Source organism: Pseudomonas reinekei, assembly GCF_001945365.1.
GTDB lineage: Bacteria > Pseudomonadota > Gammaproteobacteria > Pseudomonadales > Pseudomonadaceae > Aquipseudomonas > Aquipseudomonas reinekei.
On sequence record NZ_MSTQ01000003.1, the window covers coordinates 285,833 to 343,503 of the forward strand.

General features: G+C 59.7%; 53 protein-coding genes (2 of these 53 running past the window's edge). 32 read left to right on the forward strand and 21 right to left on the reverse strand.

What is annotated here, in order from left to right:
- The 5 genes from BVK86_RS06025 to rlmF all read left to right on the forward strand — a co-directional run.
- A protein-coding gene (locus BVK86_RS06025) for a cytochrome C assembly family protein (protein WP_075945559.1) crosses the window boundary here: on the forward strand, positions 1-59 show its 3' portion. The gene continues 754 nt to the left of window position 1, outside the view; the window shows 59 of its 813 coding nt (coding positions 755-813); its start codon lies off the left edge, out of view; the stop codon is at positions 57-59.
- 12 nt (positions 60-71) lie between these two features.
- On the forward strand, positions 72-1,316 hold the full coding sequence (locus BVK86_RS06030) for a transporter associated domain-containing protein (protein WP_075945560.1): 1,245 nt from the start codon (positions 72-74) through the stop codon (positions 1,314-1,316).
- Between the two features lie 297 nt (positions 1,317-1,613).
- Positions 1,614-2,930, forward strand: coding sequence for an MFS transporter (locus BVK86_RS06035; protein WP_075945561.1), 1,317 nt, complete (start codon positions 1,614-1,616; stop codon positions 2,928-2,930).
- A gap of 167 nt (positions 2,931-3,097) precedes the next feature.
- Positions 3,098-5,944 (forward strand): valine--tRNA ligase, encoded by a 2,847-nt coding sequence (locus tag BVK86_RS06040; RefSeq protein ID WP_075945562.1) that lies wholly within the window; start codon positions 3,098-3,100, stop codon positions 5,942-5,944.
- A 128-nt stretch (positions 5,945-6,072) separates the two neighbouring features.
- On the forward strand, positions 6,073-7,104 hold the full coding sequence (rlmF, locus tag BVK86_RS06045; protein WP_075945563.1) for a 23S rRNA (adenine(1618)-N(6))-methyltransferase RlmF: 1,032 nt from the start codon (positions 6,073-6,075) through the stop codon (positions 7,102-7,104).
- Between the two features lie 156 nt (positions 7,105-7,260).
- Here the strand turns inward: rlmF and BVK86_RS06050 are convergent, their stop codons facing one another.
- Both BVK86_RS06050 and BVK86_RS06055 read right to left on the reverse strand, forming a co-directional pair.
- Positions 7,261-7,698, reverse strand: a complete 438-nt coding sequence (locus BVK86_RS06050; protein WP_075945564.1) for a DUF3757 domain-containing protein — start codon at positions 7,696-7,698, stop codon at positions 7,261-7,263.
- Between the two features lie 284 nt (positions 7,699-7,982).
- Positions 7,983-8,264 (reverse strand): HU family DNA-binding protein, encoded by a 282-nt coding sequence (locus tag BVK86_RS06055; protein WP_007905514.1) that lies wholly within the window; start codon positions 8,262-8,264, stop codon positions 7,983-7,985.
- A 395-nt stretch (positions 8,265-8,659) separates the two neighbouring features.
- Between BVK86_RS06055 and yejK the strand changes: the two genes are divergently transcribed.
- Positions 8,660-9,664 carry a nucleoid-associated protein YejK gene (gene yejK / locus BVK86_RS06060; protein ID WP_075945565.1) on the forward strand — a complete coding sequence of 335 codons (1,005 nt, stop codon included), beginning with the start codon at positions 8,660-8,662 and terminating at the stop codon, positions 9,662-9,664.
- On the forward strand, positions 9,664-10,014 hold the full coding sequence (locus BVK86_RS06065) for a glutaredoxin family protein (protein ID WP_075945566.1): 351 nt from the start codon (positions 9,664-9,666) through the stop codon (positions 10,012-10,014). Before yejK ends, BVK86_RS06065 begins: the two co-directional genes overlap by 1 nt.
- A 125-nt stretch (positions 10,015-10,139) precedes the next feature.
- Here BVK86_RS06065 and BVK86_RS06070 read toward each other — a convergent pair whose 3' ends face one another.
- The 5 genes from BVK86_RS06070 to BVK86_RS06090 form a co-directional block, all read right to left on the reverse strand.
- On the reverse strand, positions 10,140-11,075 hold the full coding sequence (locus tag BVK86_RS06070) for a glutathione S-transferase family protein (RefSeq protein WP_075945567.1): 936 nt from the start codon (positions 11,073-11,075) through the stop codon (positions 10,140-10,142).
- Between the two features lie 88 nt (positions 11,076-11,163).
- A complete protein-coding gene (locus BVK86_RS06075; protein ID WP_075945568.1) occupies positions 11,164-11,475 on the reverse strand; it encodes a GIY-YIG nuclease family protein in 312 nt (103 codons plus the stop codon).
- Positions 11,476-11,515: 40 nt separating this feature from the next.
- Positions 11,516-11,986: a nuclear transport factor 2 family protein gene (locus BVK86_RS06080; RefSeq protein WP_075945569.1), complete on the reverse strand. Its 471-nt coding sequence runs from the start codon at positions 11,984-11,986 to the stop codon at positions 11,516-11,518.
- 112 nt (positions 11,987-12,098) lie between these two features.
- A complete protein-coding gene (locus BVK86_RS06085; protein WP_075945570.1) occupies positions 12,099-13,406 on the reverse strand; it encodes a CynX/NimT family MFS transporter in 1,308 nt (435 codons plus the stop codon).
- Positions 13,396-14,055 carry a FadR/GntR family transcriptional regulator gene (locus tag BVK86_RS06090; protein WP_075945571.1) on the reverse strand — a complete coding sequence of 220 codons (660 nt, stop codon included), beginning with the start codon at positions 14,053-14,055 and terminating at the stop codon, positions 13,396-13,398. The genes BVK86_RS06085 and BVK86_RS06090 overlap by 11 nt, the downstream gene beginning before the upstream one ends.
- Before the next feature lie 166 nt (positions 14,056-14,221).
- Between BVK86_RS06090 and BVK86_RS06095 the strand changes: the two genes are divergently transcribed.
- Together BVK86_RS06095 and BVK86_RS06100 are read left to right on the forward strand one after the other, a co-directional pair.
- The gene (locus tag BVK86_RS06095; protein ID WP_075945572.1) at positions 14,222-14,533 is read left to right on the forward strand and encodes a type II toxin-antitoxin system MqsR family toxin; all 312 of its coding nucleotides are present in this window, start codon (positions 14,222-14,224) and stop codon (positions 14,531-14,533) included.
- Entirely contained in the window at positions 14,530-15,015 is a 486-nt protein-coding gene (locus tag BVK86_RS06100) for a type II toxin-antitoxin system MqsA family antitoxin (RefSeq protein ID WP_075945573.1), read from the forward strand. The genes BVK86_RS06095 and BVK86_RS06100 overlap by 4 nt, the downstream gene beginning before the upstream one ends.
- Before the next feature lie 66 nt (positions 15,016-15,081).
- Here BVK86_RS06100 and BVK86_RS06105 read toward each other — a convergent pair whose 3' ends face one another.
- From BVK86_RS06105 to BVK86_RS06120, 4 genes are all read right to left on the reverse strand, one after another.
- Complete coding sequence (locus tag BVK86_RS06105; protein ID WP_003178331.1) at positions 15,082-15,846, reverse strand: amino acid ABC transporter ATP-binding protein; 765 nt, start codon at positions 15,844-15,846, stop codon at positions 15,082-15,084.
- 28 nt (positions 15,847-15,874) lie between these two features.
- Positions 15,875-16,972, reverse strand: a complete 1,098-nt coding sequence (locus BVK86_RS06110) for an amino acid ABC transporter permease (protein ID WP_075945574.1) — start codon at positions 16,970-16,972, stop codon at positions 15,875-15,877.
- A 10-nt stretch (positions 16,973-16,982) separates the two neighbouring features.
- Entirely contained in the window at positions 16,983-18,164 is a 1,182-nt protein-coding gene (locus tag BVK86_RS06115) for an amino acid ABC transporter permease (RefSeq protein WP_075945575.1), read from the reverse strand.
- Positions 18,165-18,229: 65 nt separating this feature from the next.
- Positions 18,230-19,261: an amino acid ABC transporter substrate-binding protein gene (locus tag BVK86_RS06120; RefSeq protein WP_075945576.1), complete on the reverse strand. Its 1,032-nt coding sequence runs from the start codon at positions 19,259-19,261 to the stop codon at positions 18,230-18,232.
- A 466-nt stretch (positions 19,262-19,727) separates the two neighbouring features.
- On the opposite strand from BVK86_RS06120, the gene BVK86_RS06125 reads away from it, so the two are divergent.
- The 5 genes from BVK86_RS06125 (at position 19,728) to BVK86_RS06145 (ending at position 24,922) form a co-directional block, all read left to right on the forward strand.
- Positions 19,728-20,384 carry an alpha/beta hydrolase gene (locus BVK86_RS06125; RefSeq protein ID WP_075945577.1) on the forward strand — a complete coding sequence of 219 codons (657 nt, stop codon included), beginning with the start codon at positions 19,728-19,730 and terminating at the stop codon, positions 20,382-20,384.
- A gap of 110 nt (positions 20,385-20,494) precedes the next feature.
- Positions 20,495-21,970 carry an ATP-dependent RNA helicase RhlB gene (gene rhlB / locus BVK86_RS06130; protein WP_075945578.1) on the forward strand — a complete coding sequence of 492 codons (1,476 nt, stop codon included), beginning with the start codon at positions 20,495-20,497 and terminating at the stop codon, positions 21,968-21,970.
- 126 nt (positions 21,971-22,096) lie between these two features.
- Positions 22,097-23,041, forward strand: a complete 945-nt coding sequence (locus BVK86_RS06135) for an ornithine cyclodeaminase family protein (RefSeq protein WP_075945579.1) — start codon at positions 22,097-22,099, stop codon at positions 23,039-23,041.
- Positions 23,042-23,061: 20 nt separating this feature from the next.
- Positions 23,062-24,189, forward strand: a complete 1,128-nt coding sequence (locus BVK86_RS06140) for an NAD(P)/FAD-dependent oxidoreductase (RefSeq protein WP_075945580.1) — start codon at positions 23,062-23,064, stop codon at positions 24,187-24,189.
- 91 nt (positions 24,190-24,280) lie between these two features.
- The gene (locus tag BVK86_RS06145) at positions 24,281-24,922 is read left to right on the forward strand and encodes a helix-turn-helix transcriptional regulator (protein ID WP_075945581.1); all 642 of its coding nucleotides are present in this window, start codon (positions 24,281-24,283) and stop codon (positions 24,920-24,922) included.
- Between the two features lie 107 nt (positions 24,923-25,029).
- Here the strand turns inward: BVK86_RS06145 and BVK86_RS06150 are convergent, their stop codons facing one another.
- The 6 genes from BVK86_RS06150 to BVK86_RS06175 all read right to left on the reverse strand — a co-directional run bounded on the left by BVK86_RS06150 (position 25,030) and on the right by BVK86_RS06175 (position 30,284).
- Positions 25,030-25,806, reverse strand: coding sequence for an ABC transporter substrate-binding protein (locus tag BVK86_RS06150; RefSeq protein ID WP_075945582.1), 777 nt, complete (start codon positions 25,804-25,806; stop codon positions 25,030-25,032).
- Positions 25,807-26,093: 287 nt separating this feature from the next.
- A complete protein-coding gene (gene moaE / locus BVK86_RS06155) occupies positions 26,094-26,546 on the reverse strand; it encodes a molybdopterin synthase catalytic subunit MoaE (RefSeq protein WP_075945583.1) in 453 nt (150 codons plus the stop codon).
- A 3-nt stretch (positions 26,547-26,549) separates the two neighbouring features.
- Entirely contained in the window at positions 26,550-26,792 is a 243-nt protein-coding gene (gene moaD / locus BVK86_RS06160) for a molybdopterin converting factor subunit 1 (RefSeq protein ID WP_075945584.1), read from the reverse strand.
- Positions 26,789-27,262 (reverse strand): cyclic pyranopterin monophosphate synthase MoaC, encoded by a 474-nt coding sequence (moaC, locus tag BVK86_RS06165; protein WP_007972660.1) that lies wholly within the window; start codon positions 27,260-27,262, stop codon positions 26,789-26,791. The genes moaD and moaC overlap by 4 nt, the downstream gene beginning before the upstream one ends.
- 167 nt (positions 27,263-27,429) lie before the next feature.
- Positions 27,430-28,824: a PhoH family protein gene (locus BVK86_RS06170; protein ID WP_075945585.1), complete on the reverse strand. Its 1,395-nt coding sequence runs from the start codon at positions 28,822-28,824 to the stop codon at positions 27,430-27,432.
- Between the two features lie 335 nt (positions 28,825-29,159).
- Positions 29,160-30,284: a polysaccharide deacetylase family protein gene (locus tag BVK86_RS06175; protein WP_075945586.1), complete on the reverse strand. Its 1,125-nt coding sequence runs from the start codon at positions 30,282-30,284 to the stop codon at positions 29,160-29,162.
- Positions 30,285-30,552: 268 nt separating this feature from the next.
- Here BVK86_RS06175 and yaaA point away from each other — a divergent pair, with 268 nt between their 5' ends.
- From yaaA to BVK86_RS06255, 16 genes are all read left to right on the forward strand, one after another.
- On the forward strand, positions 30,553-31,332 hold the full coding sequence (gene yaaA, locus BVK86_RS06180) for a peroxide stress protein YaaA (protein ID WP_075945587.1): 780 nt from the start codon (positions 30,553-30,555) through the stop codon (positions 31,330-31,332).
- An 811-nt stretch (positions 31,333-32,143) separates the two neighbouring features.
- Positions 32,144-33,460, forward strand: coding sequence for a nucleotide sugar dehydrogenase (locus BVK86_RS06185; RefSeq protein WP_075945588.1), 1,317 nt, complete (start codon positions 32,144-32,146; stop codon positions 33,458-33,460).
- 203 nt (positions 33,461-33,663) lie between these two features.
- The gene (gene alg8, locus BVK86_RS06190; protein ID WP_408002944.1) at positions 33,664-35,145 is read left to right on the forward strand and encodes a mannuronan synthase; all 1,482 of its coding nucleotides are present in this window, start codon (positions 33,664-33,666) and stop codon (positions 35,143-35,145) included.
- Between the two features lie 36 nt (positions 35,146-35,181).
- Positions 35,182-36,351 carry an alginate biosynthesis protein Alg44 gene (locus BVK86_RS06195; RefSeq protein WP_075945590.1) on the forward strand — a complete coding sequence of 390 codons (1,170 nt, stop codon included), beginning with the start codon at positions 35,182-35,184 and terminating at the stop codon, positions 36,349-36,351.
- Positions 36,352-36,366: 15 nt separating this feature from the next.
- Positions 36,367-37,866, forward strand: coding sequence for an alginate biosynthesis TPR repeat lipoprotein AlgK (gene algK, locus BVK86_RS06200; protein WP_075945728.1), 1,500 nt, complete (start codon positions 36,367-36,369; stop codon positions 37,864-37,866).
- Positions 37,863-39,344 carry an alginate export family protein gene (locus BVK86_RS06205; RefSeq protein WP_075945591.1) on the forward strand — a complete coding sequence of 494 codons (1,482 nt, stop codon included), beginning with the start codon at positions 37,863-37,865 and terminating at the stop codon, positions 39,342-39,344. The genes algK and BVK86_RS06205 overlap by 4 nt, the downstream gene beginning before the upstream one ends.
- Positions 39,345-39,370: 26 nt before the next feature.
- Positions 39,371-40,948, forward strand: coding sequence for a mannuronan 5-epimerase AlgG (gene algG, locus BVK86_RS06210; RefSeq protein ID WP_075945592.1), 1,578 nt, complete (start codon positions 39,371-39,373; stop codon positions 40,946-40,948).
- A gap of 10 nt (positions 40,949-40,958) precedes the next feature.
- Positions 40,959-42,410, forward strand: a complete 1,452-nt coding sequence (locus BVK86_RS06215; protein ID WP_075945593.1) for an alginate O-acetyltransferase — start codon at positions 40,959-40,961, stop codon at positions 42,408-42,410.
- An 8-nt stretch (positions 42,411-42,418) separates the two neighbouring features.
- Positions 42,419-43,531: a mannuronate-specific alginate lyase gene (locus BVK86_RS06220; RefSeq protein WP_075945594.1), complete on the forward strand. Its 1,113-nt coding sequence runs from the start codon at positions 42,419-42,421 to the stop codon at positions 43,529-43,531.
- Positions 43,532-43,747: 216 nt separating this feature from the next.
- Positions 43,748-45,313, forward strand: a complete 1,566-nt coding sequence (locus BVK86_RS06225) for an MBOAT family O-acyltransferase (RefSeq protein WP_075945595.1) — start codon at positions 43,748-43,750, stop codon at positions 45,311-45,313.
- An 11-nt stretch (positions 45,314-45,324) separates the two neighbouring features.
- Complete coding sequence (locus tag BVK86_RS06230) at positions 45,325-46,500, forward strand: alginate O-acetyltransferase (RefSeq protein ID WP_075945596.1); 1,176 nt, start codon at positions 45,325-45,327, stop codon at positions 46,498-46,500.
- 17 nt (positions 46,501-46,517) lie between these two features.
- Entirely contained in the window at positions 46,518-47,174 is a 657-nt protein-coding gene (locus BVK86_RS06235) for an alginate O-acetyltransferase AlgF (protein WP_075945597.1), read from the forward strand.
- A 148-nt stretch (positions 47,175-47,322) separates the two neighbouring features.
- Positions 47,323-48,774 (forward strand): mannose-1-phosphate guanylyltransferase/mannose-6-phosphate isomerase, encoded by a 1,452-nt coding sequence (locus BVK86_RS06240; protein ID WP_075945598.1) that lies wholly within the window; start codon positions 47,323-47,325, stop codon positions 48,772-48,774.
- 285 nt (positions 48,775-49,059) lie between these two features.
- Complete coding sequence (locus tag BVK86_RS06245; protein WP_075945599.1) at positions 49,060-49,524, forward strand: multidrug transporter; 465 nt, start codon at positions 49,060-49,062, stop codon at positions 49,522-49,524.
- A gap of 32 nt (positions 49,525-49,556) precedes the next feature.
- Positions 49,557-50,381, forward strand: coding sequence for an SDR family oxidoreductase (locus BVK86_RS06250; RefSeq protein WP_075945600.1), 825 nt, complete (start codon positions 49,557-49,559; stop codon positions 50,379-50,381).
- A gap of 116 nt (positions 50,382-50,497) precedes the next feature.
- Complete coding sequence (locus tag BVK86_RS06255; protein WP_075945601.1) at positions 50,498-50,896, forward strand: DUF4440 domain-containing protein; 399 nt, start codon at positions 50,498-50,500, stop codon at positions 50,894-50,896.
- 65 nt (positions 50,897-50,961) lie between these two features.
- On the opposite strand, the gene BVK86_RS06260 is transcribed toward BVK86_RS06255, so the two are convergent.
- From BVK86_RS06260 to BVK86_RS06275, 4 genes are all read right to left on the reverse strand, one after another.
- The gene (locus BVK86_RS06260; RefSeq protein ID WP_075945602.1) at positions 50,962-51,825 is read right to left on the reverse strand and encodes an efflux RND transporter periplasmic adaptor subunit; all 864 of its coding nucleotides are present in this window, start codon (positions 51,823-51,825) and stop codon (positions 50,962-50,964) included.
- A 10-nt stretch (positions 51,826-51,835) separates the two neighbouring features.
- Positions 51,836-52,036: a DUF1656 domain-containing protein gene (locus tag BVK86_RS06265; protein ID WP_075945603.1), complete on the reverse strand. Its 201-nt coding sequence runs from the start codon at positions 52,034-52,036 to the stop codon at positions 51,836-51,838.
- On the reverse strand, positions 52,026-54,218 hold the full coding sequence (locus tag BVK86_RS06270; RefSeq protein ID WP_075945604.1) for an FUSC family protein: 2,193 nt from the start codon (positions 54,216-54,218) through the stop codon (positions 52,026-52,028). Before BVK86_RS06270 ends, BVK86_RS06265 begins: the two co-directional genes overlap by 11 nt.
- A gap of 133 nt (positions 54,219-54,351) precedes the next feature.
- The gene (locus BVK86_RS06275; protein ID WP_075945605.1) at positions 54,352-55,863 is read right to left on the reverse strand and encodes an efflux transporter outer membrane subunit; all 1,512 of its coding nucleotides are present in this window, start codon (positions 55,861-55,863) and stop codon (positions 54,352-54,354) included.
- 179 nt (positions 55,864-56,042) lie between these two features.
- Here BVK86_RS06275 and BVK86_RS06280 point away from each other — a divergent pair, with 179 nt between their 5' ends.
- Both BVK86_RS06280 and BVK86_RS06285 read left to right on the forward strand, forming a co-directional pair.
- Positions 56,043-57,011 carry a LysR family transcriptional regulator gene (locus BVK86_RS06280; protein ID WP_075945606.1) on the forward strand — a complete coding sequence of 323 codons (969 nt, stop codon included), beginning with the start codon at positions 56,043-56,045 and terminating at the stop codon, positions 57,009-57,011.
- A 646-nt stretch (positions 57,012-57,657) separates the two neighbouring features.
- Positions 57,658-57,671, forward strand: the 5' end (the start) of a protein-coding gene (locus BVK86_RS06285; protein WP_075945607.1) for an efflux RND transporter periplasmic adaptor subunit. It continues 1,147 nt past the right edge of the window; 14 of the gene's 1,161 nt are visible here — the first part of the coding sequence; its start codon is at positions 57,658-57,660; its stop codon lies beyond the right edge, outside the window.

The following is a 57,671-nucleotide window of genomic DNA, read 5'->3' on the forward strand; positions in this document are numbered from 1 at the left end:
TGCTGATGCTGGCGTATTTCGGCAGCAAGCTGGTCCGTGAATACATCCTGCACATCTGACGGGCGGCATTAATGGACGACTTGCCCTTAGGGCCGATGCTCGCTGTAGTGGCCCTGCTGGTTTTATGGTCGGGATTGTTTTCCGCCATTGAAGCCGCTCATCAACATTTACTGGCCAAGCGCATCGCTTCGCGCTCAAGCGACAAGCCGTTGGCCAGACTGAGCTTCCCGCTCGACAGCCTGATCTTCTGCAATACCCTGTGTCGCGCCCTGGTGGTGGTGATTTGCACCTTGCTGGCGATTTTCACCTGGGCGGAAAACGGTCCGTGGGCCGCCTGCCTGGGCGCGGGCGCTATGCTGTTGGTGCTCACCGACTATTTGCCGCGCACCCTCGCCGTTCGCCATCCGGATGCGATCCTGACCTTTGGCAACAGCTTGCTGCGCGTACCGCTGAAAATCGTTTATCCGGCAGCCTGGCTGCTCAATGCCATCAGCCAACTGCTGATCCGCCCGTTCGCTCGCAAAGTCAAGGTCGTACAACAGAGCGAAGACGAGACACAACTAGCCCAGCACGACGATCGCGAACCGACCGCCCAAAGGACACACCCGCTGCCCGGCATCCATGCGCTGGACAACATCACGGTCAACGACATTCTGGTACCACGCAGCGAAGTCGACGGGATCAACCTCGATGAACCGATCGAGGACATCATCGAACAACTGCGCAAAAACACCCGCACACGCCTGCCGCTGTTTCACAGTGACATCAATCAGGTTGAAGCCGTACTCAACACCCGGCAAATCGGCCATCTGCTGGACGATGGCAGCCTGACACTGGACGCGCTGATGGCGGCCAGTCGCGAACCTTACTTCGTACCGGAAAGCACGCCACTGCAACTGCAATTGCTGAACTTCCACAAACAGCAGCGCCGTCTGGGCATGGTCGTCGACGAGTACGGTGAAGTGCTCGGCATCGTGACCCTGGAAGACATTCTCGAAGAAATCGTCGGCGAGTTCGAAAGCCAGCAAAGCCTGAACAACCCGCACATCCACCCCCAGGCCGATGGCCGCCTGGTGATCGATGGAGCGGCGTCGATTCGCGACCTCAACAAGAGCCTCGGCTGGCACCTGCCCAGCGATGGTCCGAAAACCCTCAACGGCCTGGTGACCGAGGCGCTGGAAACCATTCCAGAAAGCGCGGTGTGCCTGAAGATTGGTCGTTATCGCCTGGAAATCCTCGAGACCGAAGAAAACCGGGTGACGCGAGTGCTCATCTGGCATACCAGCCCGACGCTTGCCATGGCGACTGTCAGATAGGTGAATGCTCAGCCTCGCTTCGCGAGAAAACGCCTACAGGAGCGAGGCTGCAATCTTTAAAAACCACCCCACTTGTTCAATCGTTAGCCACCTTCCTATAATCGAGACGCTTACCCAAGCCTCGCCGACCCGGTGCATACCCGCACCTCTCTGGTCCCGGCCTGACCACCCGCTGTATCCGTAACAGACCGACGACTGCTCCTACCTCGAACAGCGACCGTTCCGCCACCCACATCCCTGGGTTCTCGACCATAATAATTCGCTCCACTGGGGCACATGACTGTCAGGGATAACCGCATGACGACCAGCACGACTTACGACGACGCCACACCTGCGCAACCGACGAACTCCGCGACCCGCGTGGCCACCGCAAGCTTCATCGGCACGGCCATCGAGTTCTACGACTTCTATGTTTATGCCACCGCCGCCGCACTGGTGATCGGCCCGGTGTTCTTTCCGCAGACGTCCGGCACGGCGCAAATGCTTTCGGCTTTTCTAACGTTCGGCATCGCGTTCCTCGCGCGACCGCTGGGCTCGGCGCTGTTCGGCCACTTTGGCGACCGTATCGGGCGCAAATCCACCCTGGTGGCGTCGTTGCTATTGATGGGCGTGTGCACCACGCTGATCGGCGTGCTGCCCGGTTACGACAGCATCGGCGCCTGGGCTCCAATCCTGCTCTGCGTGCTGCGCTTCGGCCAAGGCCTGGGGCTGGGCGGCGAATGGGGCGGCGCGGCGCTGCTGGCCACGGAGAACGCGCCGAAGGGCAAGCGCGCCTGGTTCGGCATGTTCCCGCAACTCGGCCCGTCCATTGGCTTTCTCGCGGCGAACGGCCTGTTTCTCACGTTGGCCATGTCACTGGATGACGAACAGTTCCGTTCGTGGGGCTGGCGGATTCCGTTCCTGCTCAGTGCTGCGCTGGTGATGGTTGGCCTGTACGTGCGCCTCAAGCTTCACGAAACACCGGTTTTCGCCAACGCCGTCGCCCGTCAGGAACGAGTGAAGATTCCGCTGGTCGAGCTGTTCAGCCAATACTGGATGCCGGTGCTGCTGGGGGCTGGCGCCATGGTGGTGTGCTACGCGCTGTTCTACATCTCGACCGTTTTCTCGCTGAGTTATGGCGTCGCGACACTGGGCTACAGCCGCGAAACCTTCCTCGGCCTGCTGTGCTTTGCCGTGCTGTTCATGGCTGCCGCTACCCCGCTGTCTGCCTGGGCCAGTGACCGCTACGGACGCAAACCGGTGCTGATCATCGGTGGCGTGCTGGCGATTCTGTCCGGTTTCCTGATGGAGCCATTGCTGACCCAGGGCTCGACCTGGGGCGTGGCGCTGTTCCTGTGCATCGAGCTTTTTTTGATGGGCGTGACGTTTGCGCCGATGGGCGCACTGCTGCCGGAACTGTTTCCGACCCATGTGCGGTATACCGGCGCCTCCGCCGCCTACAACCTGGGGGGGATTGTCGGGGCCTCCGCGGCGCCCTTCTTCGCACAGAAACTGGTGGCATTGGGTGGCTTGAGTTATGTCGGCGGGTACGTGTCCGGCGCGGCGGTGCTGAGTTTGATTGCAGTGCTGTGCCTGAAGGAAACACGGCATAACGATTTGAATCGCATCGCCTGATAGATCGCTATCGCAAGCAGGCTTGCTCCCACAGGGATAGGTATCCCTGTGGGTCAATTTGCCACATTTTTCCCCCGCCCATTGTCACCTCGCTCTACGCGCATCGGCTTATCCCCGCTATACTTCCCGGCTTTTCCTGAATAAATGCCAATAGGGTCCCGCCGCGCATGGATAAGACCTACCAGCCGCACGCCATTGAAACTTCCTGGTACAACACCTGGGAGTCAGAGAACTACTTCGCCCCGCAAGGCGCGGGCGAGTCCTACACCATCATGATCCCGCCGCCGAACGTCACCGGCAGCCTGCACATGGGTCACGGTTTCAACAACGCGATCATGGACGCCCTGATCCGTTTCCGCCGCATGCAGGGCCGCAACACCCTGTGGCAGCCAGGCACCGACCACGCCGGTATCGCGACGCAAATGCTGGTAGAGCGTCAACTGGAAGCCCAGGGCCAGAATCGTCACGATCTGGGCCGAGAAAAATTCCTCGAGAAAGTCTGGGAATGGAAAGACCAGTCGGGCGGCAATATCAGCCGTCAGATCCGTCGCCTCGGCTCGTCCGTGGACTGGAGCCGTGAGCGCTTCACCATGGACGACGGCCTCTCGGAAGCCGTGAAAGAAGCGTTTGTACGCTTGCACGAAGACGGTCTGATCTACCGCGGCAAGCGCCTGGTCAACTGGGATACCAAGTTGCACACGGCGATTTCCGACCTCGAAGTGGAAAACCACGACGAGAAAGGTTTCCTGTGGAACCTCAAGTACCCCCTGGCTGACGGCGCCAAGACCGCTGAAGGCAATGATTTCCTGATCGTCGCGACCACTCGCCCGGAAACCATGCTCGGCGACGCCGCCGTCGCGGTTAACCCGAACGACGAACGCTACAAAGCCCTGATCGGCAAATTTGTCGAGCTGCCACTGGTTGGCCGCCGCATCCCGATCATCGCCGACGATTACTGCGACCCTGAATTCGGCACCGGCTGCGTGAAAATCACCCCGGCCCACGACTTCAACGACTACGAAGTCGGCAAGCGTCACAACCTGCCGCTGTTGAACATCTTCGACAAGAACGCAGCAGTCCTGCCGGCCTGCCAGGTATTCAACCTCGACGGCACGCTGAACGAAACCATCGACGGCAAGATCCCGGCCGAATACGCCGGCCTCGACCGTTTCGAAGCGCGCAAGCAGATCGTGGCCGCGTTCGAAGCCGCGGGTCTGTTGGTCAGCGTCGACGATCACGGCCTGAAAGTGCCGAAGGGCGATCGCTCCGGCACCATCATCGAGCCTTGGCTGACCGACCAGTGGTACGTGTCCACCAAGCCGCTGGCCGAGCCTGCGATTGCCGCCGTTGAAGATGGCCGCATCCAGTTCGTGCCCAAGCAATACGAAAACATGTACTTCTCGTGGATGCGCGACATCCAGGACTGGTGCATCAGTCGTCAGCTGTGGTGGGGCCACCGGATCCCGGCCTGGTACGACGAGTCAGGCAAGGTCTATGTCGGCCGCGACGAAGCCGAAGTGCGTGCCAAGCACAACCTCGGCCCGGACGTGGCGCTGCAACAGGACAACGACGTTCTCGACACCTGGTTCAGTTCGGGCCTGTGGACATTCTCCACTCTCGGCTGGCCGGAACAGACCGAGTTCCTGAAGAAATTCCATTCCACCGACGTGCTGGTCACTGGCTTCGATATCATTTTCTTCTGGGTTGCCCGGATGATCATGCTCACCATGCATTTGGTGAAGAACGAAGACGGCACGCCGCAGGTTCCGTTCAAGACGGTTTATGTGCACGGCCTGGTGCGTGATGGCCAGGGCCAGAAGATGTCCAAGTCCAAGGGCAACGTCCTGGACCCGCTGGACATCATCGACGGTATCGAGCTGGAAGAGCTGGTCAGTAAACGCACCTCCGGCATGATGCAGCCGAAACTGGCAAAGAAGATCGAGAAGCAGACCCGCGAAGAATTCGCCGACGGCATCGCCAGCTACGGTACCGACGCCCTGCGTTTCACCTTCTGCTCGCTGGCGTCCACCGGTCGCGACATCAAGTTCGACATGGGTCGCGTTGAAGGCTATCGCAACTTCTGCAACAAGATCTGGAACGCCGCGCGCTACGTGCTGGACAAGGGCGAAGACTGCGGCCAGAACGGCGAGGCCTTTGAACTGTCGCTGGCTGACCGCTGGATCATTTCGCAGCTGCAACGCACCGAAGCCGAAGTGACCCGTCAGCTGGATCAGTTCCGTTTCGACCTGGCGGCACAAGCCCTGTACGAGTTCATCTGGAACCAGTATTGCGACTGGTACCTGGAACTGTCCAAACCTGTGCTGTGGGATGAAAACGCACCGGTCGAACGTCAGCGCGGCACCCGTCGCACGCTGGTTCGCGTGCTGGAAGTGGCTCTGCGCCTGGCGCACCCGTTCATGCCGTTCATCACCGAAGAAATCTGGCAGCGCATCGCGCCGCTGGCCGGTATCGAAGGCAAGACGATCATGCTGCAACCTTGGCCCGTGGCCAACGAAACACGCATCGATCAGGCGGCCGAAGATGACATCGAATGGCTCAAGGGCCTGATGCTCGGCACGCGGAATATCCGTGGCGAGATGAACATCGGGCCGGGCAAACCGCTGCCGCTGTTCTTGAAAAATGTCAGCGCTGAAGATCAGCGTCGCCTGACCGAGAACGAAGCCCTGCTGAAGAAGCTGGCGCGTCTGGAATCGATCACCGTACTGGCTGCGGGCGAAGAAGCACCGCTGTCCGCCACTGCCCTGGTTGGCGAGATGGAAGTGTTGGTGCCAATGGCCGGCCTGATCGACAAAGGTGCCGAGCTGGCGCGTCTGGACAAGGAAATCCAGCGCCTGCAAGGTGAAGTGCAACGCGTCGGCGGTAAGCTGTCCAACGCCGGTTTCGTTGACAAGGCACCCGCCGAAGTCATCGAGAAAGAACGCGCCAAACTGGCCGAAGCCGAACAGGCGCTGGGCAAGTTGGCCGAGCAGCATGCGCGGATTGCCAGCCTGTAACGGCGAATCGCAATGAAAAAGGGAGGCCCATGTGGCCTCCCTTTTTCGTGCCATGAGGGGGCACGCCGATAGTGGCGGGATGTGGGACAATGTCGCCACTTTCAGCCATACCCGAATCGACCACCGCCATGACCGCCCCCCGTACACCGAAACCTGCACGCAAAAAGCCCGAGTCCGCGACCCCGGCCAAAGCCGTGGAGCCGCGCGAGAAGGCCAGCCTGCATCCGCGCAATCGCCATCAGGGTCGCTACGACTTCCCGGCACTGATCAAGACCACGCCGGAACTGGCGAAATTCGTGATCATCAACCCGTATGGCAAGGAAAGTATCGACTTCGCCAGCCCGCAAGCCGTGCGGGTATTCAACCGGGCGCTGCTCAAGTCGTTCTATGGCATTGCCCATTGGGATATTCCGGCCGATTACCTCTGCCCGCCAGTACCGGGCCGGGCCGACTATGTGCACTTCCTTGCCGACCTGCTGGCCAGTGGCAATGAGGGTGTCATTCCCGGTGGCGCCGCCGTGAAGGTGCTGGACATCGGCATGGGCGCCAACTGCGTGTACCCGTTGATCGGCTACAGCGACTACCGCTGGCAATTCCTCGGCTCCGACATCGACGCCACGGCCATTGCCGCGGCCAAGGCAATCATTGCTTCCAACGGTCTGAATAAAGCCATTCAGGTGCGCCAGCAAAGCAACCCCAAGCAGATTCTCACCGGCCTGCTGGAGAGCGAAGAGCGTTTTGACCTGACGATGTGCAACCCTCCCTTCCACGCCTCACTGGACGAAGCCACACGGGGCAGCACGCGCAAATGGCGCGCCTTGGGCAAAGCCGATCCGAAACGCAAGCTCCCAGTGTTGAACTTCGGTGGACAGGCGGCGGAGTTGTGGTGTGAAGGCGGCGAAGTGCGATTTGTCACGCAACTGGTCAGCGAGAGCGCGCAGGTAGCGCAACAAGTGCTGTGGTTCAGCACGCTGGTGTCGAAGGCCTCAAACCTGCCGGCGATCCAGGCAGCCTTGAAAAAGGCCGGTGCGCTAGACAGTCGGGTGGTAGAAATGGGTCAAGGCCAAAAGCAGAGCCGCTTCGTCGCTTGGACGTTCCAGACCAACGCACAGCAACAGGCTTGGCGTCAGGCGCGCTGGACAAACGCTTCAACGCAATAACAGAACATAGCGGCGCCCGGCCTTGAGCCAGCCTTTATCGCAAACAAAAAACCGTGCGCGGATTAATCCGGCGCACGGTTTTTTTACAAGTATTACTGGCTGACTGTTTGAATTGGCCATGTTTGACCCAATACCCAGGATCGAACAAATCGCGTATTAGCGTTTCGCTACCCTGACGACCTCTTTGAAAGCGCAACCGCGTACTTCTTTATTCTCGCAGTAGTACCGTGAGTTCCACTCTTTCCAGGGTCCATTGGTTTCAATATTGGCCACGACCCCTTCCCGCTTGAAGCGCATATCGACCGCGCCGCCCTGTTGCAGCGCATAACCACAACGCAGAACTTCACCAATGACAACAGCATCCACCACATCCTTGTGAGGTGCAAATATGGCCAACTCGAACTCACCCACCGGCCCCTGGCCGGTTTGAGAGGTGCCGTACCACTCATCAGCGCCACCGGCCGTCGGCGCTTTATAAACACCTGGGGTCACTTCCTTGATGTCTGAAGGACTTGGACAGTACTCCGTGACATTTGCCCAGGCCTGACCGGATAACAGAATCGCCACGCACATCACCAACTGTTTAAGTTTCATAAAACGTCCACTGTTATTAACAACCAGAATTTAGTGTTTGGCTTTTACGCAAAGCCGAGCGCGACACCAGACCGATACTACCGATTCACGGCGTACACTCAACTATCAGTATTGTGGGAAACTTCGCTAGATAGATGGAGAAAACTGACTTATTCAATTTACAATAAAAAAGCCGCAGCACAATAAATAAAATGTTGCATCAATCGAACTTTCGAAGACTTTTATGACGGACACAAAAAAACCGTGCCCGGATCGCTCCGGCGCACGGTTTTTTTTAACAAGTCTTACTTGTTAACAGCGTCGGTCAGGCCTTTGGCCACAACCAGCTTGATCACTTTCTTGGCAGCGATTTCGATGGCAGCGCCAGTCGAAGGGTTGCGACCGGTACGGGCAGGACGCTCAGTCACTTTCAGTTTGCCGATACCTGGCAGAGTGATTTCGCCGCCGTTTTCCAGCTGATCAGCAACGATTTGGCCCAGTTGGTCCAGAGCGTTACGCGCGGTGGTTTTTGGCGCGTCGATAGCTTCAGCGATGTCGGCGATCAGTTGGTCTTTAGTAAGAGCCATGTAGTGTTCCTTCCCTATCAAATTCATATGGATTGCAGAGTGCAATGTCAGCCATCGAGCCCGATCTTCTGGATCTGGCACCCTCGGCGAATAACCTCGGGATCGGGGTTATAGATACCGAAATCAGGGTTTGGTTCGACCTGACAAAAGCTGACTGCAGGCTTAACGCAGTGACTTCGCGCAAGACCGGGCAAAACTAGCACAGAGACGGGGAAATATCCGCCTCTAGCTACCCATTTGGTCAGCTTTATTGCTCTAAATCGGGAAAAATACGCATCAGCGCCGCCGGTCACCCGGGAATTGCCCTTCGTACCGCGCCAAAACCAGTGGTTGCGGTACACTGAGCGCTTTTTCGGGGGAGACTGCACTCCTCTCTTCAATCAGCCGAGAAGCCCATGCCGATCCGTCATTGCATCGTCCACCTGATCGACAAAAAACCCGACGGCACGCCTGCAGTTCTCCACGCTCGAGACTCTGAACTGGCCGAGTCCGCCGCCATCGAGAACATGCTTGCCGATCTCAATGAAAGCTACAACGCCAAGCAAGGCAAGGCCTGGGGTCTGTTTCATCCGGAGTCCGGTGCTTTCCCGTTCAGCGGCTGGCTGAAGGAATACCTCGACGGCGCTCAGGACTTCACCGCCTTCAGCCGCGTGGCCGTGGAACACCTGCAGAAGCTGATGGAAGAATCCAACCTCTCGGTCGGCGGCCATGTGTTGTTCGCGCACTACCAACAAGGCATGACCGACTATCTGGCGATTGCCCTGCTGCACCACAGCGAAGGCGTGGCCGTGACCGACGAACTGGATGTGACCCCGTCCCGCCACCTCGACCTGGGCCAGCTGCATCTGGCGGCGCGAATCAACGTGTCCGAGTGGCAGAACAACAAACAATCCAAGCAGTACATTTCGTTTATCAAAGGCAAGAATGGCAAGAAAGTCTCGGAATACTTCCGTGACTTCATCGGTTGTCAGGAAGGCGTCGACGGCCCGGGCGAGACTCGTACCTTGCTCAAGGCATTCAGCGACTTCGTTGAAAGCGAAGACTTGCCGGAAGACGACGCGCGCGAGAAGACCAAGACCCTGGTCGACTACGCCAGCAGCCAGGCAAAAATGGGTGAGCCCATGGGCCTGGAAGAGCTCTCGGGACTGATCGATGAAGATCGCCCCAAGGCTTTCTATGATCACATCCGCAACAAGGACTACGGGCTGTCACCGGAGATCCCGGCCGATAAACGCACCCTCAACCAGTTCCGTCGTTTCACCGGGCGCGCCGAAGGCCTGTCGATCAGCTTCGAGGCCCACCTGCTGGGCTCGAAGATCGAGTACGACGAAGAAGCCGGTACGCTGATCATCAAAGGCTTGCCGACCTCCTTGACTGACCAGCTCAAGCGACGCAACTGATGCTCGGCAATGTACTGAAGAAATGCCTGCTGATTCTGCTGGTGGTGGTGGTCTATCAGAACTGGGGCAAGATCGAGCGTGTGTTCAACCCGTCGCAAGTGGTGTCCGAGCAGACCCAGGCCAAAGCCAACGTCGTGCTCTACGCCACCGAATGGTGCGGCTACTGCAAACTGACCCGGCGTTTTCTCGATCAGAAAGGCATTCCGTACAAGGAATTCGATATCGAAAAAGATGCCGAGGCGCGCAAGGATTACGAGGCTCTGGGCGGTGGAGGGATTCCGATCATTGATGTGAACGGGACGCTGATTCGCGGGTATGACCCGGATGCGATTCTGGCTGCATTGAAGTAATCCATCGGATACACACAATGCTGTGGCGAGGGGGCTTGCTCCCGTTGGGTCGCGAAACGGCCCCAAAACCGGGACGGCTGCACAGTCCAGCGGGAGCAAGCTCCCTCGCCGCAAGTTGCTTTGTATCAGCGTGCTTCGATACGGAATCCGAAGCGTGGAAAGTGCACATGCACCACGCCGCCGCGCTCGTCCTCGCGACGCACAATCAATTCCTCACGCCCCGCAAACAACAACTCACCCGCCACCGGATCGACGCCATAGTCGGTCGCGGCAATGATCACCTTCTGGCCCGCCTTGAACCCATTCGGATCTTCAAACACTTCGTCCGGCAATGCCGCCGGCGTAGCGTTGCGTGCAACCTCCAGCGCTTCTTCAGAAGTCATCTCGCTCGGCGCACCGTGGCCGAAACCCAGTACACGCGACAACCATGCCGAGACCGCCGGATAGTTATCCACAAGCGGCGAGGTCACGGGCGTTGCCTTGAGGAACCACATGGGGTGTGCGAGTGCGAAGTCGGCAATCGACGGCTCGCCGAACAGATAATCCCCCTCCTCGCGCTGCAGCTGCTGTTCGAGGCGTGCCATGATCGTCGGCCATTGATGCTTGGCTTGTTCGGCGGACAAGCGTGTAGCACTTCCACCGCTGAACAATCCGGCGCGGTCAGCGAGAAACGCCTTGATCGCTTCCGGCGGTAAATTGCCGAAACGAACGGCGACCGATTCCGGTTGAAACACCAGGCTGACCGCGTGCTGGAACACCACCGAATCGGCCCAGGTGGCGAACGAAGCGGCAATCATTTCCTGACCTTCCGGGTAGAACGCCGGCAGGGCTTTTTCCTGTTCCAGTCGACGGGCAATCAGTGCCGTATCGCAATAGATGTCCGCGCCGACCTGCAACACCGGCGTCTTGCGGTAGCCACCGGTCAGGGCGGTGAGATCGGGTTTTGGCATCACCGGCGAGATCTTTACCGAACGCCAGGACAATCCTTTGAAACCCAGCAGCAGCCGCGCCTTTTCCGCAAAGGGCGACGTGGGGTAATGATGCAGAATCAACTCGGACATGCTCGGCTCCGCCGCAAAGATCAGGAGCCCGCAGCTTAGCGTGCAAACGCTTAGCAGCCTACAGATCTGCCTAATGAGACCCCATCAGTCAGATTGATAAGGCGGCAGCGGCGCTCGCCACCAGGCACTCCTTGGCGCTTTTGCGAAGTTTTTTGATCAGCCGTTCCTGACGCAACGCTTCGCTTTTGTCGCGGCAGGCTTCGGTGTAGACCAGCGCCATGGCCGGGCTGGACAGAAAAAACCGTGCGCCCTTGCCGCTTTGATGCTTGGCGAAGCGGCGCACCGGATCGTCGCTGATCCCGCAATAGAGCGAACCATTGGCAGCACGCACAAGGTAGACAAACCACGGTTTGCTTGCAGGCGCTTCGACGTCGATAGGATTTTCGTTGAGGGTGGTCACGGAACGATCAGGGCTGCAAAGAAAACACGCCGCAATCTTATCAGCGACTGGCCTGGAATGCCTTCAGCCCCTTCAGCGCTTGTGCGCGGACGGCGTTGCGCACCACGGGGGTCCAGCCCAGCAGCAAGCCCTTGACGCCCAGGGCCTGACGCGACCACTTCCACAAATCAAAACGGTCATGGTGCTCGCAGATCTTGCCGTCACGGAAAACGAAACGCGCCTGGATGTCGTTGATCACCGTGTTGCCGGTCTGGCTGAACAGATAGGTCGCCACCCAATGAGCGCCACCGGCGCGCTCGTCAGCGCGGACGTTATCGAAGGTCAGGGAGAAATCCTTGGCCCGGGTGGTAAGCATTCGCCACATGTCGCCAGCATCACGGCCACGGAGTTCGCCGAACGCAGGATCACTGAACACCACATCCTCGGTATAGCAGGCCGCCATGGCTTCGGCATCGAGGCGCTGGAAGGCTTGATAGAACCGGGTGATCAAGGCGCTGTGGTCTTCATTCATGGGCAGACTCCCTGTGACGCAAAATGGCTTCGAAAGATTGCCTGCACGATAGTCTGCAATCGAACGAAACACTATCGGCATTCGCGAGCCGAATACCGACAGTGTGCAGGGTTCAGAGCTTTTCACTTTCTACCTGAACGTAGAGCGCACGCCCGGCACCGAGCCCGGCGATGATCGCACCGAGGCCGATCACCCCGAAGATCCAGCCCACAGCCGTCCAGCCGCCGGTCCAGTCATGCACGATACCCACCGCGAACGGCCCCATGGATGCCAGCGTGTAACCGAAGCCTTGGGCCATGCTCGACAGGTTCGCCGCCACATGGGCGTCCCGCGAGCGCAATACGATCAAGGTCAACGCCAGGCTGAACGTTGCGCCCTGCCCCAGCCCAAGCACAATCGCCCAGCCCCACAAGCCTTCGATCGGTGCATACAGGCAGCCGAACAAACCGCCAAGCGTCAGCGCCATGACGATCACGATGGCCAGGCGCTGATCCTTGCCTCGTGTGGCCAGCCATGGTGCGGCCAGAGAACTGACCAGTTGCACGATCACTGAACCGGACAGCACCAGACCGGCCTGGGTCGGCGTCAGGCCGCGACCGATGAGGATCGACGGCAACCAGCCGAACACAATGTAGGCCAGCGACGACTGCAGGCCCATGTACAAGGTCACTTGCCAGGCTAGCGGGTCGCGCAGCAAACCTCGAACGCGGTAGGCGACATGGTGCGCGCCGTGCTTTTGCCGCACTTGCGGCATCCAGAACAGCGCAGCGACCAGCGCTGGAAACACCCAGAAGCCAAGACCCATGGCCCAGCTCTTGTCGAAATGCTCGCTCAACGGCACGGTCGCCCCCGCCGCCATCGCCGCCCCCAGACACAGGGCCATGGTGTAGACACCGGTCATGGTGCCGGCCTGTTTCGGGAAGTCACGCTTGACGATGCCCGGCAGCAAGACGCCGATCACGCCGATGCTGGCACCGGCCAACACGCTGCCGGCAAACAAACCGATTTCGCCAAAGGCGCTGCGCAGGATGATCCCGCCAGAAAGGGTCAGCAAAATGCCCAGCACCACCCGCTCGGCACCGAAACGACGCGCCAGCAGCGGCGCCAACGGCGCGAACAGGCCGAGGCAAAGCACCGGCAGTGTTGTCAGCAAACCGGCCTCGGACGCCGACAGACCGAGGGACTTCGACACTTCGCTGAGCATCGGCGCCATGCTCGACAACGCCGGTCGCAGGTTCAGCGCCACCAGAATCAAGCCCAGCAGCAACAACCATGGCCGACGCAGGACCGGATGAGTTTGCTGGACCTGCTCGTCATCGGTCTCGGCATCGATCAACAGCTGTTCGAGCTCTGCCGTGCGTCTGGTTTCAGCGATGTGGCTGTACTGGCTGGACATGGTGTTCTCGGTTTCAAGGTTCATTGATCAACTGCCTCGACAGGGCTTTGGCCCGCTCCGGGTCGCGTTGTTCGACGGCATCGAGCAGTGCGATGTGCAGGTCAAACACCTCCTGGCGTCGGGGCGTGATGTTCAGGCAGTGACGTAACTGCGCGCCGACGACGCTGGAGAAGTAGCGATACAACTCGCTGAGCGTCGGGTTGTGCGCGGCGTCCACCAAGCGGCGGTGGAACACCAGGTCGCAGGCGATATAAGTGTCGAGGTCGCCGTGATAGTGGCTGCCACTGACGCCCAGTGCTTCGCGCAGCGCTACCAAATCCTCGTCGGTACGGCGCAATGCGGCCAAGCCGATGGCCTCGACTTCGAGGATGTGCCGGGTTTCGCGCGCCTGCTCCCGCGAACAACTGGACAACGCCTTCAAGGTATCCAGCGGATCAACCACCGCGCGCAAATAACTGCCGTCACCCTGACGGATTTCAATCAACCCGGAAAACGCCAACACGCGCATGGCTTCACGCACGGTGTTGCGGCTGATGCCCAGTTCGGCCGAAAGCTCGGGCTCGGTGGGCAAGCGCTGGCCCACCGTCCACACGCCTTGGGTGATGCGCTGGCGCAACTGGTCCAGGGCCTGATCGACCAGGGACCGTTTAACTAATGGAGAAATTTCTGACATAGAACTCGCCCTTTCATCCAATCATAGGATGAATTTTCTGACATGGTAGTCAGCTTCATGTAGGACGGCAACCACCTACCGTCATAAGGCAGGAAATGGAGCGGGATTTTCGATTAGTCAAAATTACCCTTTAAGGGTAATTTCAGGGACAGGGTTTTGGTTTCTTATGGAAAAGAACACACCCCATTACGAGCTGGCGGTGGTGAAGCAAGAGGTCATCAGGCTGGGCGCCAAAGCCTTTACCGGTAGCGCGATGAGCTCGGGCAAGGGCATGGGGTTAAACCTCAAACATATGCAGCAAGCCATCTGCTCGCTGGATCGCCGGATGTTCTACAAGTCCATGACTTGCTACACCAGCCACCGAAACTGGCAGGACGTTTACCACATTGGATTTCACGATTTGGAGTTGTACATAAAAATCACCTACTGCCCCAACGGCGGTCCTCCCGTGATCTCTTTCAAGGAGAAGAATCTATGAATGCACGGCAATGCATGAGCTGTGGTACTCAAGAGGCGATGCAACATTTCGAACGTCGCAGTTTGACTGTCGACTACAAGAACGTTTCACGTTGGGTGCACGACATTGCAGGTTGGGAATGCAAAGCCTGTGGCGAGATCATTTTCGATAACGATACTGACAGCGCCGAACGATATTCCGACGCTGGCGATAAATTGCTCGAAGAGTGCTTCCAGGTGATGGGCGCCGAGATGAAACGCATCCGCCGCAAATTGCACCTCACGCAAAAAGAAGCAGTGAAATTGCTATCAGGTGGAGGTCACAACGCTTTTTCCCGCTACGAACGCGGCGAGCTTCCACCGCCTCAACCCTTGTTCAATCTTATGCGCCTGCTGGATCGTCACCCTCACCTGCTCGCCGAAATACACGCGATCAACGATGGCACTGACTTGCGGCGGTTGCTGGCCGCGCACTTCCCGGAACAGGAAACAGCACAGGCGTGATGACAAAAACCCAGGTAAAAATAAACCCGGAACTCAGTCCGGGTTTATTTCACTGCCAAGCGTCGATCAATGCAAAATCTGGCTCAAGAACAGCTTGGTCCGATCATTTTGCGGGTTGTCGAAGAAGTCGTTCGGCGCAGCCTGTTCGACGATTTCGCCCTTGTCCATGAAGATCACGCGGTTGGCCACGGTGCGGGCGAAGCCCATTTCGTGGGTCACGCAGAGCATGGTCATGCCGTCTTCGGCCAGGCCGATCATGGTGTCCAGTACCTCTTTCACCATTTCCGGGTCGAGGGCGGACGTCGGTTCGTCGAACAGCATGATTTTCGGCTTCATGCACAGTGCCCGGGCGATCGCCACACGCTGTTGCTGACCGCCGGACAGTTGCCCCGGGTACTTGTGCGCCTGCTCCGGAATGCGTACGCGCTCCAGGTAGTGCATGGCGATTTCCTCGGCCTTGCGCTTGGGCATCTTGCGTACCCACATCGGCGCCAGGGTGCAGTTCTGCAAGATGGTCAGGTGCGGGAACAGGTTGAAGTGCTGGAACACCATGCCGACTTCGCGACGGATCGCTTCGATCTGCTTGAGGTCGTTGGTCAGTTCCACGCCGTCGACCACGATACGACCCTGCTGGTGTTCTTCCAGACGATTGAGGCAGCGGATGGTGGTGGACTTGCCGGAACCCGACGGCCCGCACAGAACGATGCGCTCGCCCTGCTTGACGTTGAGGTTGATGTCCTTGAGTACGTGAAACTGGCCGTACCACTTGTTCACGCCCTGCATCTGAATAATGCCTTCAGGGCTTACAGGCTGTTTGATTGCTTCGCTCATCACAAAACTTCCTAAATTGGGTAGCGCCTTAGCGCTTGTGGCCAGTGTCGAGCTTGCGTTCCAGATGCATGGAATAGCGCGACATACCAAAACAGAAAATCCAGAACACCAGGGCCGCGAACACGTAGCCTTCTGTGGCCATGCCCAGCCACTTCGGATCGGCAGCCGCTTGCTTGACGCTGTTCAGCAGGTCGAACAAACCGATGATGATCACCAGACTGGTGTCCTTGAACAGTGCAATGAACGTGTTGACGATACCGGGGATCACCAGCTTCAGGGCTTGCGGCAGAATCACCAGGCCCATGCTGCGCCAATAACCCAGGCCCATCGCCGCGGCCGCTTCGTACTGACCTTTAGGGATCGCTTGCAGACCGCCGCGAACCACCTCGGCCACATAGGCCGACTGGAACAGAATCACGCCGATCAGTGCCCGCAGCAGTTTGTCGAAGTTCATGCCTTCAGGCAGGAACAACGGCAACATCACCGAGGACATGAACAACACCGTGATCAACGGCACGCCGCGCCAGAATTCGATGAAGGTCACGCAGACCACGCGAATCGCCGGCATGTTCGAACGACGGCCCAGTGCCAGGACAATCCCCAGCGGCAACGCACCGGCGATACCGACGGTAGCGATTACCAGGGTCAGCATCAGGCCGCCCCACTGGCTGGTCGCCACTTGGGGCAGGCCGAAAACGCCACCGTGCAGAAGGCACCAGGAAATGATCGGGTACAGCACCAGGAAGCTCAGGCCGTACACCGCTTTACGCGGGAAGCGCGAGATGAACAACGGTGCCACGCCGATGACCGCCAGCCACACGGTCAGGTCCACGCGCCAGCGCATTTCCGGCGGATAGTAGCCGTACATGAACTGACCGAAACGCTGCTGGATGAACACCCAGCAGGCGCCCTCCTTGGTGCAGTCGGCCTGGCTGGTGCCGACCCAGTTGGCGTCGATGATCGCCCACTGCAGGATCGGCGGAACCACCAGGTAGATCAGGTAGAACGCGAACAGGGTCAACAGGGTGTTGAGCCAACTGGAGAACATGTTCGCGCGCATCCACGCCACCACGCCGATGCTGCTGCTCGGTGGAGGCATGTCAGGTTTGAAAGTATGAGTACTCATGCGCTTTTCCTTACCGCTCGATCAGCGCAATGCGCTTGTTGTACCAGTTCATCAGCAGGGAAATGCTGATACTGATCGCCAGGTACACGCTCATGGTGATGGCAATCACCTCGATCGCCTGACCGGTCTGGTTCAGCACCGTGCCGGCAAACAGCGACACCATCTCCGGATAACCGATACCGGCCGCCAGCGAGGAGTTCTTCGCCAGGTTCAGGTATTGGCTGGTTAGCGGTGGAATGATCACGCGCAGGGCTTGCGGGATGATCACCTTGCGCAGGGTCGGACCGTTACGCAGGCCGAGGGAATGCGCCGCCTCGGTCTGGCCGTGGCTGACCGACTTGATGCCCGAGCGCACGATCTCGGCGATGAACGCCGCGGTGTACACGGTCAGGGCGAGGGTCAAGGCCAGCAGTTCCGGGATCAGCACCCAGCCACCGACAAAGTTGAAGCCCTTGAGCTCCGGCTTCTCCCAGTGCACCGGTGCGCCGAAAATCAGCGCGCACAGTGTCGGGATCACCAGGAACAACGCCAGGCCGACCCAGAACTTGTGGAACGGCACACCGGTGGCTTCGAAGCGCTTGTTGGCCCAGCGGCACATCAGCACGATGGCAACGATGGCCACCACGACGCTGGTTACAAACGCCCAGAAACCGTCGGCCATCAGCGCAGCCGGCATGTTCAGGCCACGGCTGCTGACGAAGAAGGTGTCGCCGAAGTTATGGCTGTTGCGCGGCCCTGGCATGGTCAGGAATACCGCGAAGTACCAGAACAGGATCTGCAGCAGCGGCGGAATGTTACGGAAGACTTCCACATACACCGTCGCCACTTTGGCGATGATCCAGTTCTTCGACAGCCGCGCCACACCGACGATGAAACCGAGGATCGTCGCCAGGATCACGCCGATGAAGGTCACCAGCAGGGTGTTGAGCAGACCGATGACAAACACCCGGGCATAGCTGTCCGCTTCGGTGTAGTCGATCAGATGTTGAGCGATGCCGAAACCGGCACTGCGCTCCAGAAAGTCGAAACCGGAGGTAATGCCCCGGTGCTGAAGGTTGGTTTGCGTGTTGTCGAACAGAAACCAGCCCAGCGAGACCACCCCGATAATCGTGATGATCTGGAATACCCACGCACGCACTCGTGGATCGCTGAGGCTGAGCCTCTGCTTTGGTGCGCCGATTGAATTTTGCATGAAGTGCCCCGGAAATAATGGAACAGAACATCACCCGGCGGTTGGCCCACCGGGTGATAGAACCATCAGCGCACTGGTGGTGCGTATTGAATGCCGCCAGCGTTCCACAAGGCGTTCAGCCCGCGGTCGATTTCCAGCGGAGTGTTCTTGCCGAGGTTTTTCTCGAACACTTCACCGTAGTTGCCGACTTGCTTGACGATCTGTACGACCCAGTCTTTCTTCACTTTCAGGTCTTTGCCGTATTCACCGTCGGTACCCAGCAGACGAGCAACGTCCGGGTTCTTGGTGGCCTTGGCTTCAGCTTCGACGTTTTTCGAAGTGATACCGGCTTCTTCGGCGTTGAGCATGGCGTAGCCAGTCCAGCGGACGATCGCCAGCCACTCATCGTCACCGTTACGTACGACCGGGCCCAGAGGTTCTTTGGAAATGGTTTCCGGCAGAACCACGTAGTCCTTCGGCGAAGCCAGCTTGCTGCGCTGGGCGAACAGCTGGGACTTGTCGGAGGTCAGCACGTCGCAACGACCGGATTCCAGCGACTTGGCGCTTTCATCGGAGGTGTCGAAAGTGATCGGGGTGTATTTCAGACCGTTGCCGCGGAAGTAGTCGGAAACGTTCAGCTCGGTGGTGGTACCGGCCTGGATGCAGATGGTCGCACCGTCCAGTTCCTTGGCGCTCTTCACGCCCAGTTTGTTGTTAACCAGGAAACCGATGCCGTCGTAGTAGGTGATGAAACCCGGGAATTTCAGACCCATGCCCGCGTCACGGGAGCTGGTCATGGTGGTGTTGCGCGACAGAATGTCAATTTCGCCGGACTGCAGCGCGGTGAAGCGCTCTTTGGCGTTCAACTGGCTGAACTTGACCTTGGTCGCGTCGCCAAAAACGGCAGCGGCTACAGCGCGGCAGTAGTCAGCGTCGATGCCGACGATTTTGCCGGTGGCATCTGGAACCGAGAAACCAGGCAGGCCATCGCTGACGCCGCACTGTACGAAACCTTTCTTCTGAACTGCATCCAGGGTCGCGCCCGCCTGAGCGAACCCACTGACGCCGAGTACTGCGGCTGCAGTCACGACGGCCAGGGTGGATTTCAACATCTTCATTCAAACCTCCAGTTTTGCTCTTGTTGTGTCGGAGCGTGAGTCCAGTCGCACCCTTTTGAGGCGTTGCTGACCCGTGTTGGCTTTTTTTAGGGTCAACCGACGTAAGGACCGTAGCCATGAGTCTAGTAGGAGAAAATCCACATAATGGACAACTCACTTCTCACCAATCGGCCGAACGGGCTGTAGCCCTTTCACGTTCGCGAAGCCCGTAGCGGCCACTGGCGAACATCCATCACCGGATTTTGTAATCCCACCACCAACCTTGCCTGATAGTGTTACCGACAGACGTGGGATTATTCATACAGACATCCCCATAGCAAAGCCCGTACCACACCGGCCGCTAAAGCGGTTAAGCGACAGGTCAATAGCAAAAGTTGTAGCCTTGCGACATCTTCGTAACTGATCAACCAGATGCGCACTGAGACTTCGCACTCAATCAGAGCGCACGCACAAAATTGGAGCAGACATGACCGAGCCCTTGATTCTTCAGCCCGTAAAAACCGCAGACGCCTGCGTGATCTGGCTGCACGGCCTGGGCGCCGACCGCTACGACTTCATGCCAGTGGCCGAAGCCCTGCAGGAAACCTTGCTGAGCACCCGATTCGTTTTACCCCAGGCACCGACCTGCGCCGTGACTATCAATGGCGGCTACGAGATGCCGAGCTGGTACGACATATTGGCCATGAGCCCGGCGCGCGCGATAAATCGCGGACAACTGGAAGCGTCGGCGGACCGGGTCATCGAATTGATCGAAGCGCAGCGAGCCACCGGAATAGACGCCTCGCGAATTTTCCTGGCAGGTTTTTCCCAAGGCGGCGCCGTGGTGTTTCACACCGCCTTCCTGAAATGGCAGGGACCACTCGGTGGCGTACTTGCCCTCTCTACTTATGCGCCGACGTTCAGTGATGAGCTGCAATTGTCCGCCAGCCAGCAGCGCACTCCGGTGCTGTGCCTGCATGGCCAGTACGACGACGTGGTACAGAACTCGATGGGCCGCAGTGCCTATGAGCATTTGAAGCACCATGGTGTCACCGTGACATGGCAGGAATACCCAATGGGCCACGAAGTGTTACCCGAAGAGATTCGCGACATCGGTGCCTGGCTTGTCGAACGCTTGCGCTGAGCACTTATCTTGCTTTTTTTGATTAAAAGAGCCCTTTGATCCATCCCACTACGCCGCGCCCGATTCTTGCATTACACTGGCCGGCGTACATTCCTTAACCAATTGATGAGATGACCGTGCTCAAAGCACTCAAAAAAATGTTCGGTAAAAGCGAGACTGAGCAACTCGCGCCAGTCCCCAGCGCTCCGTCTCACTCCCCCAGCCACCGCACCGACGGTAATCAGTCTGGCCGGACCGCCCCCGTAGCGGCACCGAAACACGAGCCGGCCATCCCGTCAGCGGCGCAAATCGTTGCCGAACACCCGCGCAACGAAACGCCCAAGCCAGCCCGGCCACGCCGTGAACCGAAGCCAAAAGCCCCGGTCATCCCCTGGAAACTCGAAGACTTTGTCGTCGAACCCCAGGAAGGCAAAACCCGCTTCCACGATTTCAAACTCGCCCCTGAACTGATGCACGCCATCCAGGACCTGGGCTTCCCGTACTGCACGCCGATCCAGGCGCAGGTGCTGGGCTTCACCCTCGCCGGCAAAGACGCCATCGGCCGCGCCCAGACCGGCACCGGCAAAACCGCCGCGTTCCTGATCTCGATCATCACCCAACTGCTGCAAACCCCACCACCGAAAGAGCGCTACATGGGTGAGCCGCGGGCTTTGATCATCGCCCCGACCCGCGAACTGGTCGTACAGATCGCCAAGGACGCCGCCGACCTGACCAAGTACACCGGTCTCAACGTCATGACGTTCGTGGGCGGCATGGACTTCGACAAGCAACTCAAGCACCTCGAAGCCCGCCACTGCGACATTCTCGTTGCCACCCCGGGCCGCCTGCTGGACTTCAACCAGCGCGGCGATGTGCACCTGGACATGGTCGAAGTGATGGTGCTCGACGAAGCCGACCGCATGCTCGATATGGGCTTTATCCCTCAAGTGCGCCAGATCATTCGTCAGACGCCGCCGAAGGCCGAGCGCCAGACGCTGCTGTTCTCCGCGACCTTCACCGAAGACGTGATGAACCTGGCCAAGCAATGGACCACCGATCCCGCGATCGTCGAAATCGAAGTCACCAACGTGGCCAGCGAAAACGTCGAGCAGCACATTTACGCGGTGGCCGGTGCCGACAAATACAATCTGCTCTACAACCTGGTCAACGACAACGGTTGGGAGCGGGTGATCGTGTTTGCCAACCGCAAGGATGAAGTGCGACGCATTGAAGAACGCCTGGTGCGCGACGGCATCAACGCCGCGCAACTGTCCGGCGACGTGCCGCAACACAAGCGCATCAAGACCCTGGAAGGCTTCCGCGAAGGCAAGATCCGCGTACTGGTCGCCACCGACGTGGCCGGTCGCGGTATTCACATCGACGGCATTAGCCATGTGATCAACTTCACCCTGCCGGAAGTCCCGGACGATTACGTGCACCGCATCGGTCGTACCGGGCGTGCCGGTGCCGATGGCGTGTCCATCAGCTTTGCCGGTGAGGACGACTCCTACCAGTTGCCGTCCATCGAAGCGCTGCTGGGCAAGAAAATCAGCTGTGAAACACCACCGACGCATCTGTTGCGGGCGGTTGAGCGCAAGCGTCCGTAACGGACAAGGTGCAGAAAGAGGCGCAGCCCGGAAACGGACTGCGCTTTTTTTTCGCCTGGGTGTTGCTCGACAAAACTAAAAGTCCATAATGGACAAATTAGTTTATATCCGCATTCGGAGCCGACCATGTCCAGTACGCCTCATGTGATCAACCAAGCCCAGGCCAGCGAACTGCTGGCGCAGGTTGATGTGCCTCAGATCCTGCGCAAACTGTTCCATGACCTGGCGACCGGGCAAGCGGTGCAACCGGCGCAGCAGCTGGTTGAGTTTCCCCAGGGTGCGGGCGACTTCATCAATTACATGGGCGTGTTGGCGCAAGACGGTGTCTATGGGGTCAAGACGTCGCCGTACATCGTGCGCGAACAGGGGCCGTTGGTGACGGCCTGGACGCTGTTGATGTCGATGCAGACGGGCCAGCCACTGCTGCTCTGCGATGCCGGTGAGCTGACCACGGCGCGCACCGCCGCGACGACCGTTGTGGCGGTCGATGCACTTGCGCCCTTGAACGCGACTCGCCTGGCGATCATCGGCAGCGGCAAGGTTGCTCAAGCGCACCTGCATTACGTGAAAAGCCTGCGCGATTGGCAGAGTATCAGCCTTTATTCGCCAAGCCTGAGCAAAGATGCGCAAACCGTGAAGTTGCTGAAAAGCATCGAGCCACGCCTGAATATCATCGACAGTCGCGAAGCCGCTATTCAGGACGCCGACGTGATCATGCTCTGCACCTCGTCTGCGGGCCCAGTGATTGACCCTTCGAGCCTGAACAAACCGGCGCTGATCACCTCGATCAGCACCAACGCCCCTCGCGCCCACGAAGTGCCGCCGCAGAGCCTCAATGACATGCAGGTGTTCTGTGACTATCGCCTGACCACCCCGGGTTCGGCCGGTGAAATGCTGATCGCCGGCGAGCAGCATGGCTGGGCCAAGAGCACGATCATGGGTGACCTGGCGGATCTGCTCAGCGACAGAGTCCAGCGCCCCGCCTACGACCGCCACGTGTTCTTCCGCTCGATCGGCCTGGGCCTGGAAGACATCGCACTGGCGAACGCAATCTACCGTCTACTACCCTAATCCCCCTGCAGGAGACCTTCATGAGCCAGGCAGATTTCATCATCATCGGCGGCGGGATCGCCGGCGCCTCCACCGGTTTCTGGCTGTCGCAGCACGGGCGCGTGGTGGTACTCGAACGTGAATCCCATCCGGCCTACCACTCCACCGGACGCTCCGCCGCGCTGTATACCGCTGCCTACGGCACCCCGCAGGTTCGTGCCTTGACCCAGGCCAGCCGCGATTTTTTCGACGCCCCGCCCAGCGGCTTCTGCGAGCACCCGCTGCTGACGCCTCGCGGCGAAATGACTGTGGATTTCACCGGTGATGCGGCCGAATTGAACACTCAATACCTGAGCGCCAAAGCGACGGTGCCGGAGATGCAATTGCTCAGCGCAGAGGAAGCCTGTGCGCGCCTGCCAATCCTGCGCCGGGAAAAAGTCCACGGCGCCATCTACGACCCGACCGCCAGCGATATCGACACCGACGCCCTGCATCAAGGCTACCTGCGGGGTATCCGCCGCAACAAAAGCGAAGTGCATACCGACTGCGAAGTACAGAGCCTCAGCCGTGACGCCGAAGGCGTCTGGCAGGTACAGACCAGCACCGGGACCTTCAGCGCGCCGATCATCATCAACGCGGCTGGCGCGTGGGCCGACAAGATTGGTGAAATGGCCGGAGCCCGGCCGTTGGGACTGCAACCCAAGCGTCGCGCAGCCTTCATCTTCGCCGGTCCCGAGGGCGTGGACATTCATCATTGGCCGATGCTGGTCAGCCTCGACGAATCGTTCTACATGAAACCCGATGCCGGGATGTTCCTCGGCTCCCCGGCCAACGCCGACCCGGTGGAACCTCACGATGTGCAGCCTGAAGAACTCGACATCGCCATGGGCATTTACCAGATCGAAGAGGCCACGACCCTGACCATCCGCCGCCCGACCCGCACCTGGGCCGGCCTGCGCAGCTTTGTCAGTGATGGTGATTTGTTGTCCGGTTTCGATCCGCAGGTGCCGGGGCTGTTCTGGGTCGCGGCACAGGGTGGCTACGGCATCCAGACCTCGCCGGCCATGGGTCAGGCCAGCGCGGCGCTGGTACGCGGTGAAGCGCTGCCCGAGCAACTCACCCGCTTCGGTCTGAGCACCAAGATGCTCTCCCCTGCCCGCCTGGGCTGACCCTCGTCCTCAGGTGACGCGCCGCCACGATTGCGGCACACTTTCAGAGCCCCGTTATTCGGGGCGCTGATGCTGCCCGGAGCCCCAACGCATGAACGCCCCCGAAATAGATCCAACCTTGATCGACACATCCCTGGATAACTTCCGGGCGATCGCCGATGCCATTGCCACGCTGTTCTTTCCTCACGCCGAGATCGTGCTGCATGACTTGCGCACGCAAAAGGTCGACTACATCGCCAACAACCTGTCGAAACGGGAAATCGGTGACGACTCGGCGCTGGAGGACATGCTCAGCGGCGACACCAGCGAACGAAACATCGGGCCGTACGAAAAGTTGAATTGGGATGGTCAGAAGATTCGTAGCCTGAGCACGGTGCTACGCGACAGCGAAGGTCACCCGTTGGCCGTGCTGTGCATCAACCTGAACATTTCGCTGTTCGAAAATGCCAAGGCCGCGCTGGACCTGTTCCTGTCGCCGAGCAAACTGATTCCGCAACCGGACTCACTGTTTCGCGATGACTGGCAGGAGCGGATCAACACGTTCCTGCATGCCTGGCTGCGCGAGCGCCAGCTGAGCCTGAATCTGCTGACCCGCGATCACAAGCGCGAACTGGTGCTGGCGTTGCACGCCGAAGGCGCGTTCAAGGGCAAAAGCGCGTCGAATTACGTGGCCAATGTGCTGAACATGGGCCGGGCGACGGTGTACAAGCATTTGAAGGAGTTGAAGGGCTGAAGACTTGCAGGGCCTGATCTGGCCCCATCGCCAGCAGGCTGGCTCCCACATGGATTTGTGGTGTAAACAAAACCTGTGGGAGCTAGCCTGCTAGCGATTGCGGACGGTCAGTCGCCGTAGATGTCGGACTTGAAATACTTGTCGGAAATCTTCTGATACTCGCCATTCGCCCGAATACCATCGATAGCGGTGTTCAGCCGGCTGACCAGTTCGTTATTACCCTTGCGCACCGCAATCCCGGCACCCTCGCCCACGTATTTAGGGTCCTTCAGTTCCGGCCCGACAAACGCATAGCCCTTGCCCCGCGGCATCGACAGGAAGTCATTCAGTGGAATGGTGTCGGCAAAAATCGCATCGAGCCGACCGGCCGCCAGGTCCATGTAGATTTCTTCGTTGTTGCCGTAACGCTTGACGTTGATGCCCTTGGGTTCGAACACCTCGGTGGCATAGCGGTCAGTGGTGGTCGCACGCTGCACGCCAATCGTCTTGCCTTTGAGGCTGGCGTACTGGTCATCCACGACCGCACCTTCCTTCATCACCAGACGCGAGGAAGTGAAGTAATACTTGTGGGTGAAATCCACCGACTTCTTGCGGTCTTCGTTGATGGTCATGGACGACAGCGCCATGTCGATTTTCTTCACCTTCAGGGAAGGAATCAGACCGTCGAACTCACCTTCGACCCACACGCACTTGACCTGCATCTGCGCGCATAGAGCATTGCCGATGTCGTAGTCGAAACCAACGATTTCACCTTTATCGGTTTTCGAGGCAAACGGCGGATACGCCGCTTCGATACCGATGCGCAGGGTTTTCTCGGCGGCAAACACGGAGCTGCACGCCAACAGGCTCAGGGCCAGACCGGTGATGAGGGGGAGTTTCTTCATGTTCGTTTTCTCGCGGTTGTTGTTGGTTTGGCAAGACAGAAGAAAAAGCTGAAGCGGGCGGAAACCTTATTTGTACTTATAATTCCATACTGGACTTTAATGTATTGATCGTCAATCGGGCAAATGCTGCCCGTGCCGGCCGATGGTCGGGTGGGGAATCATCAAGATTTTTAGTGGTGCAGATGACGCCATCGCCAGCAGGCTGGCTCCCACAAGGAGTTGCGATGTACACAACACCTGTGGGAGCCAGCCTGCTAGCGATGGCTGACTAAAGGACGCCGCAGAAATTACTGTTGCCAGCGATCCGCCGCCGCATGATCGCTGTCACGCCCTTCCACCCAGCGCGGGCCGTCGCTGGTGTTTTCTTTCTTCCAGAACGGCGCGCGGGTTTTCAGGTAGTCCATGACAAAAGCGCAGGCGTCGAATGCCGCCTGACGATGGGCGCTGGCCGCGCCGACGAAAACAATCGGCTCACCCGGCTCCAGGGCGCCGATGCGGTGCAGCACTTCCAGCTTGAGCAGCGGCCAGCGCTGTCCGGCCTCGATGGCGATCTTGCCGAGGGCCTTTTCAGTCATGCCGGGATAGTGTTCGAGGAACATCCCGGCGACGTCCAGACCGTCATTGAAGTCGCGCACGTAGCCGACAAAACTCACCACCGCACCCACGCCGACATTGGCGTCGTGCATGGCGTTGACCTCCGCACCCGGGTCGAACGGTGTGGACTGCACGCGAATGGCCATGCCTCAGCCTCCGGTCACAGTCGGAAAGAATGCCACTTCATCGCCCTCACTGACCGGCTCGTCGAGCTGACACAGGTCTTCATTGCGGGCGCACATCAGGTTTTGCTCGCTCAATACTTCGGCACCGTCACGTTGGGCCAACAGTGCGCGCACGTCGTCGACGGTGGCGAAGTTGCCTTCAACCTTCACCGAGTCCAGCCCCAGCGCTTCACGATAACGAGCGAAAAACTTCACGGTAACGTTCATGGCTGCTCCGCCTGGAAGTGACCGCTCTTGCCGCCGACTTTCTCCAGCAGTCGCACGCTTTCGATGGTCATGCCACGGTCCACGGCCTTGCACATGTCATAGATCGTCAGCGCGGCGACGCTGGCAGCGGTCAGGGCTTCCATCTCGACACCGGTCTGCCCGGACAACTTGCAGCGCGCAACAATGCGCACGCTGTCGTCGCCTTCGGCACTGAGTTCGACTTTCACACCCGTGAGCATCAGCGGGTGGCACAGCGGAATCAGATCACTGGTTTTCTTCGCCGCCTGAATGCCGGCAATGCGCGCCACGGCAAAGACATCACCCTTGGGGTGACCGCCGCTGACGATCATCTGCAGGGTTTCGGGCAGCATGCGCACCAGCGCTTGGGCCGTCGCCTCACGGAACGTCACGGCTTTTTCGGTGACGTCGACCATGTTGGCGCGACCTTGGGAATCGAGATGAGTCAGCACGGGGTTACTCCTGATCAGGAGCGTCGATTGTAAACCTGTGGGTCAATTTTCCGCACCCTTGATTATCGGGTCAACACATAACCCTGTGGGAGCGAGCTCCCACAGGGTTATGTGGTGGGCATAAAAAACGGGCGGCCTTTTGAGCCGCCCGGTTTTGTCTGAGGCAATTACAGATGCGATTCGGCGTATTCGGCCAGGATCGACCGTGGCACCCCTTGCAGGGTGATGTGCACCCCGTTCGGGAAGTCCTTGAAGCGTTCAGTGAGGTAGGTCAGCCCGGAGCTGGTCGCGGACAGGTAAGGGGTGTCGATCTGCGCCAGGTTGCCCAGGCACACCACTTTGGAACCGGCGCCCGCACGGGTGATGATGGTTTTCATCTGGTGCGGCGTGAGGTTCTGGCATTCGTCGATCAGGATCAGACTTTGCTGGAAGCTGCGGCCTCGAATGTAGTTGAGGGATTTGAACTGCAACGGCACTTTGCTGAGGATGTAGTCGACGCTGCCATGGGTGCTTTCGTCATCCATGTGCAGGGCTTCGAGGTTGTCGGTGATGGCGCCCAGCCAAGGCTCCATTTTTTCCGCTTCGGTGCCAGGCAGGAAACCGATCTCCTGGTCCAGTCCCTGCACGCTGCGGGTGGCGATGATCCGGCGATAGCGCTTGCTGACCATAGTCTGCTCAATCGCCGCGGCCAGGGCCAGAATGGTCTTACCGGAACCGGCGGCACCGGACAGGTTGACCAGATGGATATCCGGATCAAGCAAGGCGTACAGCGCCAGGCTCTGATAGATGTCCCTCGGCTTGAGGCCCCAGGCTTCCTGGTGCAGCAATGGCTCCTGATGCAGATCCAGAATCAGCAGCTTGTCTTCCTCGATCTCCTTGATCCAGCCTACAAAACCTTGCTCATCGATAATGAATTCGTTGATGTGCACGGCCGGCAGGTTGTCGATCAGTTGCACTTGATGCCAGGTGCGACCGTGGTCCTGACGGGTTTCGACCTTGCTCACACGGTCCCAGAAGGAGCCGGTCATGTTGTGGTAACCGTTGGGTAGCAACGAGACGTCGTCAACCAGCTGGTCGGTGCTGTAGTCCTCGGCAGCGATCCCGCACGCCCGGGCCTTGAGGCGCATGTTGATGTCTTTGGTCACCAGCACCACGGGCAATTTTGGATCGCGCGCGTGCAGGTCGATCAATTGGTTGATGATGATGTTGTCGTTCAGGTGCTCGGGCAGAATGATGTTCGGCTCGGCACGCTTGCTCATCAGAATTGACAGCAAACCTTTCGGTCCGCCCTTGCCCCGCTGGATTGGAACACCCTGCTCAACGTCCTCGGGTGAGGCATCGCCCAGGGTCTTGTCGATCAGCCGGATGGCCTGACGGCATTCGGCGGCAACGCTGTGATGACCGCTTTTGAGCTTGTCCAGCTCTTCCAGCACGGTCATCGGGATGGCGACGTGGTGTTCTTCGAAATTGAGCAGTGCGTTTGGATCGTGAATCAATACGTTGGTATCGAGTACATAAAGGATTGGCTGGTTGGAAGAAGAGCTACGTCCGTGATCATCCATACTCGGTCACCTTTGTGGGAGCCAGTCGACGCAATACCTTGGCGGTGCTGCGCCTCGAAGGGCCGCCGAATCTCACCTGCGGAGACTCAAGTGACTGCATACAAACGGAGTCTTGGGAGACGCCACCTGTGTTGCAGGTTTCGGCGGTCTGTCTTCGTAATACTCCAAAACACATGACAGAAAAAAGCACTTTGACGCTTTTTTGAAGTTTATTTTGCAGATTGACCAATAGCACTTGGCGGACTGCCATCACCCGTTTAAAGTCGGAGATCAACCTGCACCGAATCCCCTCTAAAAATCGCCCTTTGCCCAATGTTTACGGGCTTTTGTCGTTTTCAGCGAAACCCGCTCTGACAGTCCTCCCAACCGATCCCGCTTTGCGACGTTTGCGTCATCAGCCAAGGCAGCGCCGTTTTCACGCCATCCTGCTTCACATTGAAATCGATCACACCATGACGCCACAGCAGCATCAGGGTCAGTACCCGTTGCGCGCTCTGACTGGCCTTGAGTTTGCCGGCGCCGTCTTGTGCATCGATATCCCATAGCGCCACCTGCAAGCCCTGGGCCTTGAAGAAACCTTCGGCATCGGAGCGACGCTGGCCATCGGGCGGGCGAAACAGCGGCACATAGTTTTCCGGCAGCTTGCTCTTGATCAGCTCGACGCTGCGCCGCACTGAATCCTGCCAGTCCTGCCAGTGGCTGTGGGAACGAAATTCCCAGCCTTGCACACCCACACACTGGGCCGAGTAAGTTGACTGCAGGCTGGCCACCGAGCGCTCCGTCAGGCGCGCCTGGATGTCCTTGCCGAGAACGAAGAACGTGCCGCTCATGTTTGCCTTGCGCAGGAACTCGCTGACCCAGGCCGTGTTATCCGGTAGCGCATTCGCGGCACTGTCGAAAGTCAGCAGAAAAAGCCGGTCATGCATCGCCTCGCCGTTGCGCTCATAGTCGCCAAAACGATCGATTTCACTGCTGGTCTGCGGGAACAGCGCAGCCTTGCGCAGTTGCTCGTCCAGGTATTGGCTATGGAACAGGCGGCTCGGTTCGGCCCAGCGGATGTAATAGCTGTCTTCGCTGACCTGGAATTTGCCGGCCTGTTCACGCAGGCTCGGCATGTCCTCAACCAGAAAACAGAAGGACGCATCCTGATCGCAGCTCTGTTGGGCGAAGTTGTAGTTGGCCAGCAAGCGTTGCCACAGGCGTTGGCGAACCCGGTTGATCGACTCCATGTTGATCGTGCGCAGCCCCAGGCGCTGGGCCAGCGCGGGCTCATCCAGGGATTCGCTGGCCAGCAGCACACGGGCGAACATGAGGATTTCCGCGCGCGAGGCGACATCGAACAGCGTCGGGTTGCTGAGTTGTTCCGGCCAGGTGCTGCGATCGAGCGTCGCCATGTCGCCCGGTGCCGCCATGACACCGAAGCTCAAAAGCCAGGCCGATAATAGAAAAACGATGCGCAATGGGATGTCTCCATAACAAAACCCGCGCGGCACTATAGCTGATCCACACTCAACTCCCGCAGCAACACTGGGCATCTGTGAGAACGAGCCTGCTCGCGAAGACGGCAGCACATCCAACATCAACGATGCCTGATACACCGCTTTCGCGAGCAAGCTCGCTCCCACAGGGTTTTAAGCGAGGCCACCAGTCATCACCTATGGACGCGATAGCTGGAGTCATCGGGAACAACCCCCTAGAATCGCCGCCACGATTAAAGGAGACGACTTCATGCTGATGGTGATTTCCCCCGCCAAGACCCTCGATTACGAAACACCGCCGGCGACGCAGCGCTTCACCCAGCCGCAGTATCTGGATCACTCCCAGGAACTGATCATGCAGTTGCGCGACCTGACGCCGGCGCAGATCAGCGAGTTGATGCACGTCTCCGACAAAATCGGCGGCCTCAACGCAGCCCGCTTCGGCAGCTGGACGCCCGCCTTCACCCCGGAGAACGCCAAGCAGGCATTGCTGGCCTTCAAGGGTGACGTGTACACCGGGCTGAATGCGCAAACCTTCAGCGAGGCTGACTTCGATTACGCCCAGCAACACCTGCGCATGCTGTCAGGCCTGTACGGCCTGCTGCGTCCGCTGGACCTGATGCAACCATATCGTCTGGAAATGGGCACCAAACTGGCCAATGCCCGCGGCAAGGACCTGTATGCCTTCTGGGGTACGCGGATCAGTGAATGGCTGAACGAAGCCCTGGCCGATCAGGGTGATGACGTGCTGCTCAACCTCGCGTCCAACGAGTATTTCTCGGCGGTCAAACGCAACGCCCTGAACGCGCGCATCATCAATACCGAGTTCAAGGACCTCAAGAACGGTCAGTACAAGATCATCAGCTTTTACGCGAAAAAGGCCCGGGGCATGATGAGCCGCTTCGTTATAGAAGAACGCATCAACGACCCGGCTGCGCTCAAGGGATTTGATGTGCAGGGCTATCGCTACAGTGCCGAACAGTCGAAACCGGACAGTCTGGTGTTCCTGCGCGATCACGCACCAGAGTGATGCAACTGCGCTGCGCATGGGGGATAAAACCCTCCTGCGCGGCTCATTGATCGTCCGACAATCCCCCTCCAAATCGCCAGCCTGTTGACGCCAAAAAACCACCGTTCATTTTGCTAACTTTAGTTTCACTCGACTTCAATCATTTTTTTGCGTAGTGGCACTGACTTTTTTTAACAGTAGTGGCACAAAAATATCCCCTCCGATGATCCGCCTATATATAAAGGGCGAAACGGCAAGTGCTATCAAAATGAAAGCAGTGCCATCTTTCTCAATATTTCAAAAAATTTCAGATTTGGCGATGGGTGGACCGGAACTATGTCCAAATGCACCGCTCATACCACCGGTAACGATTTTCGCCGAGGTTGTACGAGATAACTTACGCAGAGAAGTGATTCATGTAGCAAAGTTGCAATACAAACTTGAGCTAACTAATCCCTGATTTGGACAACATCGAACGGACAGGAGATAACGCGTTAATACTATCCCCTACAAGGCCATGGCCGCGCCCCTATAAACGTGCTCTCCCGAGCACCCAACCGCTTGATCCACGGGCCTTACGCCTGACATCAAGCGTGCAGAAACCCGTGCACGAACATTCCCTGAACAGGGGATTGGCTGCATAACAGGGCAAGTCATAACAACAAGGCCTAGTTGCGCACACCTTGAGTGCACTTATTTAGACACTCGGAACTTATATGCCAGCCACACGGCAATGTCGCGCCTGTAAGCCGCACTTCCGAGTGCACTATGACCGCTGAACACCATTAACTCCGGCCATGTAATGGCTTGATAAAACACAGAGGTAATTGCGATGCGCATCAGCATATTTGGTTTGGGTTACGTTGGCGCAGTCTGTGCCGGTTGCCTGTCTGCACGGGGCCATGACGTCGTTGGCGTCGATGTTGCCAAAGACAAGATCGATATGATCAACGCCGGCAAGTCGCCCATCGTTGAACCAGGCCTGGGTGAACTTCTGGCCCAAGGTATCCAGACCGGTCGCCTGCGTGGTACCACCAACTTCGCCGAGGCGATTCGCGACACCGACCTGTCGATGATCTGCGTCGGTACGCCGAGCAAGAAGAACGGTGACCTGGAACTGAACTACATCGAAGCGGTGTGCCGCGAAATCGGTTTTGTCCTGCGTGACAAATCCACTCGCCACACCATCGTCGTTCGCAGCACCGTGCTGCCGGGTACGGTCGCAAACGTTGTCATCCCGATTCTCGAAGATTGCTCCGGCAAGAAGGCCGGCGTCGATTTCGGCGTTGCCGTAAACCCTGAGTTCCTGCGCGAAAGCACCGCCATCGCCGACTACGACCAGCCGCCAATGACCGTGATCGGTGAATTCGACAAGGCATCGGGCGACGTTCTGCAATCGCTGTACGAAGAACTCGACGCGCCGATCATCCGCAAGGACATCGCCGTTGCCGAAATGATCAAGTACACCTGCAACGTCTGGCATGCCACCAAGGTGACCTTCGCCAACGAGATCGGCAACATCGCCAAGGCGGTCGGCGTCGACGGCCGTGAAGTGATGGACGTGGTCTGCCAGGACAAGACCCTGAACCTGTCCCAGTACTACATGCGCCCAGGCTTCGCATTCGGTGGCTCCTGCCTGCCCAAAGACGTGCGCGCCCTGACCTACCGCGCAGGCTCCCTGGACGTGGAAGCACCGCTGCTCAACTCGCTGATGCGCAGTAACGAATCCCAAGTGCAGAACGCCTTCGACATCGTCGAAAGCCACGACAAACGCAAAGTCGCCCTGCTGGGCCTGAGCTTCAAGGCAGGTACCGACGACCTGCGCGAGAGCCCGCTGGTGGATCTGGCGGAAATGCTGATCGGTAAAGGCTTCGACCTGAAGATCTACGACAGTAACGTTGAATACGCCCGTGTCCACGGCGCGAACAAGGATTACATCGAGTCGAAGATCCCCCACGTTTCATCGCTGCTCAACGCTGACTTCGACGACGTGATCAACAACTCCGACGTGATCATCCTCGGCAACCGTGACGAAAAATTCCGTGCCCTGGTGCAGAACGTTCCTCACGGCAAGCAAGTGATCGACCTGGTCGGCTTCATGTCCAAGGCCACCAGCGTATCGGGCCGGACTGAAGGCATCTGCTGGTAACCGGCGGGTTGTAAGCGCTTCGCGCTGATCGCCAGCAAGCCGGCTCCTACAAGATCACCGCAACACTGTAGGAGCTGGCTTGTCGGGTCGCCGCATCGCAGCGATGGCGTCATCCCAGACGCCACAACCTTCGGCATTTACGCCTGCCTTAACCCCATCGGGCCACCCCACAGGCTCGCCCGAGATCGAGACGGATGCAGATTATGCACAGGCTAAAGCACGGCCTACTCCAGGCCGCCGGTTGGCTGTTTTATCTAAGTTTACTGATGGGCATCGCCTTGGCGTTGCCTGTGTCCACGTTCGACTCCGAGTCGAAGGACTTCATTTTCCTGATCGGTATCGTCGGCATCTGGCGTTACTCGATGGGTGCCACGCACTTTGTGCGCGGCATGCTGTTTCTGTACGTGGTCTACCCGCACCTGCGGCGCAAAGTGCGCAAGCTGGGCAAAGCGGCGGACCCGTCCCACGTGTTCCTGATGGTCACCAGTTTCCGGATCGATGCGCTGACCACCGCGCAGGTCTACAGCTCAGTGATCCGCGAAGCCATCGACTGTGGCCTGCCGACCACTGTGGTCTGCTCCATCGTGGAAATGTCCGATGAGCTGCTGGTGAAAAGCCTGTGGAAGCGGATGAACCCGCCACCGCACGTGAAACTCGACTTCGTGCGCATTCCCGGCACCGGCAAACGCGACGGCCTGGCCTACGGTTTCCGCGCCATCTCCCGTCACCTGCCAGATGACCGCGCCGTGGTCGCCGTGATCGACGGCGACACCGTGCTGGGCGAAGGCACCGTGCGCAAGACTGTGCCGTGGTTCCAACTGTTCGGCAACGTCGGTGGCCTGACCACCAACGAGTTCTGCGAGGTACGCGGCGGCTACATCATGAGCGAATGGCACAAGCTGCGTTTCGCCCAGCGTCACATCAACATGTGCTCGATGGCCCTGTCCAAGCGCGTGCTGACCATGACCGGACGCATGTCGGTATTTCGCGCCACCGTGGTGACCAACCCGGAGTTCATCGCCGACGTGGAAAGCGACTCGCTGCAGCACTGGCGCCTGGGCCGCTTCAAGTTCCTGACCGGCGACGACAAATCGAGTTGGTTCAGCCTGATGCGCCTGGGTTACGACACGTTCTACGTGCCTGATGCCGCGATCAACACCGTCGAGCATCCACCGGAAAAGAGCTTCATCAAGGCCAGTCGCAAACTGATGTTCCGCTGGTACGGCAACAACCTGCGGCAGAACTCGCGTGCACTGGGCCTGGGCGTCAAACGCCTTGGCGCCTTCACGTCGGTGGTGCTGTTCGATCAGCGCGTGTCGATGTGGACTTCGCTGCTGGGCCTGACCGTCGCGATCATCGCCAGCCTCAAGTACGGCACCGCGTTCATCCTGGTGTACCTGCTGTGGATCGGCATCACCCGCCTGATCCTGACCCTGCTGCTGTCCTGCTCCGGTCACCGGATCGGCCCGGCCTACCCGGCGATTCTCTATTACAACCAGATCGTCGGTGCGCTGGTGAAAATCTACGTGTTCTTCCGCCTCGACCAACAGTCCTGGACACGCCAGCCCACTTCCCTGACCCGTGATCTCGCCAGCTTTCAACGTTGGTTCAACACCTGGTCGTCTCGGACCATGACCTTCTCCGCCGGCAGCATTTTTGTCGCCGTGCTGCTGATGATGGTCTGACCGCCCCCTTATTGAATTAACAAGGAAATCGCCCCTATGAATACCGCCGTCAACGCCAACGTAGTCCATGAATCCGAAGCACAGCGCCAACACGCCCGAGTGAAAATTCCGGCCAAGCTGCGTTTCTTCGGCCCCGACCGCACGCCGGTCGAAGCGCGAGTGATCGACCTGTCCGCCGGTGGCCTGGCGTTCAACGCCGGGCAGTTGCCACTCAAAGAGGGCGATGTGTACAAGGCCCGTCTGCAATTCGTGATCGACAACCTTGGCCTGGCCATGGACGTCGAATTGCAGGTCCGTTCCTTCGATCGCCAGACCGGCCGCGCCGGTTGCCAGTTCCAGAACCTGGAACCTCAGGACATCTCGACCCTGCGCCACCTGATCACTTCGCACCTGGCCGGCGACATCGTCAGTATGGGTGAAGTGTTGGCGACGCTGCAGCGCGATAACTTCACCAAGGCGCGCAAAAACAAGGACGGCGGCCACGGCATGAGCGCGTTCGGCCGCATGAAAGCCGTGACCTTCAGCATCGGTATTTTCATCGTTGGCCTGGCGGCCTTCGGTTTCATCTTCAAGTCGGTGTACGGCATGTATTTCGTCAGCCACGCCCAGGCGGGTCTGGTCAGCGTGCCGGGCGTGAACATCACCATGCCCCGCGACGGTACCGTGCAGAGCCTGGTGAAATCCGACGGTGTGGCCGCCAAAGGTGCACCACTGGCGACCTTCAGCACCAGCATGCTCGACGTACTCAAGGGCCATCTGGAAGACGACCAGCTGTCGCCGGCCAAGGTTGAAGAACTGTTCGGCAAGCAAATGACCGGCACCCTGACTTCGCCATGCGATTGCACCGTGGCCCAGCAAATGGTCGCCAACGGTCAGTACGCCAGCAAGGGCGACGTGATCTTCCAACTGGTCCCGCGTAACAGCGAAGCCAACGTTGAAGCCCGCTTCTCCTATCGCCAGTTCGGTGACGTGCTGCCAGGCACGGCCGTGCGCTTCCAGATCGCCGGTGAAGACAAGACCCGCACCGGCAAAATCGTCAGCAGCACCAGCCTGAAAAGCGCCGACCTGTCTTCCGACATCCGCGTCCTGATTCAGCCTGACGAAGCCCTGGACAGCACCCTCGCCGGCCGCCCGGTTGAAGTGAACAGCGACCGCGGTCCGAACCTGAACTGGCTGATCGACAAAGCCATGGCCGCTGGTCTTTAAGCGGAGGACATGCCTGTGACCACTCCTACCTTGAACACACCGCCGACCCTGTGGGAGCGAGCCTGCTCGCGAAAGGATCGACGCGGTCTGTCTGATGCACCGGGTCGCCTGCTTCGCGAGCAGGCTCGCTCCCACATGGGTTCACTGTGTGCAGTTGCCTTGGCGGTGAGCCTGGCCGGTTGCGCCGGCCTGCCCGACCAACGCCTGGCCAACGAAGCGCTCAAGCGTGGCGACACCGCCACTGCCGCCGCGAACTATCAGCAACTGGCGGACCTGGGTTACAGCGAAGCTCAGGTTGGACTGGCCGACATTCAAGTCGACAGCCGTGACCCGGCGCAGATGAAACAGGCCGAGGCAACCTACCGTGCCGCCGCCAGCGTTTCATCGCGTGCCCAGGCGCGACTGGGCCGCCTGCTGGTGGCCAAGCCTGGCGCCACCGAAGCCGAGCAACACGAAGCCGAAACCCTGCTCAAGAAAGCCGCCGCCGCTGGCGAAGGCAATACCTTGATCCCGTTGGCGATGCTGTACCTGCAATACCCGCACAGTTTCCCTGACGTGAATGCCCAGCAGCAGATCAGCCAATGGCGCGCCGAAGGCAAGCCGGAAGCGGGCCTGGCACAGGTGCTGTTGTATCGCACCCAGGGTACTTACGATCAGCATCTGGATGACGTGGAAAAGATCTGCAAAGCCGCGATCAACAGCACCGATATTTGCTACGTCGAACTGGCCACGGTCTACCAGAAGAAAGCCCGGCCTGAACAACAGGCCGAGCTGATCAAGCAGATGCAGGCTGGCCATGCGCGCGGCACTGTGTCCGCTCAGCGTGTGGACAGCGTCGCCCGCGTCCTGGCCGATTCGACCCTCAGCACACCGGATGAGAAAACCGCGCAGTCGCTGCTCGAACCTATCGCCCCGGGTTACCCGGCGTCGTGGGTCACCCTGGCGCAACTGCTCTACGACTTCCCCGAACTGGGCGATGTCGATCAGATGATGAAGTACCTGGACAACGGCCGCGCCGCCGACCAGCCGCGTGCCGAGCTGTTGCTGGGCAAGCTGTACTACGAAGGCAAGAGGGTTCCGGCAGATGCGAAGGTCGCCGAAGAACACTTCCAGAAAGCCGTTGGCCGCGAAGTGGCCGCCGATTACTACCTCGGCCAGATCTACCGCCGTGGTTACCTGGGCAAGGTCTATCCGCAAAAAGCACTCGACCATCTGCTGACCGCTGCGCGCAACGGCCAGAACAGCGCCGACTTTGCCATCGCCCAATTGTTCTCCCAAGGCAAAGGCACCAAGCCTGACCCGCTCAACGCTTACGTCTTCAGCCAACTGGCCAAGACCCAGAACACCCCGCAGGCCACCGAGCTGGCCCAGACACTCGAAGCCCAACTGCCGCCTGCGCAGCGGGCCGAGGCCCAACGCCTGTTGAAACAGGAACAGGCCGCTCGCGGCAACTTGAGCCAGAACACGCTGCCACTGCATGCCCTGCAAGAAGAAGATGGCGAGGAATCCCTATGAAATTGAATCCATTCATGAAGGCCGGTATCGGCCTCACCTTCGCGCTGATCTGGTCTTGCCCGACACTCGCGGCGATGACTGAAACCAAGAACTACGGCCTTGACGTGAAAATCACCGGCCAGTCCGAAGACGACCGTGACCTCGGCACCCAGGGCGGCGGCGACGTCAATGGCCTCGGCCTCGACCTGCGTCCGTGGGTCTATGGCGAAAGCGGCGCGTGGAGCGCCTACGCCATGGGTCAGGCAGTGACGTCCACCGACATCATCGAGACCGACACTCTGCAACAATCCGATGGTGCCGAGAACACCGACAACGGCGACCGCGAAACCAAGAAAAACTACCTGGCCATGCGTGAGTTCTGGGTCGGCTACAGCGGCTTCACGCCTTACCCCGGCGAGATCCTCAAGTTCGGGCGCCAACGCCTGCGCAACGACGACGGCCAGTGGCGCGACACCAACATCGAAGCCCTGAACTGGACCTTCGACACCACCCTGCTGCGCGCCAACGTCGGTATCGCCGAACGCTTCAGCGAGTACCGCACCGACCTCAAAGAACTGGCGCCCGAGGACAAGGATCGCCTGCACGCCTACGCCGATGCGGCGTACCAGTGGACACCGGGCAACTGGGTCGGCATTCGCGGCCACCACACCCACGACGACGGCAAACTCGACTACGCAGAACCCGGCGTCGCGCGTGATTCGCTGGACAAGAAACAGAACGGCGACATCAGCTGGCTCGGCCTCACCGCCGACAGCGACGCGTACAACTGGCGCAACACCAACACTGTCAACTACTGGGGCAGCATCACCGGCATGAGTGGCGACCGCGACACGGTCAACCCGCTGAACGCCGATGGCACCGCCCCCGCACAAGCCAAGCGCAGCGGCGACGTCGACGGCTGGGCCACCGACCTGGGTGTGCGTCTGCGCCTCGATCCGCAATGGCAAGTGGGCGCAGCCTACGCCCGTGCCAGCGAAGACTACGAACAGAACGGCCTGGAAAGTAACCGCTCGAACTACACCGGCACCCGCTCGCGCGTGCATCGTTTCGGTGAAGCGTTCCGTGGCGAAATGAACAACATGCAATCGGCCACGTTGTTCGGTTCGTGGATGCTCAACGACGAATACGACGCCAGCCTGATCTACCACAAGTTCTGGCGTGTGGACGGCAACAAGCCAGTCGGCAGCAACGGTATCGACGCGGTGCAGAACAACACCGACGACGTCACCGGCGCGATCCTTTCCAGTACGTCCCTGCCTCTGAACGATGGCGAGAAAGACCTCGGTCAGGAAATGGACCTGGTGGTGACCAAGTACTTCAAGCAAGGCCTGCTGCCGGCATCGATGAGTCAGGCGATCGACGAGCCTTCGGCGCTGGTGCGCTTGCGTGGCGGCGTGTTCAAGCCGGGTGATGCGTACGGCAAGGAAGTCGACTCGTACATGCACCGCGCGTTCATCGACGTGATCTGGCGCTTCTGATGCACATTGCGAAGGGAGTCTCCCAGATGAATCATCCAGCCCGAAAAGGCTCGATCAGCCTGCTGGCCGGCGCGATGCTGCTGGCCAGCGCGAGCGCCTTCGCCAATGTGGAGCCGGTTGCAAAGCCGGCGACCGTGGCCAAGGAACTGCAACAGGCCAAGACCTACACCGTCAGCAGCGCACCGACCGCGCCGCTGGAACTGGCCCCGCCGAAACTGCCGGACGTGTCCGGCTACACCGCCGAAGCCATCGCCGCAAAAGTCGTGCGCAGCAAGGCCGGCAAAATCAGCGTGCGCCGGATGATGCAGGAAGACGCCCTGAAGGACTTCATCGGCGGCGACAACAAGATGGCCGAGTGGGTGGTGCGTCAGCACGGTATCCCGCAAGCCATTTTCGTCGACGACGGCTACATGAACCTCAAGGACCTGGCGAAGAAACTGCCCAAGCAGTACTTCAGCGAAACCTCGCCGGGGGTGTTCCTGGCCAAATTGCCGATCGTAGTGGGCCGCCATGGCATCCTCGAAATCGACAAGCAGACCGAGGAATTGCGCCTGTCCCAAGAGGCCGGTTCGTTCATGGTCAACGACGGTCAGCTGTTTGTGCGTGATACAAAAATCACTGGCTGGAGCGAGAAGGCAAATGGCCCGGCAGCCTTCAAGTCACCCAAGGAGTTCCGTCCGTTCATGCTGTCCTGGGGCGGCACCGAGACCTACATCGCCAACAGCAAGATCGCCAGTTTCGGTTACGCCAACAGTAAGTCCTACGGCGTGAGTATTTCCCAATACACGCCGAACATGGCCAAGGTGCTCAAGCGTTCCGAGCCGACCGGCTGGATCGTCGGCTCCGAGTTCTCGGACATGTGGTACGGCTTTTACTGCTACGAAACCCGCGACTTCGTGGTCAAGGGCAACACCTACAAAGACAACATCGTCTACGGCATTGACCCCCACGACCGCTCCCACGGTCTGATCATTGCCGACAACACGGTGTACGGGACCAAGAAGAAGCACGGGATCATTATTTCCCGTGAGGTCAACGACAGCTTCATCTTCAACAACCGCAGCTACGACAACAAGTTGTCGGGCCTGGTGATCGACCGTAACAGCGTCAACAACCTGATCGCTCACAACGAGATCTACCAGAACCACACCGACGGCATCACCCTCTACGAGAGTGCCGACAATTTGCTGTGGGGCAACAAAGTCGTGAGCAACCGCCGCCACGGCATCCGTATTCGTAACAGCGTGAACATTCGCCTCTACGAAAACATCGCCATGGCCAACGGCTTGACTGGCGTCTACGGCCACATCAAAGACCTGACCAATACCGACCGTGACATCAAGCTCGACCCGTTCGACGCCCAGGTGTCGCTGATCGTGGTGGGCGGTGAACTGGCGGCCAACGGCAGCGGCCCGCTGTCCATCGACTCGCCGTTGAGCGTCGAGCTGTATCGCGTGTCCATGCTCGCACCCACCAAATCCAGTGGCATCAGCTTCTCGGGGATTCTCGGCGAGCGCCAGGATGAAATTCTCGACCTGCTGGTGCGCCAGCAGAAAGCCGTGCTGATCGACCCTGTCGAACGCCAGACCGAAATGCAGGACTGAGGATAATTTTATGCACCCACACTTGATCAAATTACTCAGCCTGTCGGCCCTGACCGCTGGCATTCTCGCGGCCAGCGGTGGTGTTCGCGCCGACGAAGTGCAAGCGCCAAAATTCAGCGCCGAACCCTGCTGCAGCCTGTGCCCGGCGGCTCACGACGCGAAGAACTACACCACGCGTTATCAGCAGAACTTCACCACGCTGGTGCAGGCCCAAGGCGACTGGCTGTTCCGTACGCAGGAAGACTTGCGCACCGAATTCGACACCACCCCCGCCGGCTACAAACGCATGAAGCAACTGCACGATGCGTTCAAGAGCAAAGGCGTGGAACTGGTTGTGGTCTATCAACCGACCCGTGGCCTGGTTAACCGCAACAAGCTCAACCCGGCCGAGAAAGCCAGCTTCGATTTCGACAAGGCCCTGAGAAACTACAAGACCATGCTCGGCCGTTTCGCGCAGATGGGTTACGTGGTGCCGGACCTGTCGCCGCTGACCAACGAGCAACTGCCCGATACCCTGCCCGCCCACGATTTCTACTTCCGTGGCGACCAGCACTGGACGCCGTATGGCGCCCAGCGCACGGCAAAAATCGTCGCCGAAAAGGTCAAGCAGATCCCGGCCTTCGCCGACATTCCCAAGCGTGAATTCGAGACCCATAAGTCGGGTCGCATGGGCAAGACCGGAACATTGCACAACATGGCCGGTCAACTCTGTGGCACCAGCTACGCGATCCAGTACATGGATCAATTCACCACCGAGCCGAAAGGCGAAGCAGGCGATGGCGATCTGTTCGGCGATTCCGGCAATCCGCAGATCACCCTGGTCGGCACCAGCCACAGTGGCAAGAACTACAACTTCGCCGGTTTCCTACAGGAGGCCATCGGCGCCGACATTCTCAACGTGGCGTTCCCCGGCGGTGGCCTGGAAGGTTCGATGCTGCAGTACCTGGGCAGCGACGAGTTCCAGAAGAACCCGCCGAAAATTCTCATCTGGGAATTCTCGCCGCTCTATCGCCTCGACCAGGAAACCATCTACCGCCAGATGATGGCGCTGCTGGACAACGGTTGCGAAGGCAAGGATGCACAGATGTCCGGGAGCACCACCCTGAAGCCGGGCAAAAACGAATTGATGGTCAACAGCAAAAACCTCGACCTGCGAAACGGCAGTCACCAGGTCGACATCCGCTTCGCCGACACGTCGGTGAAAACCCTGCAAGCCACCCTCTGGTACATGAACGGTCGCCACGAGGACATCAAGATCGACAAACCGGAAACCTCCGACACTGACGGACGTTTCGCCTTCGAGTTGCGCACGGACGAAGACTGGGCCTCGCAGAATCTGCTGGCCGTCGAGATCCAGGGTCCTGAGAAAACGGATGCCGCGCCACAGAAAGTCGAAGCGAAAATCTGCAAACGCAACGTATTCCCGGGCGCTGAGCAACGTACCGCTTCAGCCGGGCAATGAGGTCTGCTATGCGAAATCCGAAACTTGCAACACTGACGCTTTTAGGCCTGGCGATGTTCGCCGGGGCCACCCAGGCTGCGGCGCCATTGCGCCCGCCGCAGGGTTACTTTGCGCCGATCGAGAAAGTCAAAACCGGCGACAAGAGCGAAGGCTGCGATGCCATGCCGACGCCCTACACCGGCTCGCTGCAATTTCGCAGTAAGTACGAAGGCTCGGACAAGGCCCGTTCGACCCTGAACGTGCAATCGGAAAAAGCCTTCCGCGAAAGCACCGCCGACATCACCAAGATCGAGCGCGGCACCAGCAAGCGCGTCATGCAGTTCATGCGTGACGGTCGCCCGGAACAACTGGAGTGCACGCTCAATTGGCTGACGGCGTGGGCCAAGGCCGATGCGTTGATGTCCAAGGACTTCAACCACACCGGCAAGTCGATGCGCAAATGGGCGCTGGGCAGCATGGCGTCCTCGTACATTCGCCTGAAGTTTTCCGACTCTCATCCGCTGGCCAACCATCAGCAAGAGTCGCAGCTGATCGAAGCCTGGTTCAGCAAGATGGCCGACCAAGTGGTCAGCGACTGGGACAACCTGCCGCTGGAAAAAACCAACAACCACTCGTACTGGGCCGCCTGGTCGGTGATGGCAACGTCCGTCGCCACCAACCGCCGCGACCTGTTCGACTGGGCGGTGAAGGAATTCAAGGTCGGCGCCAACCAGGTCGACGCCCAGGGCTTCTTGCCCAACGAGCTCAAGCGCCAGCAACGGGCCTTGGCCTACCACAACTACGCCCTGCCGCCGCTGGCGATGATCGCCAGTTTCGCTCAGGTCAACGGTGTGGATTTGCGTCAGGAAAACAATGGCGCGCTCAAGCGCCTGGGTGACCGGGTACTCGCCGGGGTGAAGGATCCGGATGAGTTCGAAGAGAAGAACGGCAAGGAACAGGACATGACCGACCTCAAGGTCGACTCGAAATTCGCCTGGCTCGAACCGTTCTGCTCGCTCTACACCTGCACCCCGGATGTGCTGGAGAAGAAGCATGACATGCAACCGTTCAAGACCTTCCGCCTCGGCGGCGACTTGACCAAGGTCTACGACCCGGCCAATGAAAAGGGCAAGGGTTCCTAGATAAAAACGCAAATCCCTTGTGGGAGCGAGCCTGCTCGCGAATGCGGCCTGACATCCACCAATGATGTCGGCTGATACACCGCTTTCGCGCGCAGGCTCGCTCCCACATGGATCAGTGTCAGGCAAGTGTTGAGTGTTTTTGCCCCCCGATTTTCGTGGGGGGGTTTGGGGGGGCCGTCGGCCCTTGACTGTTGGTTCAAACAAGGAGAGATCGGGATGGTATTTTCGTCCAACGTGTTCCTGTTTTTGTTCTTGCCGATCTTTCTCGGCTTGTACTACTTGAGCGGGCAACGCTACCGCAATTTACTGCTGCTGATTGCCAGCTACGTGTTCTACGCCTGGTGGCGAGTGGACTTTCTGGCCCTGTTCGCAGCGGTCACCCTGTGGAACTACTGGATCGGCCTGAAAGTCGGTGCCGCGGGTGTCAGGACCAAACCGGCGCAGCGCTGGCTGCTGCTGGGTGTGGCCGTCGACTTGTGCATCCTCGGCTACTTCAAGTACGCCAACTTCGGCGTCGACAGCATCAACGCGATGATGACGTCGGTGGGCCTGGAGCCCTTCATCCTGACCCACGTGCTGTTGCCGATCGGTATCTCGTTCTACATTTTCGAGTCCATCAGCTACATCATCGACGTCTACCGTGGCGATACCCCGGCGACCCGCAACCTGATCGACTTCGCGGCGTTCGTGGCGATCTTCCCGCACCTGATTGCCGGTCCGGTGTTGCGTTTCCGCGACCTGGCCGACCAGTTCAACAACCGCACCCACACCCTCGACAAGTTCTCCGAGGGCTGCACGCGGTTCATGCAGGGTTTCATCAAGAAAGTCTTCATCGCTGACACCCTCGCGGTGGTCGCCGACCATTGCTTCGCCCTGCAAAACCCGACCACGGGCGATGCCTGGCTGGGTGCGCTGGCTTACACCGCGCAGTTGTACTTCGACTTCTCCGGCTACAGCGACATGGCCATCGGCCTGGGCTTGATGATGGGTTTCCGCTTCATGGAAAACTTCAAGCAGCCGTACATCAGCCAGTCGATCACCGAGTTCTGGCGCCGCTGGCACATCAGCCTGTCGACCTGGTTGCGTGACTATCTGTACATCACCCTCGGCGGTAACCGTAAAGGCACGCTGACCACCTATCGCAACCTGTTCCTGACCATGCTGCTCGGGGGGCTGTGGCACGGTGCGAACATCACCTACATCGTCTGGGGCGCCTGGCACGGCATGTGGCTGGCGATTGAAAAGGCCATCGGCCTGAATACCGCGCCGCGCAGTTTCAACGTGCTGCGTTGGGCCTTCACCTTCCTGCTGGTGGTGATGGGCTGGGTGATCTTCCGCGCAGAAAACCTGCACGTCGCCGGACGCATGTACGGCGCGATGTTCAGCTTCGGCGAATGGTCGCTGTCGGAGCTCAACCAGGCCAACCTCACCGGCCTGCAGATCGCAACGCTGGTGGTGGCCTACGTGACCCTGGCGTTCTTCGGCCTGCGCGACTTCTACAGCAACCGGCCGCCGGCCAAGGCCAAACCTGCGGCGAACGTCGACAGCGATGGCCCTGCTGCCAGTGAACCAGGCCTGATCAAAGCCGCGCCTGGGGATAACCCGACGCGCATCCATCAGCCTGGCTACACCGTCGGCGTCGATGCCCAGGTGCAACCGGCCTACTGGACTGCTGACTGGTCCCGTTACGCCATGCGTGCGCTGGTGCTGCTGCTGTTCATCGCCTCGATTCTCAAACTCTCGGCGCAAAGCTTCTCGCCGTTCCTTTACTTCCAGTTCTGAGGGATCTGACCATGACCCGCTCATTACGCATTTTCTACATCGCACTGTTCCTGGTGACGCTGCTTGCCCTCGGCCTGTGGTCGGTTCGCAGCTTCATGGGCTTCAGCACCAACGCCGATGCGACGGTGCTCAACGGCCGCTGGACCAAGGCTGTGGAAACTCACTACGACGAAGAGTTTCCGATCAAGCGCCTGGGCACCAACCTCTGGGCGGCGCTGGATTTCAAACTGTTCAACGAAGGTCGTCCGGGCGTTGTGCTCGGCCGCGACCAATGGTTGTACAGCGATGAAGAATTCCACCCGATCGTTAACGAAGAGCTGAACCTGCAGGGCAACTACGCGCTGGTCGAAGGCGTACGCCAGACCCTCAAAGAGAAAGGCGTGAAACTGGTGATGGCCGTGGTGCCCGCCAAAGTGCGTCTGTATCCGGAGCATCTGGGAGAGGTGAAACCGGCCAGCATTCACGCCAACCTTTACCAGGACTTCCACAAGCGTCTGGCTGCCGATCGCATCCTCGCCCCTGACCTGCTCGGCCCGCTGCAACAGGCCAAGCAGAACGGCCAGCAAGTGTTCCTGCGCACCGACACCCACTGGACGCCGCAAGGTGCCGAGATCGCCGCCAACCGTCTGGCCAAGACCATTGCCGACAAGTACCCGCTGAGCGGCGAGCCGCAGCGCTTCGTCACCGAACCTGCAGAGACCGTTACCCACAAGGGCGACCTGCGACTGTTCCTGCCACTGGACCCGCTGTTCGAAAACCTGATGCCCAAGCAGGAGCCGCTGCAGAAACGCACTACGGTTGCCGCTGAAGATCAGTCGGCCGGTGACGACGCCCTGTTCGCCAACACCGAAGTGCCGGTGGCCCTGATCGGCACCAGCTACAGCGCCAACCCCAACTGGAACTTCGTCGGTGCGCTCAAGCAAGCGCTGAACAGCGACGTGGTCAATTACGCCGAAGACGGCCACGGCCCGATTCTGCCGATGCTCAGCTACCTCAAAAGCGACGCTTTCAAGAACAGCCCGCCACAAGTGCTGATCTGGGAGTTTCCTGAACGATATCTGCCTGTGAACAACGAAATCGGTGACGCCGACCCGCAGTGGGTCGCAGAGCTTAAACAAGCCGGCGCCCGCCAACAAAACGTAGCCGCAAACACTAAATCCGAGACGCCCGACCGGGCGCAAAACTGAAAGAGAGAGGTACTACCATGACTTTCACTACAACTCCTCGTCGTCTCGCCAAAACCTTTGCACTGGTTGCCGGCATGAGCGTGCTTTCCATGCAGGCCTTCGCCGGAGGCGATGCCGCCCTTTACGGCCCGACCGCACCGAAAGGCTCGTCCTTCGTGCGTATCTACAACGCCAGCAACGCCGAAGTCAGCGCCACCGTTGGCAGCACCAACCTGAGCGACGTCGCACCACTGTCCAGCAGTGACTTCAGCTTCATGCCGGGCGGCGACTACAGCGCCAAGGTCGGCAGCCAGACCTTGCCGGTGAAACTGGCCGGCGATCACTATTACACCCTGGTCAACAACGCCAGCGGCGCGCCGCAACTGATCGAAGAGCCACCGTTCAAGAACAAGCAGAAATCCCTGGTGCGCGTGCAGAACCTCAGCGACAAGCCGCTGACCCTGAAAACCGCCGATGGCAAGACCGATGTAGTGCCGAACGTTGCGCCCAAAGGTCGTGGCGAACGTGAAATCAACCCGGTCAAAGTCAGCCTGGCGCTATACGATGGCACAACGAAAGTCGGCGACGTGAAACCCGTCGCCCTGGAACGCGGTGAAGCGGCCGTGCTGTACGTCACCGGCACCGGCAGCAGCCTGTCGCCAGTCTGGGTAAAACGCCCGGTATCGACGCGCTAATTAATTTCCCGAACTGCCTCGGCTCTCTGTGGGAGCCGGCCTGCCGGCGATGCAGGCCACTCGGTTTTACGCTGTACCGAGGTGATGCTATCGCTGGCAGGCTAGCTCCCACAAAGGCCTAACCAAACGATTTGCAAGGAGTAACAACATGATTCCGGTGATTTTGTCAGGTGGTAGTGGCTCACGTCTTTGGCCGCTTTCCCGTAAGCAGTTCCCTAAACAGTTCCTGGCCCTGACCGGCGAACACACGCTGTTCCAGCAAACCCTGGAACGCCTGGTGTTCGAAGGCATGGACGCGCCGATCGTGGTCTGCAACAAAGACCACCGCTTCATCGTCAACGAGCAACTGACCGCCCGCAATCTTGAAACCCAGCGCATCCTGATGGAACCGTTCGGCCGCAACACCGCGCCGGCCGTGGCCCTGACCGCGATGATGCTGATCAATGAAGGCCGTGACGAACTGATGCTGGTGCTGCCGGCCGACCACGTACTGGACGACCAGAAAGCCCTGCAACGCGCCCTGGCCCTGGCCACCGTGGCAGCGGAAAACGGCGAAATGGTGCTGTTCGGCGTACCGGCCACCAAACCGGAAACCGGCTACGGCTACATCAAGTCGACCAATGATTCGCTGCTGCCTGAAGGCGTCAGCCGGGTTTCGCACTTCGTCGAAAAACCCGACGTGAAACGCGCCACCGAGTTCGTCCAGTCCGGCGGTTATTTCTGGAACAGCGGCATGTTCCTGTTCCGCGCCAGCCGCTTCCTCGAAGAGCTGAAAAAGCACGATCCGGACATCTACGACACCTGCCTGCTGACCCTTGAGCGCAGCGCCCAGGACGCCGACAGTGTGACCGTCGACGAGGCGACCTTCGCCTGCTGCCCGGACAATTCCATCGACTACTCGGTGATGGAAAAAACCCAGCGCGCCTGTGTCGTTCCGCTGACCGCCGGCTGGAGCGATGTCGGTTGCTGGTCGTCGCTGTGGGAGGTGAATGAAAAAGACGCCAACGGCAACGTCACCAAAGGCGATGTGGTCATCCAGGACAGCAAGAACTGCATGATCCACGGCAACGGCAAACTGGTGTCGGTGATCGGCCTGGAAAACATCGTCGTCGTCGAAACCAAGGACGCCATGATGATCGCCCACAAGGACAAGGTCCAAGGCGTGAAGCAGATGGTCAACACCCTCAACGAACAGGGCCGCACTGAAACCCAGAACCATTGCGAAGTCTATCGTCCGTGGGGCTCATACGACTCGGTGGACATGGGCGGTCGGTTCCAGGTCAAGCATATCTCGGTCAAACCAGGCGCCTGCCTGTCGCTGCAGATGCACCACCACCGTGCCGAGCACTGGATCGTGGTCAGCGGCACCGCGGAAGTGACTTGCGATGAAAACGTGTTCCTGCTGACCGAAAACCAGTCGACCTACATTCCGATTGCCTCGGTCCACCGCCTGCGCAACCCGGGCAAGATTCCACTGGAGATCATCGAAGTGCAATCGGGCAGCTATCTGGGTGAAGACGACATCGAGCGTTTTGAAGATATCTACGGTCGCTCGACCCCGGTTGAGCGCGGTGTTTCGGTGAAAACCATCGCGCAATAAGCATCCGTTACCTTAAGTCCCCGCTCCGTTCGCTGCGTTCCCTATCCGCAGCGGGTTGACCGGGGGCTTTTTTTGCCCGGATTTTGTGTTGCCTCGGCCGGCCTCATCGCGGGCAAGCTCCCACAGGGTCTTGGGTGGGTCATGAATTGGGCGGTCAACTCCGCGCCACTGTGGGAGCGAGCCTGCTCGCGAAGAGGCCGGCACATCCAACGTAAACATCTCGCCCATCGCCACCTCCCCTACGCTTAGGTAGGATGCTCTTCTCTGCTTGCAAGGTTTCGCGTCATGTTCATCGGCATCCTGCTGGTCATTACCTGGCTGATCCTGCTCCTGCGTTATCCGGCCAAGGCCTTGCCCGTGTCCATGGCCGCCGCCCTGGGGCTGGGCATCGTCGCCACCTGGGTCATCTGGATGGACCACCGCGAACTCAAGCAGCTGCAACGTCTGGAGCTGCGCATCAGCTATGCGCCGCAGCATTGCCCTGCCGATCGTCCGCTCCAATTGACCCTGAACAACGGCAACGACGTCCCCTTGACCGAACTGCGCTGGCGGGTCGCCGCCTATGCACCGGGCGACACGGTCAACCTGGCCGACAATCAATACACCGCCCCGCGTTATCGCGGCCCCGGCGAATTGCAGGCCGGCGGCAACTGGGAAGATTGTTTGCCGCTGCCACCCCTTCGCCCCGGCTACCGCCCGGAAACCCTGGAGTTTCGCGCCGAGCGATTGCAGGGTAGTTTCTCCGACTGAGCCCTCCCCCTTTTTTGCACAAGGACCGCGCCATGCCCGTTGCGTTGATTACCGGATGTTCAAGCGGCATCGGCCGCGCCCTGGCTGATGTATTCAAAGCCGCCGGCTACACAGTCTGGGCCAGCGCCCGCAAGCCCGAAGACGTGGCAACCCTGACCGCCGCCGGTTTCACCGCCGTGCAACTGGACGTCAACGATGGCCAGGCGCTTGAGCAGTTGAGCGAGCGCATCAACCAGCAACATGGCGGCCTCGACGTGCTGATCAACAACGCGGGTTACGGTGCCATGGGCCCTCTGCTCGATGGCGGCGTACCGGCCATGCAGCGCCAGTTCGAAACCAACGTGTTCGCCATCGTTGGTGTCACGCGCGCAATGTTTCCCGTGCTACGCCGGACCAAAGGGCTGGTGGTGAACATCGGCAGTGTGTCCGGCGTTTTGGTCACGCCGTTCGCCGGTGCCTACTGCGCGTCCAAGGCCGCCGTGCATGCCTTGAGCGATGCCCTGCGCATGGAACTGGCGCCGTTCTGTGTGCGGGTGATGGAAGTCCAGCCGGGGGCCATCGCCTCCAGTTTCGCCAAGAATGCCGGCCACGAAGCCGAGCAACTGATCAGCGAACAATCGCCGTGGTTCCCGCTGCGCGAAGGCATTCGCGCCAGGGCCAAAGCCTCTCAGGACAACCCGACCCCGGCCAGCGAGTTTGCCGCCGGCTTGCTCAAGGCTGCGCAGCAGAGCAAGCCACCGCGCCTGATTCGCCTGGGCAATGGCAGCCGGGCGTTGCCGTTGCTGGCGGGGCTATTGCCCAAGGGCTTGCTTGAATCAGGGCTGATGAAGCGGTTCGGGTTGCGTGGGCAACTCTGAGACCGAGTCGACACCATCGCGAGCAGGCTCGCTCCCACATTGGAATGCTTTCCCCTGTGGGAGCGAGCCTGCTCGCGATGACGCCAGAACAATCACCACAGAATTCAGGAACCAACGTGACCGACTACACCGAATACTTCGACGAAGTGATCCAGGCCCACGTCGCCATCGAACAATGGCTGGCCGAAGCGCGCGACGCCGCCGAACTCGAGCAACTGCTGACGCGATTCTCGCCGCAGTTTTCCATGGTCTCGCCATTGGGCCGGGTGCTGGATTTTGCAGCCTTGAACGAGTTGTTCATGCTCGCGGGCGGCAAGAAGCTCGGCTTCCGCATCGAACTCAGCGAGCTGCAAGGCATTGCCTTGCACGAAGGCGGGGCAACCGTCAGTTATCGCGAGCAGCAAACCGATGCCACCGGCCTGCACTCCGATCGCCGCTCGACCGTGGTGTTCGAAAAACAGGCGGATGGCAAGGTGCTGTGGCGGCATTTGCAAGAGACGTTTTGCCAAGGCTGACGCAATCGCTTTTTTTGTGGTGAGGGAGCAAGCGCCCTCGCCACAAGATCGTTCCTGTCTCGGCGTTATTCGCCTGCCGCAGGACTCACCACCACCGTACATGTAATCCCCGCCGCCAACAGTACCCCCTCCGGCACTTCATCGATGTGAATCCGCACCGGCACCCGCTGCGCCAGACGCACCCAGTTGAAGGTCGGGTTCACGTCGGCGATCAGTTCTCGGCTTTGCGGGTTATCGCGGTCGTAGATGCCCCGTGAAATGCTTTCCACATGGCCCTTGAGCACTTCGCCGCTCATCAATTGCATGTCGGCCTTATCACCCACACGCACGTGGGGCAGTTTGGTTTCTTCGAAGAAGCCGTAGACCCAGAACGAATTCATGTCGACCACGGCCATCTTCGCTTCGCCGATGCGTGCGTAGTCGCCACGATGCACATTGAGGTTGGTCACGTAACCGTCCACCGCTGCCCGGACCTCGGTGCGTTTGAGGTTGAGTTCGGCGGCCTCCAGTTGCGCTTGCGCATGCTGGTAATCGGCCAGGGCGGAGTCGGCGAGATTGCTGGCGTCGTCGCGGTTCTCACGGGAGATCACCAGGTTGTCCATGTCGGCGCGACGATGGGCGTTGACCTTGCGCATCTCCCAAGTGGCTTTGCGGGACGCCACCAGCGATTGCGCCTGTTTGACCGCCAGCCGATAGTGTTCCGGGTCGATTTGCATCAACAGGTCGCCCTTTTTCACCAACTGATTGTCGCGCACCGGCACGTTCACCACTTCGCCGGTGACGTCGGCGGCGACGTTGATGATGTCGGCGCGCACCCGACCGTCGCGGGTCCATGGGGTTTCCATGTAATGCACCCACAGGGTCCGGCCGATCCATATCGCAAGGGCCAGCACCAACAAGGTCGCGAGCAGGCTGAACAGCTTTTTCATCAGGGCAATCTCAGAGGTAGACAGTCAGCGCCAGGGCGCCGAACAGACAGGTAAACAAACTCAGGCGCAGCAACGCCGGATGCCAGAAGAAGCGGTACAGGTCGAACCCGGAGAGGAAGCGGTCCAGCGCCCAGGCCACCACCGCTGCAATCAAAAACATCAGGGTCATGGTCGGCATGTACACGCCGTGGAAGGCGATTTCACGAGGCATGTTCAAGTCCTTCAGGCTTGGCAATCGAGTGGGCAGCGAGGGGCGATTGCGGGTCGAGCAGCGACGTGCGGATGAAATGCAGGTAGCTCTTCACCCGGCGCAACGCCGAGGTGTCGAAATGCGGGGCAAAGGGTTCGTCGGTGGACTGCACACGGCTGATCGCGTGGTCGACGGCGATCAGTGCGCGCTCGAGGTTGCTCGCGTTCGGTTGCAGGAACAGCCGCACCAGCGCGCGCCCCATCACGCGGATCGCCTGCCGCCACGGCTGGGAATCGGCGTATGCCGGATGCACCGGCAGGATCGCCTGTTCCTTGCGCAACTCGATGATCGCGTGACCGACTTCCAGCACCACGAACATCCAGCGCAGCAGACTGCGCTGCACCTGCGGCTGCCCCGCCGCGAAGCCGTAGGCCTGGTGCACGAGGTCGCGGGTGCGGCTTTCGAAACTCGAGGCCAGCCCTTTGAGTTTGCCGCTGATGGCGTACACCACCTGGCCACGCAGATCCTGCTCCAGCCGGCGCCACAGCCAGCGACTGTTGGGCGGCAGAATGATCGCCCCCGCCGCTGCACACACCAGCATGCCGAGTACCATGGCGATGTAGTCGTTGATGAAGGTGTAGGGGTTGTAGACAGTGAGGTTGTCCGGCACCGAGCCGGTGCTGAAAAAAATCAGCAAGCCCAGACCGACCCCGGCATATTGCGGGCGCGATGCCAGGAACGAACCGAGCACGATGACCGGTGCGAGCATCACGCACAGCAGTGGAAAACCATCGATCCTCGGGAAGATGAAAAACATTTCGACGAAACCGATCAGGGCCCCCAACAGTGTGCCGCAGGCCATCTGGAACGCCATGCGCTTGGGGTTCGGCGTGGCGGCGGACAAACCCACGGTGGCAGCGGCGATCAAGGTCATGGTCGCCCCGCTCGGCCACGCCGTGGCCACCCAATAACTGCCTAACACCACCAGGATAAACGCAGCGCGAATCCCCGATGCCGCCGACACCAGCCAGTTGGTCTGCGGCGTGAACGGCTCGTCCCAGCGCTCCCGTTCATGACTGTGATCGGCCAGGGACGCGTGGGTCTGTGCATAACTGTGCAAGTCATCGACGAAGCGATAGAGCAGTTCGTATGCGGTATGGAAGTCCAGCAGTTCGTCGTCGCTCGGTTCGCGCTCCTGAAAAGTCGCCCGCAGGCTGCGCACCCGCGCCGGCAATCCGGCCTTGTAAGCGTTCAGCGCCGTGACCAGGCGTGCCGCGTCGGCGCTGGTCAGCGCACGTCCACTGAAGCCGTCGAGTAATTCGGCAAGGTCTTGCAAACCTGGTTTGATGGCCACCACGGCGTGATCCGTATCGTGGCTGCGCAGGCGCTCGAGCAATTGGTGCAGGGCATTGAAACGCGTGGTAATACCCATGAATTCACTGTTCAGGCGGCTGAGTCGGCCGTTGCGCCGACGCATGTGCGGGTCTTCGAACACGGTGACGCTGCGCAGTCCTTCCAGGCCGACAGCCTCGGCGATGAAACGCACGTTGCCAGCCTCGAACGCCTCGCGTTGACTGCGGCCGCGCAAGCCATCGGTAACGAACAGGGCGAATACGCCGAAACGCTGATACAAGGCGTTGCGCATGGCGGCGCTGGTGGTTTGCGGCAGGATCGCCGCACTGATCAGGGTTGAGCAGAGAATCCCCAGGGAAATTTCCAGCACTCGCCAGACCGCCGCCATGAACGCCCCCTCCGGGTGCGCCAATGCAGGCAGTCCGACCATCGCCGCGGTGTACCCGGCCAGCACAAAACCATAGGCGCGAAAGTTGCGGCAGCGTGCCGCACCGGCGGTGCAGATGCCGACCCAGATCGCCAGCGAGCCGAGAAACAGTTCGGTGTTCTGCGCAAACAAGGCAATCAGCGCCACCATCACCGCCGACCCGGCCAGCGTGCCGAGAAAACGATAAAAACTCTTGGCGAACACCTGGCCGCTTTGCGGCTGCATGACGATGAACACGGTGATCATCGCCGTGCGCGGTTGTGGCAACTCCAGGCGCATGGCCAGCCACAGCGTGAGGAACGCCGCGATCAGCACCTTGAAGATGTAGACCCAGGTCACGCCATCGCTGTGTGCCCAATCAAAGAAACCCCGACGCCATTCCAGGGAATACAGCCAACGCAAAGGTGCGGGCAAGGGAGTCATTTAATCCTGCTCAATTCAATCGGGCGGGGAACCTGTGGAAGCGAGCCTGCTCGCGAAGAGGGGCTGTCAGTCAATGTTGATGTCGCCTGACACAGCGCTTTCGCGAGCAGGCTCGCTCCCACAGGTTGAGTGTTCAATTCGAGAAATTTTTAAGCAGGGCCGGGGTATCAGGCGCGGTGGTCTGGCTGTCTTTCGGCACATCGCTACCCGCCCCAAGCCCACCGCCCAACGCCGTCACCAGCTCGGCATGGGCACTCAGTCGCGCGGCCTGCACCTGCTGTTGCACTCGCTGTTGTTTGAACAACAAGGTCTGGGCATTGAGCACGTTGAGGTAATCGGTGAGCCCGCGTTGATAAGCGATCATCGCGATGTCGTAGGTCTTCTGCGCGGTGGCGACCGACTCGGCGGCGAAAGCCTGCTGCTTGTCCATCGACTCGCGACGGATCAACTGATCAGAGATGTTTTTCAGCGCATTGATCAGGGTCTGGTTGTAGTGCGCCACCGCAATGTCATACCCCGCCGAAGCTTCACCCAGCTGCGCGCGCAAACGCCCGCCATCGAAGATCGGCAAGGAAATCGCCGGGCCGACGTTGTAGTTGAGTTTCTTGCCGGTCAAAAACTCCAAAGCCCCACCGCCGGTGGCCATGTAACCGAGGCTGCCGACCAGATCGACATTGGGATAAAAACCGGCGTGAGCGACATCGATGCCCCGCGCCTGCGCGGCTACCTGCCAGCGACTGGCGACCACATCCGGACGTTGACCGAGCAACTGCGCCGGCAACGCCGAGGGCAGCTTCAGGGCCGCGCCCAATGACAGTGTGGGTCGCTGCAACGACGTGCCCTCGCCCGGACCTTTGCCGGCGAGCGCCGCCAGTTGATTGCGACTCAGGGCAATCTCTTCGTCCAGCGCATCGATCTGCCGGTGGGTTTCCGGCAATGGGGTTTCGGCCTGGCTGACTTCGAAATGGGTGCCGATGCCGCCGCTCAAACGTTTCTGCGCCAGCTCGAGAATTTGCTGTTGCTGCTTCAAGGTCGCTTCGACGATGTCCCGATTCGCGTAGTGCAACGACAGCTCGATGTAGACGCGCACAATGTTGTTCTGCAATTCGAGCTGGGCCTGGCGCGCTTCGGCGACCGTCATGTGGGCCATGTCTACTGCACGTTCGGTGGCGTTGCTTTCCCGATCCCAGAGGTCGAGGGCATAACTGAAGCCCAGCGCCGCGTTGTTGTCCCAGGTGGTGCTGTTGGCCAGATCGCCGGGGCCGTAGAACGGATCGGTAGGCCAGTTGTGGCGCTTGAGGCTCGACTCGCCGTTGATCTGCAGCGACTCGGCGGCTTCGACGACGCCGGCCATCGATTTGGCCTGACGCACCCGCGCCGCGGCCATGGCCAGGGTCGGGCTGCCTTGCACGGCGAGGTCGATCCAGCGGTTCAGTTGCGGATCGCCATAAGCCTGCCACCATTGTGCGGTGGGCCAATGCGCATCCTGTGCGGCGCTGTGGATAGCTTCGTCGGTGACCAGTGAATTGGCCTCCAGCGCCTTGCCCTGCGGGGCAATACCTCCGGTTCCGATGCAGCCGCTGATTGCCAGGGTTAAAGCCAAAACACTGAGCGGCGAAAGCGCTCTGCTGATGCGACGCGGCACTGCTGCGATTTCCTGAGGTGGGAAGTTTTGCGGGATGCGCAATTCTATGGGGCCACCGGAAAGGCGATAAGCTGGGATTCCTGTGAATCTTTGTTACCGTTAACGAGATAATCCCTTGGTCGGGGTCTCAGACCCTGAAACTTCGTGTCACAATTTGCCATCGAACCCGAGAGCACCCCATGGACACATTGCAAAACATGCGCGCCTTCAGTTACGTGGCCGAGGCCGGCAGCTTCACCGCCGCGGCGGTACAACTGGACACCACCACGGCCAACGTCTCGCGCGCGGTCTCCAACCTGGAAGCCCACCTGCAAACCCGTCTGCTCAACCGAACAACCCGACGCATCGCCCTGACCGAAGCCGGCAAGCGCTATTTGCTGCGTTGCGAGCAGATCCTGGCCTACGTCGAAGAAGCGGAAGCCGAAGCCAGCGACGCCCACGCTCGCCCGGCCGGGCAGTTGAAAGTCCACACGATGACCGGCATCGGCCAGCACTTCGTGATCGACGCCATCGCCCGCTATCGCAAGACCCACCCGGACGTGACCTTCGACCTGACCATGGCCAACCGCGTGCCGGACCTGCTCGACGAGGGCTACGACGTCTCCATCGTGCTCGCCAGCGAACTGCCGGACTCAGGTTTCGTGTCCCAGCGCCTGGGCATCACCTACAGCATCGTTTGCGCCTCGCCGGCCTACGTCAAAGCCAACGGCTGCGCCCAGAAACCCAGCGACCTGCTCAACCACGCCTGCCTGCGCCTGGTGAGCCCGGTCATTCCCCTGGAGAAATGGGCCTTCGACGGCCCGGATGGCCAGGAGATGGTCACCATCAACAGCTCACCGTTCCTGGTGAACTCCGCCGACGCCATGAAAACCGCGATCACCAGCGGCATGGGCGTTGGCGTTTTGCCGCTGTACGCCGCCATCGACGGCTTGCGCGACGGCACGCTGGTGCGTGTGATGCCCACCTACCGGTCCCAGGAACTGAACCTGTACGCCATCTACCCGTCGCGGCAATATCTCGATGCGAAGATCAAGACCTGGGTGGAGTATTTGCGCGGGTCGCTGCCGGAGTTGTTGGCGGCGCATCAGGCGGAGTTGGCGGCGTATGAATTGAGCGGGAGTCTGGGTGGGGTTCGGGTGGCAAATTGACGCTCTCCTCTAGGAACGAGCCTGCTCGCGATGCATTTTCACATTCAATATCCCGACAACAGACAGACAGCTTTCGCGAGCAAGCTCGCCCGCAGCGATTGGGGGCATCTGCCAGGAAACGGGTCAGCTGAAAGGCCGCCATCGCTGGCAAGCCAGCTCCCACAGGGGGTTGAGGTGCGCTCAGGCTCTTCACCACTCCACAGGCCGAGCGTTAGCTCGCCTGCCGCTCTTGATCTTGATCCACCCGCCCCCTCGGCAGGCTGAGTGGAGGTTCTGCGCAGTGGGCAACCCGGCATGGATGCCGGGTTAGCCGCCCCCGGCCATGGATGGCCGATGGCGGCGGGCCCACGGAGCAGGACCGGAGCGAGGGCATGCCGAGCCCAGGCGAGGCACCGAACGAAAGGGGCAAGAGCCCTTTGGTTACTTTGGGGCTTTTCCAAAGTGACCCGCTGTAAGAGCGGAACCCTAAGCAGCCGTTACCGCAGCAACGGATATGTCCTCGATCCCCCTACAGCCTGGTCGGCCCAGAGGCCGCCAAGGCGAGCCAAACTGACAGCGCCGTCAGTTAGCAGTCACCTTCCCGACCATCAAACAGGTTTATAAAGGAACATACCCAACTGTAACCCAGCCCCGGCGCCCCACTCGCATGCGAATCCAGCA

Bases quoted from the DNA above. Each gene is read 5' to 3' on its own strand.
- BVK86_RS06030 (WP_075945560.1), top strand. From the start codon at position 72: ATGGACGACTTGCCCTTAGGGCCGATGCTCGCTGTAGTGGCCCTGCTG.
- BVK86_RS06035 (WP_075945561.1), top strand. From the start codon at position 1,614: ATGACGACCAGCACGACTTACGACGACGCCACACCTGCGCAACCGACG.
- BVK86_RS06040 (WP_075945562.1), top strand. From the start codon at position 3,098: ATGGATAAGACCTACCAGCCGCACGCCATTGAAACTTCCTGGTACAAC.
- rlmF (WP_075945563.1), top strand. From the start codon at position 6,073: ATGACCGCCCCCCGTACACCGAAACCTGCACGCAAAAAGCCCGAGTCC.
- BVK86_RS06050 (WP_075945564.1), bottom strand. From the start codon at position 7,698: ATGAAACTTAAACAGTTGGTGATGTGCGTGGCGATTCTGTTATCCGGT.
- BVK86_RS06055 (WP_007905514.1), bottom strand. From the start codon at position 8,264: ATGGCTCTTACTAAAGACCAACTGATCGCCGACATCGCTGAAGCTATC.
- yejK (WP_075945565.1), top strand. From the start codon at position 8,660: ATGCCGATCCGTCATTGCATCGTCCACCTGATCGACAAAAAACCCGAC.
- BVK86_RS06065 (WP_075945566.1), top strand. From the start codon at position 9,664: ATGCTCGGCAATGTACTGAAGAAATGCCTGCTGATTCTGCTGGTGGTG.
- BVK86_RS06070 (WP_075945567.1), bottom strand. From the start codon at position 11,075: ATGTCCGAGTTGATTCTGCATCATTACCCCACGTCGCCCTTTGCGGAA.
- BVK86_RS06080 (WP_075945569.1), bottom strand. From the start codon at position 11,986: ATGAATGAAGACCACAGCGCCTTGATCACCCGGTTCTATCAAGCCTTC.
- BVK86_RS06085 (WP_075945570.1), bottom strand. From the start codon at position 13,406: ATGAACCTTGAAACCGAGAACACCATGTCCAGCCAGTACAGCCACATC.
- BVK86_RS06090 (WP_075945571.1), bottom strand. From the start codon at position 14,055: ATGTCAGAAATTTCTCCATTAGTTAAACGGTCCCTGGTCGATCAGGCC.
- BVK86_RS06095 (WP_075945572.1), top strand. From the start codon at position 14,222: ATGGAAAAGAACACACCCCATTACGAGCTGGCGGTGGTGAAGCAAGAG.
- BVK86_RS06100 (WP_075945573.1), top strand. From the start codon at position 14,530: ATGAATGCACGGCAATGCATGAGCTGTGGTACTCAAGAGGCGATGCAA.
- BVK86_RS06105 (WP_003178331.1), bottom strand. From the start codon at position 15,846: ATGAGCGAAGCAATCAAACAGCCTGTAAGCCCTGAAGGCATTATTCAG.
- BVK86_RS06110 (WP_075945574.1), bottom strand. From the start codon at position 16,972: ATGAGTACTCATACTTTCAAACCTGACATGCCTCCACCGAGCAGCAGC.
- BVK86_RS06115 (WP_075945575.1), bottom strand. From the start codon at position 18,164: ATGCAAAATTCAATCGGCGCACCAAAGCAGAGGCTCAGCCTCAGCGAT.
- BVK86_RS06120 (WP_075945576.1), bottom strand. From the start codon at position 19,261: ATGAAGATGTTGAAATCCACCCTGGCCGTCGTGACTGCAGCCGCAGTA.
- BVK86_RS06125 (WP_075945577.1), top strand. From the start codon at position 19,728: ATGACCGAGCCCTTGATTCTTCAGCCCGTAAAAACCGCAGACGCCTGC.
- rhlB (WP_075945578.1), top strand. From the start codon at position 20,495: ATGACCGTGCTCAAAGCACTCAAAAAAATGTTCGGTAAAAGCGAGACT.
- BVK86_RS06135 (WP_075945579.1), top strand. From the start codon at position 22,097: ATGTCCAGTACGCCTCATGTGATCAACCAAGCCCAGGCCAGCGAACTG.
- BVK86_RS06140 (WP_075945580.1), top strand. From the start codon at position 23,062: ATGAGCCAGGCAGATTTCATCATCATCGGCGGCGGGATCGCCGGCGCC.
- BVK86_RS06145 (WP_075945581.1), top strand. From the start codon at position 24,281: ATGAACGCCCCCGAAATAGATCCAACCTTGATCGACACATCCCTGGAT.
- BVK86_RS06150 (WP_075945582.1), bottom strand. From the start codon at position 25,806: ATGAAGAAACTCCCCCTCATCACCGGTCTGGCCCTGAGCCTGTTGGCG.
- moaE (WP_075945583.1), bottom strand. From the start codon at position 26,546: ATGGCCATTCGCGTGCAGTCCACACCGTTCGACCCGGGTGCGGAGGTC.
- moaD (WP_075945584.1), bottom strand. From the start codon at position 26,792: ATGAACGTTACCGTGAAGTTTTTCGCTCGTTATCGTGAAGCGCTGGGG.
- BVK86_RS06170 (WP_075945585.1), bottom strand. From the start codon at position 28,824: ATGGATGATCACGGACGTAGCTCTTCTTCCAACCAGCCAATCCTTTAT.
- yaaA (WP_075945587.1), top strand. From the start codon at position 30,553: ATGCTGATGGTGATTTCCCCCGCCAAGACCCTCGATTACGAAACACCG.
- BVK86_RS06185 (WP_075945588.1), top strand. From the start codon at position 32,144: ATGCGCATCAGCATATTTGGTTTGGGTTACGTTGGCGCAGTCTGTGCC.
- alg8 (WP_408002944.1), top strand. From the start codon at position 33,664: ATGCACAGGCTAAAGCACGGCCTACTCCAGGCCGCCGGTTGGCTGTTT.
- BVK86_RS06195 (WP_075945590.1), top strand. From the start codon at position 35,182: ATGAATACCGCCGTCAACGCCAACGTAGTCCATGAATCCGAAGCACAG.
- BVK86_RS06205 (WP_075945591.1), top strand. From the start codon at position 37,863: ATGAAATTGAATCCATTCATGAAGGCCGGTATCGGCCTCACCTTCGCG.
- algG (WP_075945592.1), top strand. From the start codon at position 39,371: ATGAATCATCCAGCCCGAAAAGGCTCGATCAGCCTGCTGGCCGGCGCG.
- BVK86_RS06215 (WP_075945593.1), top strand. From the start codon at position 40,959: ATGCACCCACACTTGATCAAATTACTCAGCCTGTCGGCCCTGACCGCT.
- BVK86_RS06220 (WP_075945594.1), top strand. From the start codon at position 42,419: ATGCGAAATCCGAAACTTGCAACACTGACGCTTTTAGGCCTGGCGATG.
- BVK86_RS06225 (WP_075945595.1), top strand. From the start codon at position 43,748: ATGGTATTTTCGTCCAACGTGTTCCTGTTTTTGTTCTTGCCGATCTTT.
- BVK86_RS06230 (WP_075945596.1), top strand. From the start codon at position 45,325: ATGACCCGCTCATTACGCATTTTCTACATCGCACTGTTCCTGGTGACG.
- BVK86_RS06235 (WP_075945597.1), top strand. From the start codon at position 46,518: ATGACTTTCACTACAACTCCTCGTCGTCTCGCCAAAACCTTTGCACTG.
- BVK86_RS06240 (WP_075945598.1), top strand. From the start codon at position 47,323: ATGATTCCGGTGATTTTGTCAGGTGGTAGTGGCTCACGTCTTTGGCCG.
- BVK86_RS06245 (WP_075945599.1), top strand. From the start codon at position 49,060: ATGTTCATCGGCATCCTGCTGGTCATTACCTGGCTGATCCTGCTCCTG.
- BVK86_RS06250 (WP_075945600.1), top strand. From the start codon at position 49,557: ATGCCCGTTGCGTTGATTACCGGATGTTCAAGCGGCATCGGCCGCGCC.
- BVK86_RS06260 (WP_075945602.1), bottom strand. From the start codon at position 51,825: ATGAAAAAGCTGTTCAGCCTGCTCGCGACCTTGTTGGTGCTGGCCCTT.
- BVK86_RS06265 (WP_075945603.1), bottom strand. From the start codon at position 52,036: ATGCCTCGTGAAATCGCCTTCCACGGCGTGTACATGCCGACCATGACC.
- BVK86_RS06270 (WP_075945604.1), bottom strand. From the start codon at position 54,218: ATGACTCCCTTGCCCGCACCTTTGCGTTGGCTGTATTCCCTGGAATGG.
- BVK86_RS06280 (WP_075945606.1), top strand. From the start codon at position 56,043: ATGGACACATTGCAAAACATGCGCGCCTTCAGTTACGTGGCCGAGGCC.